Source organism: Ruegeria sp. SAZD011, assembly GCF_059612545.1.
Map to the genome: position 1 here is coordinate 1 of NZ_JBXWQU010000027.1, position 55,611 is coordinate 55,611.

Consider the following 55,611-nt stretch of genomic DNA (forward strand, 5'->3'; position numbering starts at 1 on the left):
CGCCAAACCCTCGTCGCTATAAACACGACCCTTCGGCAATCGACGCCCACGACCACGTCCACTCTTCCATACGCCCGGTTCGCCGCCTGATGATTTGCTGTCCAATGGTGCCATGTCGCCCTCCGATCAGAGCCCGTCTCTCATCAGAATAAGATATCGTCAAATCGCATCTTTCGAACGCACGATAACGACGCCTTATCACCGCAATGAGGCAACCACCTGCCGCAGGGCCGTCACCGTCGGCAGTTCCGGATCGCGGTCCAGCGTGGCCAGCGCAATGGGTTTGGACACTTCGGGTTCGACCAGCGGCAACACTTTTGTGCCGCGCAGATCGCCCAGCGCCCGAACCAGAACGCGCGGCACAACGGCGACCGCCAGCCCCTCGCGCGCCATTACCATCGCTGCAGTAAAGCCGCTGGTCTCGGCCACGATGCGCGGATGCAGACCCTGTTCGGCGAATATCCGGTCCAGGATGCGCCGGTTCTGCATCTGCGGCTCCAGCAGGCAGAGCGGGAAATCGGCCACCCGCGCCCAGGGAACCGGCCCGGTCGCCTCGGTCAGATGCGCGGGCACCAGCAGCACATAGGTTTCCTCGTAGAGTGGCTGCACATGGCGCAGATCGGTGCCGATGCTGTCGCCATAGGTGATGCCCGCGTCAATCGTGCCTTCGTCCAGCCCCTGCTGGATCGCGGTCGAGGACATCGAATCGATCCGCGCCACGATCCGCGGATGCGCCTGATGCAGCCGCCGCACCAGCCGCCCGGTAAAGGCCAGCGCGGTCGGGATCACCCCCAGGATCAGCGCGCCCGAAATCTCGCCCCGGACCGCCGCGACCTCTTGTTCCAGCGCCTTGGCATCGCCCAGGATGCGGCGGGCGCGGCGCACGATCATCTCGCCTTCTTCGGTCAGGCCCTGAAACCGGTTGGCACGGCGCACGATGGTGACACCCAGCCGCTCTTCGAGATTGCGGATGCGCATCGAAAAGGCCGGTTGCGAGATTCCGCAATCCTCGGCCGCCTTGGCAAAGTGTCGATGCCGCGCCAGGGCGCTGAGCAATTGCAGGTCGCGCAGTTCGATCAAATCTCTGTTCCCGGTCCGCTCCGTGCGCCACAATAGACCAGACGGCCCGCAACAACAGCCCGGTTTCCAACAAGCGGTTGACACGAATCGAAACCGGGAAATACCGTTAGCGTACAAATGAAATTCACCGGACGGACGAGACGACGCTCATGGCCTATCACGCCCCTGCCTCACTGAAGGAGGCGCTCGACCGAGTTGCCGAGAGGGACATGCGCGTTGTCGCCGGCGGCACCGATGTCTATCCGGCGCAAGGGGCGGCACCGTTCGGCGGGGATATCCTTGACCTGACGCGGATCGCGGCTCTTCAGGGTATCAGCCGGGCGGCTGAGGGTTGGCGCATTGGCGCCACCACCACATGGACCCAGATCGCCCGGGCCGACCTGCCGCCCGCCTTTGACGGCTTGCGCGCCGCTGCGCGCGAGGTGGGCAGCATCCAGATCCAGAATGCGGGCACGGTTGCGGGCAACCTGTGCAATGCCTCGCCCGCCGCCGATGGGGTGCCGCCGCTGCTGACGCTTGAGGCGCGGGTCGAGCTGACCTCGACCACCGGCCAGCGGGTGCTGCCGCTGGCAGAGTTTCTGACCGGTGTCCGCCGCACCGCCCTGCAACCGGGCGAGTTGGTCAGTGCCCTTCTGCTGCCCGATCCGCCCGCCCATGCGCGCGGCGCCTTCGACAAGCTGGGAGCGCGACGCTATCTGGTGATTTCCATCGCCATGGTGGCGGTGGTGATCGGATGCGACGCGCAGGGGCGGATCGACCATGCCTGCGTCGCGGTGGGCGCCTGTTCGCCGGTGGCGCAGCGGCTGAGCGCGCTGGAATGCGACCTGATCGGCCAGCGACCCGATCAGGTGGCCGTCACCCCCGCGCATCTCACCCCGCTCTCGCCCATCGACGACGTGCGCGGCAGCGCCGGGTACCGGCTGGACGCGGTGGCCGAACAGATCGCCCGCGCGATCCGCGCCGCAGGAGGACAGTGATGGACCGTCCCTTGTCCACAACAACAGATTTCACCCTGAACGGTGCGCCCGCGCGCGCCACCCCGCAACCGGGCGAACGCCTGTCGCGGATGCTGCGCGAGCGTTGCGGCGCGCGCGAGGTCAAGGTGGGCTGCGACGCGGGCGACTGCGGCGCCTGCACCGTGCTGGTCGACGGCGCCCCCGTCTGCGCCTGCCTGACGCCCGCGCATCAGGTGGCGGGCCGCCGGGTGGACACGCTCAAGGGGCTGGCCACCGATCCGGTGGCGCAGAAGCTCAGCGACAGTTTCCTCGCCCATGGCGCAGCGCAATGCGGCATCTGCACGCCCGGCATGATGGTGGCCGCCACCGCGCTCCTGCGCGAGACACCGGCACCGACCGAGGCGCAGGTTCAGGATGCACTTGGCGGCGTGCTCTGCCGCTGCACCGGTTATCGCAAGATCATTCAGGCGGTGATGCAGGCGGGCGCCCCGCTGCCCGCCCCCGTTCCGGGCGACGGGTATTCCGGCGCGGCCATCCCCCGGCTGGATGGCGCGGGCAAGGTGGCGGGGACCGAGGCCTATGGCGACGATGTCGCCCCCATGGGCACGCTGGAGATTCTGTTGGTCGGCGCACCCTATCCCTACGCAAGCTTTACGCTGGGCAATATCGACAGCTGGCGCAGCGCCCACGCGGGCGTGGTGGCGGTGCTGACCGCCGCCGACGTTCCGGGCCGCAACTGCTTCGGCGTGATGCCGGGGTTCGAGGATCAGCCGGTGTTTGCCGAAACGGAGACCCGGTTTCGCGGCGAACCGGTTGCGGCCATCGTTGCCCCGCCCGAGATCGCCGCGACACTCGACCTTTCCCTCTTCCCGGTGACATGGACCCGCCTCGACGCGGTGGAAGACGTCGCGGACGCCACCGCCCCCGGCGCGCCGCTGCTGCACCCGGACCGCGCGGGCAATGTCATGGTCACCGGTTTTGTCGCCTGTGGCGATGCCGAGGCGGCGCTTGTCGCAAGCGACGTGGTGGTCGAGGGGCGCTATGCCACCCCCTTTGTCGAACATGCCTATATCGAGCCCGAGGCGGGCTATGCCTATCTCGACGGCGACAAGGTTGTCGTGCACGCCTGCACTCAGGCCCCGGTGCTGGACCGGGACGGGTTGCAGATGGTGCTCGGCCTCGGCCCTGATCGCATCCGCATCATCCCCACCGGTGTCGGCGGCGGTTTCGGCTCGAAACTCGACATGTCGGTGCAGCCCTATCTGGCGATTGCCGCGCTGAAGACCGGACAGCCGGTGCGGCTGGCCTATAGCCGGGTGCAGTCGATGCAGATGAGCACCAAGCGCCACCCCTCTGACTTGCACCTGCGCATCGGCGCCAGCGCCGACGGGCGGCTCAAGGGGTTCGCCCTGCAAGGCCGGTTCAACACCGGCGCCTATGCCAGCTGGGGGCCGACCGTGGCCAACCGGGTGCCGGTGCACGGCTCCGGCCCCTATTTCATCCGCGATTACCGGGCCGAGGCGCAGGGTATCCACACCCATTGCCCGCCCTCGGGCGCGTTTCGCGGCTTTGGCGTGCCGCAGGCCGCCATCGCGCAAGAAACCCTGTTCGACGAACTGGCCGAGAAACTGGGGCTGGACCCGCTCGACTTCCGCCTGAAAAACGCGCTGAATACCGGCCAGCCCACTGTCTGCGGCCAGGTGTTCACCCAGGGCGTCGGCATCCGCGCCTGCCTGGAAGCGCTGAAACCCGACTGGACGCGCGAGCGCGCGGCGGCCGAGGCCTTCAACGCCGAAAACTCGGTCCTGAAACGCGGCGTCGGTATCGCGGCGGGCTGGTATGGCTGCGGCAATACCTCGCTGCCCAACCCCTCGACCATCAAATGCGGCATCCGCGCCGATAGCACACTCGTGCTGCATCAGGGGGCGATGGATATTGGCCAGGGCGCCAATACCGTCATCACACAGCTTTTTGCCACGGCCCTTGGCATCCCGACCCACCGGATCGAACTGATCGGCGCCGATACCGACCTGACGCCCGACGCGGGCAAGACCTCGGCCTCGCGCCAGACCTTTGTCACCGGCAATGCGGCAAAGCTGGCAGGCGCGGCGCTGCGCGCCGCGATCCTGAGCCGCGTCAATGCCGGGCCCGAGGCCACATTGACGCTCGAACAGGGCCGGATCCATGTCACCGACAATGGCCGCGCCCATGTGATCGACCTCTCCGACCTGCCCACGGACGCCGACGGCTATGTCCTCGGCGTCTCCGAGACCTATGACCCGCCCACCAAACCGCTCGACAAGAACGGCCAGGGGGTGCCTTACGCCCAGTTCGGCTATGCCGCCCATCTGGCAGTGGTCGAGATCGACACAAGGCTGGGCACCCTGCGCCCGCTGAAATTCACCGCCGCCCATGACGTGGGCCACGCGGTCAACCCCGCCCTGGTCGAAGGCCAGGTCGAGGGCGGCATCGCCCAGGGTCTCGGCATGGCGCTGATGGAAGAATACATCCCCGGCCGCACCGACAACCTGCACGACTACCTGATCCCCACCATCGGCGACGTGCCGCCAATCCAGACCCTGATCATCGAGGACCCGGACGAACACGGCCCCTATGGCGCCAAGGGCTTGGGCGAACATGCCCTGATCCCGACCGCGCCTGCACTGCTGAACGCGATCCGCCACGCCACCGGCGTTGCCATCCGCCAGACCCCCGTCACCCCCGCCCGCCTGCGCGCCGCGCTGAAGGAAGCCGGACATGACTGAACGCCTCCGCCCCGAGAAAATCCGCTGCGACGCCTGCCCGGTGCTTTGCTATATCGCCGATGGCAAATCCGGCGCCTGCGACCGCTATGCCAACCATGGCGGCGAATTGGTCCGCCTCGATGCGCTCACCGTGATCGAAAGTGGCAGCACCCGCGTCGTGCCTTTCCTCAAGGACGCGCAGACAGGCGATGACTGGGACGGCAACATCGTCCAGCAGAACCGCGCCTTTGTCACCGCCGTGGGTGCCGGCACCACCTATCCCGATTACAAGCCCGCCCCCTTCATCGTCAGCCAGGAGGTCGAGGGCGTCGACATGGTCACCGTGGTGACCGAGGGCATCTTCTCCTATTGCGGCGTCAAGGTGAAGATCGACACCGACCGCCATATCGGCCATGAACGCGACGTGGTGCGGGTCGATGGCGAGCCCATCGGTCATGTGATGACCAGCGAATATGGCTCCAAGATGCTGTCGCTGGGCGGTGTCGAACACCTGACCGGCGGCTCCAAGAAAGAGGGCCGCGTCACCTGTGACGCGCTCCTGCGCCTGTGCAATTGCGAAGCGGTCGAGATGGTGATCGGCGAGCCGGGCCATGAAACCACGCTGATCGTGCAGGCAGGCCGCGCCCCCATCATCAACGGGGTCGAGGAAAAGCTGATGCGCGTCGGCTGCGGGTCCGCCGCCATCGGCATGTTCGCGAAACAATGGCTGGGCCATGCCGATGACGTGGTGGTGGTCGACGACCATATCACCGGCGTGCTCAGCGAGCATCAGGCGGGCAAGATGCTGGACGTGCCGCCCACCGGCATCCGCATCAAGGGCCGCCGCTCGACGCCGGGCCGCTATTTCCAGGTGGCCGATCCCGGCACCGGATGGGGCGGAACCGATGTCGAAGACCCGCTGGTCATTCTCGACACCTTCAAGCCAGACGTGGCCTGGCCCGGCCTGCGGCTGATGATGGTCTCCACCACCGGGGAACAATACGCCTATTTCGAGCTCGACGCCGATCTGGTGCCGCAGCCGGTTCCGATCCCCGAGAAACTGCGCGCCTCGGCGGAGTTGATCGCGGAAAACTGCGAACCCTCGGTCTGTTCGGTCCTGTTCATGGGCGGCGCGGGTGGCTCCTTGCGCGCGGGCGTCACCGAAAACCCGGTGCGCCTCACCAAATCGGTGAAATCCTCGCTCACCCATGTCTCCTGCGGCGGGGCGGCGGCCTATGTCTGGCCCGGCGGCGGCATCACCGTGATGGTTGACGTGACCGAGATGCCCTCGAATTCCTTCGGTTATGTGCCCACGCCCGCGCTGGTGGCCCCCATCGAGTTTACCATGCGGGTCAGCGATTACGGCACGTTGGGCGGCCATGTCAGCGAAATCAAACCGGTGGCCCAAGTGGTTTCGGAACGCGACCGCAAGCTGGGCAAGCGCGACACCCAGCCGGACCCCAACGCGCGCGAGAATTACCGCTGGTCGCGGGGGGAGGACGAATGACCGGAGCTGTCGCCGCCCTGCTGCCCGATGGCAAACGGCTGCATTTGCAGCACGGCCCCATCGACCTGATCATCGGGGCCGAGGGCGGACCGGGCGCACGCGAGGCCGCGTTTGCCGCCGCGACCGCGCGGTTCCAGACGGTGCTGGAGGAACTGGTCGGTGAACTGCCGCTCCTGAAAACCGAACTCACCCCCGACGTGCCCTTGCCCCTTGGCCCGGTGGCCCGGCGCATGGACGCCGCCTGCCGCCCGCTGATGGCGTTGCGCCTCACCCGCATGGCCGCCGTTGCCGGTGGTGTGGCCGACGAGGTGCTGGCCGCGATGCTGGCCGCCGCGCCGCTGACCCGCGCCTATGTGAACAACGGCGGCGATATCGCCCTGCACCTGAGGGGCGAGGCTCGTTTCACCCTCGCCATGGCCACGCCCTACGGGCACGACCTTGGCCGCATCTCGGTCAGCGCCAGCGACGGGATCGGCGGCATCGCCACCTCGGGTCTGGGTGGCCGCAGCCTCAGCCTCGGCATTGCCGAGAGCGTCACGGTTCTGGCCCGCAGCGCCGCCGCCGCCGACGCGGCGGCCACGCTGATCGCCAACGCGACCGACCTGCCCGGCCACCCCGCGATCCGCCGCGCTCCTGCCTGCGCAGTCAGAGATGACAGCGATCTGGGCCACCGCCCCGTTGTCACCCATTGCGGTGCCCTTGCCCGCAACGAGGTCTTGCATGCCCTTGAAAACGGGCAGAAACTGGCAAGTGAATTGATCGCCGCCGGACACATTCGTGCCGCCCATCTGTCCTTGCGCGGACAGGCCCGCCATGCCGGCGCCATCCCCGTGACCGCCCCTGAAAGGAGCCTTGCCCTTGCCTGACCTGATCCTCAGAAAAACCGTCTCGGCACTGGAAGAGATCTGGCACGAGGGCGGCCCGGTGGCCGCAACCCCGCTGCGCCGGGCCTCGGTCATGAGCATCCTCAAGAACCCCTTTGCCGGACGGTACGAACCCGAGATCCAGGGGTTCATGGAGGATCTCAAACCCCTAGGCCTGAGCATGGCGCAGCAGCTTCTGGACATGCTCGGCGGGCCGGAACAAATCGAGGGCTATGGCAAGGGCGCCCTGATCGGCGAGGCGGGAGAGCTGGAGCATGGCGCGCTCTGGCATGCGCCGGGGGGCTATGCGATGCGGCAGCTCTTGGGCACCGCCAATGCCATCGTGCCCTCGTCGAAAAAGGTGGGTGGTGTCGGCGCCCGGCTGGACGTGCCGATCACCCATATCAACGCCTCTTACGTGCGCAGCCATTTCGACAGTATGGAGGTCGGCAGCAACGACGCCCCCCGCGCCGACGAGATGGCGCTGGTGCTGGTGATGAGCACCGGCCCGCGGGTGCATTCCCGCGCGGGCGGGCTGGAGGCCTGGCAGATCAAGGGAGAGGACGGGCTGAGATGACCAAGATCCGCAAGATCGCTGTATTCATTGAGGAAACCCGGATCGAGGCGGGCCGCGAGATATCCCCGCCCACCCGCAAGGCGGTGGCCGTGGCGGTGATCGAGAACCCGTTTGCGGGCCGCTATGTCGAGGATCTGACCGAGCTGATGGACACCGGCGCCGAGCTTGGCGCGCTGTTGGGCGAGCGCTGTGTGCAGGCGCTGGGGATCGCACCCGAGCAGGCCGAAAGCTATGGCAAGTCCGCGATGGTGGGCGAGAATGGCGAGTTGGAACATGCCGCCGCCATCCTGCATCCGAAACTGGGCGCGCCCCTGCGCAAGGCGGTGGAAAAAGGCGCGGCGCTGGTGCCCTCGTCCAAGAAGATGGGCAGCCCGGGACAGGTGCTGGACGTACCGCTGGGCCACAAGGACGCGGCCTATGTCCGCAGCCATTTCGACGGGATCGAGGTGCGGCTGAACGATGCGCCGCGCGCAAACGAGATCATGGTGGCGGTTGCCGTTACCGACAGCGGCCGCCCGCTGCCGCGTGTCGGCGGGCTGACCCATGACGCGGCCGAAGGCAAGGACGGCCTGAGATGAGCCTCGCGGCCTGCCCCACGGGCGGGCCGCCCAGACAGAGGCCGGGGCAACCGGCCCGTTTGAGACCAACAGATCAACCGGAGGGAAATGACATGACACTGATCAGACGTACCGTTCTGGGCGCTCTGGCCGCATTGCCGCTGGCGGCACTGACGCCACAGATCGCCCGGGCCGCCGATACCATCGTGCTGGGCGAGGTGAACAGCTATACCCGCCTGCCCGCCTTTACCGAGCCTTACAAGAAGGGCTGGGAACTGGCCGTTGAGCAGATCAACGCCGCTGGCGGCGTGCTGGGCAAGGACCTTGTCGTGGTCAGCCGCGACGATACCGGCGACCCGGCCACCGCCATCCGCATCGCCGAAGAGCTGATCGCCAAGGAAGGCGCGGTGATGATCTTTGGCACCTTCTTGTCCAATATCGGGCTGGCGGTCGCGGATTTCGCCAACCAGAAGCAGGTGTTCTTCCTGGCCTCGGAACCACTGTCCGATGCGCTGGTCTGGTCCAAGGGCAACAAATACACTTATCGCCTGCGCCCCTCTACCCATATGCAAGCCGCGATGCTGGCCGAACAGGCGGCCAAGCTGGATGCGGTGAAATGGGCCACGGTGGCGCCCAACTATGCCTATGGTCAGGACGCGGTCGCGGCCTTCAAGGCGGAACTGACACGCCTGCGCCCCGATGTGGAATTTGTCGAGGAACAGTGGCCGCCGGTCTTCAAGATCGACGCAGGCCCCACCGTGCGCGCGCTTGAGGCATCGAAGCCTGACGCGATCTATAACGTGACCTTCGGCGGTGATCTTGCCAAGTTCGTGCGCGAAGGCTCACTGCGGTACCTGTTCGACGACCGCCCGGTGGTGTCGCTGCTGACGGGCGAGCCCGAGTATCTGGAGCCGCTTCAGGGCGAGACGCCGAATGGCTGGATCGTCACCGGCTATCCCTCGACCGACATCGACACGCCCGAGCACAAGGCATTCGCCGAGGCCTATATGGCCAAGTTCGACGAGGCGCCCAAGACCGGCTCGATCGTGGGCTATAACTCGGTTCTGTCGATTGCCGCAGCGATCACCAAGGCCGGATCGACCGACACCGAGGCGATGCTGGCCGCGATGGAAGGTCTGGAAGTGAGCAGCAGCCCGACCGGCCCGTTCATGTTCCGCGCCGCCGACCACCAGTCGACCATGGGCGCCTATGTGGGCAAGACCGCGCTGGTCGATGGCCAGCCCAAGATGGTGGACTGGACCTATGCAGATGGCGCGGCCTATCTGCCCTCCGAGGAAGAGGCAGCCAAGCTGCGTCCGGCGGAGTAAGCCCCTGAAACCCGAGGGGCCACGCGCCCCTCGGGACCCTGACCTGACCAAAGGAAGACCGGCCTGATGGGCTTTTATCTCGCACAATTGCTGACGGGAATGGCGAACGCGTCCTCGCTGTTCCTGATCGCGTCGGGCCTGTCGATCATCTTCGGCGTGACCCGGATCGTGAACTTCGCCCATGGCTCGTTCTACATGCTGGGGGCCTATCTGGCCTATACGCTGGTGACCACGTTACAGGGCGGTATCCCGGGCTACTGGTTCAGCGTGCTGGCGGCGGCGGTGCTGGTGGGCGGCATCGGGCTGGTGGTGGAACTGACCATCCTGCGCCGCATCTACCGGGCGCCGGAACTGTTTCAGCTGGTCGCCACGTTTGGTGTCGTTTTGATCGTGCAGGACCTGACGCTGGCGATCTGGGGCGCCGAGGACCTGTTGGGGCCGCGCGCGCCCGGCCTTGACCGCGCGGTGCGCCTGATGGGCGAACCGATCCCCGAATACGATCTGGCGCTGATCGCCATCGGCCCCGCCGTGCTGGCGGCGATCTGGCTGGTATTCCACCGCACCCGCTGGGGCGTGCTGGTGCGCGCGGCCACGCAAGACCGCGAGATGGTGGGCGCCCTGGGCGTCAATCAGGCCTGGCTGTTCTCGGCCGCCTTCGTGCTGGGCTCGGCCCTGGCCGGGCTGGGTGGCGCATTGCAAATCCCGCGCGAGGCGGTGTCGCTGCAAATGGACCTGTCGATCATCGGCGAGGCCTTTGTGGTGGTGGTGATCGGCGGTATGGGCAGCGTCACCGGCGCTTTTGTTGCCGCCGTGCTGATTTCGGTCCTCAATGCATTTGCGATCCTGATCTTTCCGCAGGTCTCCATCGTGCTGCCCTTTGTCGTGATGGCGGCGGTGCTGATCGTGCGACCCTATGGGCTGTTCGGCCGCCCCGGCAGCGAACATGGTGGCGCGGAAGAGCCGGAACAGCCGCTGCGCCTCTTGGATCAGAGATCGACCATGGTGCTGCTGGCGCTGGTGGCGATGCTGGCCTTCAGCCCGGCGGTGGTGTCGGATTTCACCACCATCTTGCTGGTCGATGTGATGGTGGCGACACTCTTTGCGGTGTCGCTGCATTTCATGATGGGCATCGGCGGCATGGTCAGTTTCGGGCATGCGGCCTATTTCGGCGTCGGCGCCTATGCCGCCGCGATGGCGGTCAAGATGCTGGGCTGGGGCATGTTGCCCGCCATGGCACTTGGGCCGGTAGCGGCGGCGCTGGCGGCGCTCTTCTTTGGCTGGTTCTGCGTGCGCCTGTCCGGCGTCTACCTCGCCATGCTGACCATGGCGGCGGCGCAGATCCTGTGGGGCGTCACCTTTCAGTGGCAGGATGTCACCGGCGGTGACGACGGCATTCTGGGCGTCTGGCCCGCCGAATGGGCGAAATCCGACCGGGTCTATTTCTATCTGGCGTTGGTCCTGTGCCTAGGTGGCATCTGGCTGCTCAGACGGGTGGCGCATTCGCCCTTTGGCTATACCCTGCGCGGGGTGCGCGACAGCCGCATCCGGGCCGAAGCCATTGGCATCGACACAAGGTTCCATCAATGGATGGGCTTTACCCTGGCCGGAACGTTGGCGGGGTTGGCGGGCGTCGTGTTCGTGTTCTCCAAGGGCTCGGTCTTTCCCGACGCGCTCAGCATCGGGCACAGTATCGATGGGCTGATCATGGTCCTGTTGGGCGGCATTCATGCACTGGCGGGGCCTGTCTATGGCGCCATGGCGATGGTGCTGATCGAGGATTGGGTCAGCCGGCTCGACTACTGGCGGTTCATCTTCGGCGGCATCATCCTGACGGTGGTCCTGCTGGCACCTGACGGGATCGCGGGCGGGGTCCGGCGGCTGATCCAGCTGGTGCGGAGGGATGCGGCATGACCCCGGTTCTTGAGGTACGCGGCCTGTCCAAGGCCTTTGGCGGGGTACAGGCGGTCGACGATGTCAGCTTTGAGTTGCGACAGGGAGAGTTCCTCGCCCTGATCGGCCCCAATGGTGCGGGCAAGACCACCTGTTTCAACATGCTCAACGGCTATCTGCCGCCCAGCGCGGGTTCGGTCAAACTGAACGGGCGCGAGCTGATCGGCACGCCGCCGCGCCGGATCTGGCGCTTGGGGGTCGGACGCACCTTTCAGATCACCGCGACCTTTCTGTCGATGACAGTGCGGGAGAATGTGCAGATGGCGCTGATCTCGCATCACCGCCGGGTCTATGACCTGTTCTCGCGGGCGACGCGGATGTATCTGGACGAGGCGATGGCGCTGCTCGATCTGGTGTCGATGCGTGAACAGGCGGACCGGCCCTGTTCGGAACTGGCCTATGGCGACTTGAAGCGGCTGGAACTGGCGATTGCGCTGGCGCATGAGCCGGCGCTCTTGTTGATGGACGAACCCACTGCCGGCATGGCCCCGTCCGAGCGTGTGGCGCTGATGGCGCTGACGGCGGATATCGTGGCGCGCGGGCATGTCTCGGTCGTGTTCACCGAACATGACATGGACGTGGTCTTTGCCCATGCCCACCGGATCCTTGTGCTCAATCGCGGCCGGTTGATCGCCGAGGGCACCGGCGCCGAGATCCGTGCCAACCCGCTGGTACAAGAGGTCTATCTGGGCGGTGGCCGCCTGTTCGAGAAGGAGCGCGGCAATGCTTGAGATCGACAGCCTCACCGCCCGATATGGGCGCGCGCAAATCCTGAACGGCGTGTCCCTGACACTGGGCCGCAACGAGGTGGTGGCGCTGTTGGGCCGCAACGGCGCGGGCAAATCCACCACCATGAAATCGGTGATGGGACTGGTACGCCAGACCGGCGGCAGCATCCGCCTTGACGGTGCGAACATCCTGGGCCGGGCGTCGCATCTGATCTGCCGCGCCGGGATCGGTTATGTCCCCGAAGACCGGCGCATCTTTGGCGAGTTGACGGTCGAAGAAAACCTCGAAGTGGGCCGCCGCCCCGCCCGAGAGGGCGCGCCGCAATGGACCACCGACCACCTGTTCCAACTGTTTCCCAACCTCGCCGAGCGCCGCCAGAACCTGGGCAAGCAACTGTCGGGGGGCGAGCAGCAGATGCTGAGCATCGCCCGCACCCTGATGGGCAACCCTTCGCTGGTGCTGCTGGACGAACCCAGCGAAGGCATCGCCCCGGTGATCGTCGAGCAGATGGCCAATGTCATCTCGGAGCTGAAACGCGAGGGGCTGTCGGTGTTGCTGTCCGAACAGAACCTGCATTTCGCGCGCGAGGTGTCGGACCGCGCCTATATCATCGAAAAGGGCACCATGCGCTACGAGGGGGATTTTGCCGATCTCGACGCCCGCCCCGAGGTTTCGGCCCAGTATCTGGCGGTCTGACGGTTGTGACCTGCCTGCCCTTGCGGTAAGGCGGGTCATTGCAAATTCCGGTGCACAGGGTGATGGACGACACGGCGCGACACGGGGCAGAGCCCTATCGATTGGACGATCAGGTGGGCTATCTGCTGCGGCTGGCCAGCCAGCGTCATGCCGCGATCTTTCAGTCGCAGACCATCGAGGGGCTGACCGCGACCCAGTTCGCCGCGCTGGTGCGGCTATCCGAACATGGCAAATGCTCGCAAAACCAGCTGGGCCGACTGGCCGCGATGGATGTGGCCACGATCAAGGGCGTGGTCGACCGGCTGCGGCAGAAGGGGCTGACGCTGGCCGAGCCCGATCCGGGCGACAAGCGGCGGATGCTGATCTCGCTCTCGCCGCAGGGCGCGGCGCTGGTGGCCCGAATGAAGGACGCGGGCGCGCGCATCACCGCCGACACGCTCGCCCCCCTGTCCCCCACCGAACAGCGCAGCTTTCTCAGGCTGCTGGCCAAGCTGTCATGATCTGACCGGCCGTTTCGGCGAAGCCTTGTCCAGCACCAGTTCCGAGCGCGAAAACCGGATCGGCGTGCGCAGGCCGGGTACACCCTCGGGCTCGATCCGCATGCCGCGATGGGCGATCTGCGGGTCGGCCAGCGCCTCGGCCACCGAGTTGATCGGCCCACCCGGCACGCCGCCCTGCTCCAGCGCGGCCAGCAGATCCGCCTTGGTCCAGTTCAGGCAGGCCGCCGTCAGCAACTCGGTCATCTCGGCCCGGTGCGCGACCCGGTCGGGATTGGTGGCAAAGCGTGGGTCATTGATCAGCTCGGCCACACCAAGAATGGTGCAGAGCGTGCCATATTGCCGGTCATTGCCACATGCGATGATGATATGGCCATCGGCCACCGGAAACACCTGATACGGCACGATATTGGGATGGGCATTGCCCAGCCGTGTCGGGCATTGCCCTGAGGCAAGGAAGTTCATCGCCTGATTGGCCAGAACACCGGCCATGCAATCAAGCAGGCTGAGATCCACATGCTGGCCCATCCCGGACCGCTCCCGTTCCGCCAATGCCGCCTGAATGCCGATGACGCCGTAAAGCCCGGTAAAGATATCGGCAAAGGCCACGCCGATCTTTTGCGGCTCGCCCGCCGGGTCGCCGGTCAGGTCCATGATGCCGCTCATGCCCTGGATCAGAAAGTCATAGCCCGCCCGATGAGCATAGGGGCCGTCCTGTCCAAACCCGGTGACCGAGCAATAGACAAGGCGCGGATTGACCTCCTTGACGCTGTCATAATCGAGGCCGAATTTCTTCAGCCCGCCGACCTTGAAATTCTCGATCAGCACATCCGCCTCGCGGATCAGGTCCAGCAGCTTGTCGCGGTCGCCCGCATCCCCGAAATCCAGCGCGATCGAGGTCTTGCCCCGGTTGGCCCCGTGGAAATAGGCGGCCGAGCGGTCGCCCTCGCGCTCGATGAAGGGGGGGCCCCATTTGCGGGTGTCGTCGCCCTCGGGGCTTTCGACCTTAAGCACTTCGGCGCCCAGATCGGCTAGGGTCTGGCCTATCCATGGCCCCGCCAGAATGCGGGCCAGTTCGACCACTTTCAGCCCTTGCAACGGTGCGCTCATCTGCCTGCCCTTTTCCTGCCAGTGACGTCAGGGCAGGTTCTGCCCTAGCTGACGATCCGGGGCAAGCGGGTTGCGGGTGGGGTGTTGCGGCTGCGCTCGCTGCGCACCACCCCGTCGATCACGGTCATGCCGACGCCGGGCAGATTGCCCAGCTGCACCGATTCCAGAAGGGTTTTGCCCGGCGCATGCTGCGCCTGATCCATCAGCACGAAATCGGCGGCATAGCCCCGCTCCAGCAACCCGGTATCCAGCTCGCGCTGACGGGCGGTGTTGCCGTTGGCAAAGCAGAACGCGATCTCGGCCGGGACATTGCCCAGCGCCGACAGCATCGCCACCATGCGCAGGATGCCCAGCGGCTGCACGCCCGAGCCCGCCGGCCCATCGGTGCCCAGAATGATCCGGTCCATCTGCTTCAACTCGCGCGCGGTGTTCAGCGTCAACAGCGCCGCGCGTTCGTTGCCGTTATGCACGATCTCCAGCCCGGCGGTGCAGCTTTCGCACAGGCACATGATCTGGTCGTCAGGCAACGCCGAATGGCCGCCGTTGATATGGCCGATCACATCCGTCCCGGTTTCCAGCACCATGTCTGCGTCAATTAGGCCCGATCCGGGGATCGAGGGGCCACCGGTATGGATGGTGGACTGGATGCCGTATTTGCGCGCCCAATCGACCATCTGACGCGCGGTCTTGCCGTCCTTGACCGTGCCCAGACCGACCTCGCCCAGCAGCTTGACCCCGGCATCGGCCAGTTCCTTGAAATCCTGCTCGACCATGCCGTGCTCGATCACCGGAGCGCCGGCCATCACCTTGACACCCGAGGGGCGGAAATTCTCGTACCAGCGCTGCGCCGCGATCGCCATCGCCTTGAGGCCGACGATATCCTTGGGGCGGCCCGGCATATGCACCTCGCCCGCCGAAATCAGCGTGGTCACGCCCCCGTGCAGGGTGCTGTCGATCCAGTGCAACTGCTGTTGGCGCGGGGTATAGTCGCCCACCACCGGGTGCACATGGCTGTCGATCAGGCCCGGCGCCAGGGTGACGCCATTGGCGTCGATCAGCGTGTCGGCGCCTTCGGTATCCAGATCACCCTCGTATCCCCAATCCGAGATCCGTCCGTCGATGGCAATGACGCAATCGCCGTCATAGATCGGCTCTTCCATCTTGCCCGACAGCAGCAGGCCGATATTGGTGATGACAAGCTTGCCCGACATGGCGCCCTCCGCGAAACGAGAAACTCGTTAGCACGCTAACATAGGCGGGGATTCGGTCAAGCGCCGGCTGTCCGGCCCATCGGGTCAGGTGTTGAACAGGAAGTGCAGCACGTCGCCGTCCTTGACGACATAGCTTTTGCCCTCGGCCCGCATCTTGCCAGCCTCTTTGGCGCCCTGCTCGCCATTGCAGGCGATATAGTCGTCATAGGCGATGGTTTCGGCGCGGATGAAGCCCTTTTCGAAATCGCCATGGATCACGCCCGCCGCCTGCGGCGCAGCGGTGCCCTGACGGATGGTCCAGGCGCGCGCCTCTTTCGGGCCGACGGTGAAATAGGTTTCCAGATGCAAGAGGGCATATCCGGCCTTGATCAGCCGGTCGAGCCCGGCCTCTTCCAGCCCCATCTCTTCGAGGAACATGGCGGCCTCGTCATCTTCGAGCTGGCTGATCTCTTCTTCGATCTGGGCCGAGATGATAACATGGCTGTTGCCCTGAGCGGCGGCCATTTCAGCGACACGGGCGGAATGGGCATTGCCCTCGGCCGCCTCGGCCTCGCCCACGTTGCAGACATAAAGCACCGGCTTGGTAGTCAACAGTTGCAGCATCTTCCAGGCCTTGGCGTCCTCGTCGCTGACCTCGACCACGCGGGCGGGCTTGCCGTCCTCCAGCGCCGCCTGCGCCGCGGCGAGCAGACGGTCCTGCTGCTGGGCGTCCTTGTCATTGCCCTTGAGCTTGCGCACCAGATTGGCCCGGCGCTTCTCGATGCTTTCCAGATCGGCCAGCATCAGTTCGGTCTCGATGGTCTCGGCATCGGCCACCGGGTCGACGCGGCCCTCGACATGGGTCACGTCGCCGTCCTCGAAACAGCGCAGAACATGGGCGATGGCGTCGACCTCGCGGATATTGGCCAGGAACTGGTTGCCCAGCCCTTCGCCCTTGGAGGCGCCTTTGACCAGCCCTGCGATGTCCACAAATGTCATGCGGGTCGGGATGATCTGTTTCGACTTGGCAATCGCGGCCAGCTTGTCCAGCCGGGCATCGGGCACGCCCACCTCGCCCACATTGGGCTCGATGGTGCAGAAGGGGAAGTTTGCCGCCTGCGCCGCCGCGGTGCGGGTCAATGCGTTGAACAGGGTCGACTTGCCCACGTTCGGCAGACCCACGATACCCATTTTGAAACCCATGACCGTCTCCTGATGCCATCTGACGGGGCCTTCTAGGCGGGTCGGCGCAAATGCGCAAGCCGCGCGCGCGTCGGCATGTTTCATCCCTTCACGACTGTGCAAGCCCCGCGTGAGCCCACTTGTGGGGTTACTGATCGGTACACATTTCTCCTGCCGAACACCGTCACAAGAAATGGCAGCGATATGAAACAGTTCCTTCTCTCCGCGATCCTGGCCTTTGGGCTTGCCGGCACAACGCAGGCGCAATCCCTTATCCTTGGAGCCGGATACGCGGATTTCCAGCACGAGCAGTCCCAAGATCAGGGGGTTCTGTCACTGGAATACCAGCACACGCCGTTCTGGGAGCGGGGTCGCCTCAGCGCCCGGTTGGCCGCGGCGGCGACGCTGCATGCCAATGGCGATTTCCATTTGGGCGCGGGCGTTGCCGGAGAATATGCCCTGGACAGAAACTGGTTCATCGAGGCCAGCGTGCTGCCCGGCGTCTATTTCGAGGGTGAGGACAGCAACACGCTGGGCAGCCGGTTCGAAGTGCGCAGCCTGTTTGGCGTCGGTTACCGCTTTGACAATGGCGATGCGCTGTCGCTGGCGATCACGCATAAATCGAATGCCTCGATTTCCGAGTTCAACCCGGGCGTCAACTCGGTTCTGCTGCGGTTCCACCGCTCTTTCTGAGCTGCGCGTCGGGTGTGGGATTGATTTTCGGCACGGTTTTCTGCACATCAGGCCGATAGCAGAACGCAAGGACGCCCGATGACCCGTATCGACGCCAAATTCGCCGAGTTGAAAGCCCAAGGCAAAAAGGCCTTTGTCTCATATGTGATGGCGGGGGATCCGGATTTCGACACCTCGCTGGAGCTGGTCAAGGGCCTGCCCGGCGCTGGCGTGGATGTTATCGAACTGGGTCTTCCCTTTACCGACCCCATGGCGGACGGTCCCACGATCCAGCTGGCTGGCCAGCGTGCGCTTGATGGCGGCATGACGCTTCAGCGGACACTGGATCTGGCGACCGAGTTCCGCAAGACCGACAACAGCACGCCCATCGTCCTGATGGGCTATTACAACCCGATCTACAATCGCGGCGTCGACCGGTTTCTGGCCGATGCCAAGGCCGCCGGTATCGACGGGCTGATCGTGGTCGACCTGCCGCCCGAGGAAGACGCCGAATTGTGCCTGCCCGCACAGGCGGCCGGTTTGAACTTCATCCGACTCGCCACGCCGACGACCGACGACAAGCGTCTGCCGCGCGTGCTGCAAAACACATCGGGCTTTGTCTACTACGTCTCGATCACCGGGATCACCGGCGCGGCCGAGGCGCAGGCGACCGATGTCGGCCCCGAAGTGGCCCGGATCAAGGCGGCGACCGACCTGCCAATTATCGTGGGCTTCGGGATCAACACGCCCGAGAAATCGCGCGCCATCGCCAGCGTCGCCGATGGCGCCGTTGTCGGTTCGGCCATCGTGAGCCAGATCGGCGCGGGCAAACCGGTGGCCGAGGTTCTGGCCTTTGTCAAATCGCTGGCGGACGGCGCGCACAGCGCCTGAGCGTCAGGGCCGGCGCCGCAGGATGTTGATGCCCGAATACTCGGCAACCTTTTGGCCGTCCTGATTGTAGATCTCGCTCAGCACCGTGATCCGGCCCCGGTCGGGGCGCGAACGCGACGCGGTACTCTCGGTGACCGTTGCCACCACCCGCAGCAAGTCGCCGGGGCGCACGGGCACCATCCACTTTACATCGGTCATACCTGGAGACCCCATCGAGGCCTCGGCCCAGAGGCCCGATGCATACCAACGCTCGAACGCGGTGACGAGCGTGTGCCAGCCGCTGGCGATGATCCCCCCGAACGGGCCGTCCTTTGCCGCCTCGGGGTCGATGTGGAACGGTTGCGGGTCCCATTTGCGCGCGAAATCCATGATCTCGTCACCCGTCATTTCCCACGGGTCGGACTCGTAGCGGAACCCGACCGGAAAATCCTCCCAGTATTTCGTCATGCCCTCTGCCCTTGCTAAAGCGCCCGGTGCACAGTGTCGCGGCCAGACCGAGTTGCCAAGCGGCAAAAATATTGGTAAACAAATTTAACCAATTTTGAGGGACAGGATATGGCCGTCATCACCAATATCGAAGATCTCAAGCGGATCTATGAACGCCGCGTGCCGCGCATGTTCTACGATTATGCCGAAAGCGGCAGCTGGACAGAACAGACCTTTCGCGAGAACAGCTCGGATTTCGACCTGATCCGCTTGCGCCAGCGGGTTGCCGTCGACATGTCCGGCCGTTCGACCGCCAGCCAGATGGTCGGGCAGGACGTGGCGATGCCGGTGGCGCTGGCACCCGTGGGGCTGACCGGCATGCAGAACGCCGATGGCGAGATCAAGGCCGCCCGCGCCGCCAACGAATTCGGCGTGCCCTTTACGCTGTCGACGATGTCGATCAACTCGATCGAGGAGGTGGCCGAGGCCACGGGCCGTCCCTTCTGGTTCCAGCTCTACACCATGCGCGACACCGATTATACCAGCCGCCTGATCCAGCGGGCCAAGGCCGCCAAGTGTTCGGCGCTGGTGATCACGCTCGACCTGCAGATCCTGGGTCAGCGGCACAAGGATCTGAAGAACGGGTTGTCCGCCCCGCCGAAACTGACCCCCAAAACCATCGCCAACCTGATGACCAAATGGGCCTGGGGGATCGAGATGCTGGGCGCCAAGCGGCGCAATTTCGGCAATATCGTGGGCCATGTTCAAGGCGTATCGGATAACGCCAATCTGGGCGCCTGGACCGCCGAGCAGTTCGACCCCACGCTCGATTGGGGCAAGGTCGCCAAACTGATGGAGCAATGGGACGGCAAGGTGATCCTGAAGGGTATCCTGGATGCCGAAGATGCGAAAATGGCCGCCAAACTGGGCGCCGATGCCATCGTGGTCTCGAACCATGGCGGCCGGCAGCTGGACGGCGCGCTAAGTTCGATCCGGGTTCTGCCCGAAATCATCGATGCGGTGGGCGGCGACATCGAGGTGCATCTGGACAGCGGTATCCGTTCGGGTCAGGACGTGCTCAAGGCGCTGGCGCTGGGGGCCAAGGGCACCATGATCGGGCGCGCCTTTGTCTATGGTCTGGGTGCCATGGGGCAAGCTGGGGTGACCAAGGCACTGGAGGTGATCCACCGCGAGCTTGACGTCACCATGGCGCTGTGCGGCGAGAAGAATGTCGCCGATCTGGGCCGCCACAACCTGCTTGTGCCCGAGGATTTCGGCGGCCGCTGGGCCTGAACCGGCAAACGGGGCAAAAACGGGCGAATCCCCCTTTCCTTTGACCCCGATCCACTGTAAGAGCGCGGCTTCACGCGGGGCTACAGCCTTGGAGGAGCCCCGCCCTAACATTGGAGATATTATCATGGCTGGTGAGATTCCTGATCTCGTAGCTCTGGAACGGACGGGGACAGGCAAGGGCGCCGCTCGTCAGGCACGCCGCGACGGCATGGTTCCGGGCATTGTGTTTGGTGGCGACAACGACCCGCTGCCGATCCAGATCCCGTTCAACCGTCTGCTCAAGATGCTGAAGGCGGGCCGGTTCAAGTCGACGCTGTTCAACCTCAAGGTCGAAGGCCACGAGGATGTCCGCGTGATCTGCCGCGACGTGCAGCGTGATGTGGTCAAGGACCTGCCGACCCACCTGGACCTGATGCGCCTGCGCCGCACCAGCCGGATCAAGCTGTTCATCCACGTGGACTTCGTGAACCACGCGGCGGCACCGGGCCTGAAAAAGGGCGGCGTGCTGACCGTGGTGCGCCCCGAGGTGGAACTGGAAGTCACCGCGGGCGACATTCCCGAAAGCATCACCGTCGACCTGTCCGGTCTGAACATCGGTGACGTCGTGACCATTTCCAGCGTCAATCTGCCCGCCGGCGCCAAGCCGACCATCGACCGCGACTTCGTGATCGCCAACATCTCGGCCCCGTCGGGCCTAGCATCCTCGTCGGACGATGAAGAAGCCGAAGGCGAAGAGGCCGAAGGCGACGCCGAAGAATAATCTTCGCGACCGTCAACCCATCAGAAGGCGGGGCCGCGTTTGGCCCCGCCTTTTTTTGTAGTCAGGCCCAGAGGGCCGTCTGGCCTTTTGCAGCCGCAAGCGGCAAGAAGGACCGGCAACTGGCAAAGCAAGAGGCCCGACATGCGATTGTTCGTCGGACTGGGAAACCCCGGCGCGAAATACGCCCGCAACCGGCACAATATCGGCTTTATGGCGCTGGACCGGATCGCCGAGGATCACGGCTTTGGCCCGTGGCGGGCCAAGTTTCAGGGCCAGATCGCCGAGGGGCGGCTGGGCAGCGAAAAGGTACTGCTGCTCAAGCCCGAAACCTTCATGAACCGCTCGGGCCAGTCGGTGGGCGAGGCGATGCGGTTCTACAAGCTCGACAGCACTGACATCACTGTCCTGCATGACGAGCTTGACCTTGCCCCCGGCAAGGTCAAGGTGAAAGCAGGCGGCGGACATGCCGGCCATAACGGCCTGCGCTCGATCCACGACCATATCGGCGCCGCCTATGACCGGGTGCGGCTGGGCATCGGGCATCCCGGCCGCAAAGAGGCGGTGGCAGGCTATGTGCTGCATGATTTCGCCCGCGCGGACGAGGACTGGCTGGACAATGTGCTGCGTGGTGTCTCGGACGGCGCGCCGCATCTGGCCGCCGGAGACGGGGCGCGGTTCATGAACGCGGTCGCCCTGCGCACCGCGCCACCGCGTTCGTCAACCGGAACAGCCCGTCCGCCATCGGCAACGCCCGAAAAGACAGCGCCAGCCCCGGAGCCCGCGCCCCGGCCCGACGACCGCAGCGCGCTGCAAAAGCTGGTCGACCGGTTCAAATAACCCGCTGCCGCCACGTAGCAGTTGCGTGGCGTCCCAAGCCTTGCGACCCTTCCCGCGTGGTCCCATCGGAGGAGTGACATGCGCGTATTCGGAAAATGGCTGGGCCGGGTCCTGCTGGCCCTGATCCTGGCCGCAGGCGTCATCGGCGTCTGGAAATGGGAAGAGATCAACCGGCTGCTCGCCGTGAACTCTCTCTTCAACGCCGAAAAGATCGTCTCCAACTTCTCGCATATGGACGCGGCCTTTCTGACCGCCCCGGTCGCCCGGGGCAATGGCCCCACCTCGGACCTGCCCCATGGCGCCGCCTTTGAGCTGCCCACCGGCGGCGCAGACTGGGTCGAGGAAAGGGCGGTCACTTCTCTTCTTGTCATAAAGGACGGCCAGATCCGGTTCGAGGAGTATTATCTCGGCACCGGACCCGACGATCGCCGCATCTCGTGGTCGGTAGCCAAGAGTTACCTTTCGGCACTGTTCGGTGTCCTGCTGGAGGAGGGCGCGATCGCCTCGATCGACGATCCGGTTGTCAAATACGCGCCCCAGCTCAAGGGCAGCGCCTATGAACCGGCCAGCATTCGCAACGTGCTGAACATGGCCAGCGGCGTCACCTTCGACGAGGACTATTTCGACAAGAATTCCGATATCAACCGCATGGGCCGGGTGGTGGCACTTGGCGGCACGCTGGACGATTTCTCGGCGAGCTTCACCGACAGTTTCGCTGCGCCCGGCGAGACCTGGCAATATGTCTCGATCGACACCCATGTGATCGGCATGGTGATCCGGGGTGCAACGGGGCGCAGCGTCACCGACCTGTTGACCGAAAAGATAATCGCGCCGCTGGGGTTGGAGCGTGACGGCTACTACATCACCGATGGCGCGGGCGTGGCCTTTGTGCTGGGTGGGCTCAATTTCACCACCCGGGACTATGCCCGGTTCGGCCAGATGATCCTTGAGAATGGTAGCTATGGCGGCAAACAGGTTCTGCCGGCGGACTGGATCGCCGCCTCGACCGCCGCCAGCGCCCCGACCGCGCCCGGCAAGATCGGCTATGGCTATCAATGGTGGATCCCGGTTGGTGCTGGTCCGGGCGAATTCCTGGCGCGCGGCGTCTATGGCCAATACATCTATTTCGACCAGCCGCGCGGCGTGGTGATCGTCACCACCGGCGCCGATCGCGGCTTTCGCGGCGATGGCGTGAACGAGGCCAATATCGAAATGTTCCGCAAGATCGCGCAAAGCCTTTAGGATCGGATCATGACACCCGACCCGAGTCTCAATGTTCTGGGTGGAGCGCTGGCGCCCTGTTCGACCGATCCCGTCACCGGCTTCTTTCGCGACGGGCATTGCAACACCTGCGCGCAGGATCAGGGCAGCCACACGGTATGTGCCGTGATGACGGCCGAATTCCTCGCCTATTCCAAATATGTCGGCAATGACCTCAGCACCCCTCGGCCCGAGTTCGGCTTTGCCGGGCTGAAGCCCGGCGACCGCTGGTGCCTGTGTGCGGCGCGTTTCATGCAGGCCGCCGACGAGGGGTGTGGCCCGCAGGTGCACCTGGAGGCGACCCACAGGCGCGCGCTGGAAATCGTCCCGCTGGAGGTGCTGGAGCGTCACGCCATCCGGCGCGACTGATCCTTGCCCGCCTGTTCCGGCATCAGCTCACCGGTCATCAGGTCTTCGATGAAGAGGCCCAGCAATTGGGGACGCCCGGATACGCCCGCCTTGCGATAGATCGCGTTGGTTTGCGCCTTGACCGTCCCTTCGGAGGTGTTGCGCAGCGCCGCGATTTCCTGAAGGCTGCACCCCTTGATCGCAAACAGGGCGACGTCCCGTTCGGCCGCCGTCAAACCCCATTCCTCGAACCGTTCGTCCAGCAACTCCATGAATGCTCCGGATGCGGCACGCAGCCTGGCCTCAGCCCTGTGCGCTCGGCGCCAGGTCCGGCTCAGGGCAAGCCAACCAAGGACCCCGCCTAGCAGCAAACCGATTGCCGCGCCGATCTCCAACAGTTCCCGGGTCTGCCAACTGATCGGCGTGGTACGCAGGCCGATCACGGTCAACAAGATATCGGACACGAAGAAAACGGCGCACACCGTCTGCACAACGGCAATCGCCAACAGGATCGCAACGCCCCTCATGCGGGCGCAGACCCGGCAATACCGATCCGGAGCAGATCAATCGTCACCATCGCCACCCGAACCGCTGCCGCCATCGTCGCCTCCGCCGTGGCCGCTGTTGTCACCACCATCGTCGCCGCCGTCATCCCCATCTGATCCGCTGTCCGAACTCGAATCCTCGCCTCCTCGGCCCCGGCCCCGACCGCGCCCCCGGCCGCCACCGTCGTCGGCCTCGGTCTCGGTCTCGGTGTCGGGCGACCGATCGAGCAAGCCGCCGCCAGTGGAAACCCGGTTGCCTTGCCAATAGTCCCTCAAGATCTCGCCAGTCCGTGGATTGACAATGATTTCGCGCTGTTCGCCGGGGCGTCTCGCAACGATCCGCGCACGACCCAGCAGGGTCCGGCTTACCTCGACTGACGTATACCCCTGCGCCCTGAGCTGTCGGGTGATCGTATCCGTCGTGGTTTGAGCCCAGAGGGCGCCGCCCCAGCACATCAGTGCCAGTCCGGAGGTGATGAAGCTTCTGCGATCCATTTGCCTACCTGATCAACAAGACTCCTGCCCTGATCAGGGCAGGAGTCACGGCAGGTTTGCCGCTTCGCGGGATCAAGGCAACCCCCGGTCGTTCAATCGTCATCTCCCGGGCCATCATCGCCATGGCCGCCATGATCGTCGCCCGCATCGTGGTCGGGGCCATCATCCCCGCCGTGCCCGCGACCGCCATGGTCGTCGCCCGCATCATGGTCCGCGCCATCATCTCCGCCGCGCCCGCGACCGCCATGGTCGTCGCCCGCATCATGGTCCGCGCCATCATCTCCGCCGCGTCCGCGACCGCCGTGGTCGTCACCCGCATCATGGTCCGCGCCATCATCTCCGCCGCGTCCGCGACCGCGGCCACGCCCGTTATCCTCGCGACTTGCAACCACGAAGCTCCCGGCCTCGGTCTGCGCAACCGTATCGGAATTGCTCGCCGAATCCGGTGCACTCAGGTCGGTCTGCACCACGCTGGCCTCGGCAAACCCGACCAGTCCGCCGACAAGAATTGCTCCGGCCGCAACCGCAACCCTGGATGTCACTGTCTTTCGCATTTCATACCTCCATCGCAAATGCGCACCGTCAAAACCAAACGGCGAGTTCAGGCTTTACGACTGGTGCGATGGGGGGAATTGATCTGTGGTTTAGAAGGACGACAAGAATGTGAGCAGTGGCGAATAAACAAAGGTTTAACCTTGTTTTCAGAATGTTGCGGGCAATTCGCTCGAAAGCCACCTCATCCCGGAAAGCAGAACAGCGGCCTCGAGAGCCGCTGTCATCCACCTTTGGTTTATTCCGAATGGGTCTGAACCCTTGAGCCGGCGCAACCCGGAACAGGCGACTCAGTCCTCTGCGTCACGCCCTTCGGTATCGGACATGTCAAAACCCAGGAACTTGGCCACCGTAAAGATGTCTTTGTCACCCCGGCCACACATGTTCATGCAGATGATGTGATCCTTGGGCAGGTCCGGCGCGATCTTCATCACGTGGGCCAGCGCGTGACTGGGTTCGAGCGCCGGGATGATCCCCTCGGTCGCGCAGCAGAGCTGGAACGCCTCCAGCGCCTCCTTGTCGGTGATCGAGACATATTTGGCGCGCCCGACCTCGTGCAACCAGGAGTGTTCCGGGCCGATGCCGGGATAATCGAGCCCCGCCGAGATCGAATAGCCTTCGAGGATCTGGCCGTCGTCGTCCTGAAGCAGATAGGTGCGGTTGCCATGCAGCACGCCGGGGCGGCCACCGGTCAGCGAGGCGCAATGTTCCATCTTCTCGTTGACGCCCTTGCCACCGGCCTCGACCCCGATGATGTTGACCGATTTGTCGTCGAGGAAGGGGTAGAACAGACCCATGGCGTTGGAGCCGCCACCGATGGCGGCGATGATGGTATCGGGCAGACGGCCCTCTGCCTTCATCATCTGTTCCTTGGCTTCCTTGCCGATGATTGACTGGAAATCGCGCACCATCGCCGGATAGGGATGCGGCCCCGCCACCGTACCGATACAGTAGAAGGTGTCGCGCACATTGGTCACCCAGTCGCGCAGCGCGTCGTTCATCGCGTCCTTGAGCGTGCCGCGTCCCGAGGTGACCGGGATAACCTCGGCCCCCAACAGGCGCATGCGGAAAACATTGGGTGCCTGGCGGCGCACATCATGAGCCCCCATGTAGACCACGCATTTCAGGCCGAACTTGGCGCAGACCGTCGCGGTCGCCACCCCGTGCTGCCCGGCGCCGGTCTCGGCGATGATGCGGGTCTTGCCCATGCGGCGCGCAAGAATGATCTGGCCCAGCACATTGTTGATCTTGTGCGCGCCGGTATGGTTCAGCTCGTCGCGCTTCATATAGACCTTGGCGCCGCCCAGATGTTCGGTCAGCCGCTCGGCGAAATAGAGTGGCGAAGGGCGGCCCACATAGTTCGCCCACAGATCGTTCATTTCCGCCCAGAAGCTCGGGTCTATCTTGGCCTTCTCATATTCCTCTTCCAGCGACAGGATCAGCGGCATCAACGTCTCGCTGACAAAGCGCCCCCCGAAGATTCCGAAACGGCCCTGTTCGTCAGGCCCGGACATGAAGGAATTGAAAAGGTCGTTGGCCATGGCGTGCTCCCTAGTATCGCGGTCCAGCACTAGCGGTACAACGGTGAAAGGTAAAGCGGTCAGACTTTCGCGAAAGTCTGACATCAAATCCTGTTCAGGATTTGATCACAAACTTTCAGAGAAAGTTTGTGCCCGTGCCGTGATCAGGCGGACAGGTTCGGCGTTGCAGAACACGATCACCTGCCCGGCATTTTCGACCGCGGCAAAGCCACGGCGCCGGATCTCTGCCAGGAAGACCTCCCGCCCCACCATCCGCTCCATGTCCCGTACCTTGCGGCGCACCACACCGCCGGAACGGGCGGATTTGGCGGTAAACAAATGATCGAACCATTGCTCAGGGCTCTGGGGTGGGAGGGCGACATTCATAGCGCCATATTGCGCAAGACCCGGTAAAGAGTGGGTTACTGCGCCCGCGCAGCCGCAAGAAAACCTCGGATCAGCCCGGCATCCTTGACCCCCGGCGCGGATTCGACGCCCGACGAGACATCGACCTGCCGCGCCCCGGTCAGACGGATCGCCTCGCCTACATTGTCAGGCGTCAACCCGCCTGCCAGCATCCAGGGCTTGCGCCAATACTTCCGCCCCGCCAGCAGCCGCCAGTCAAAGGCCAGCCCGTTGCCACCGGGCAGGTCCGCACCTGACGGCGGCTTGGCGTCTATCAGCAACTGGTCGGCCACATCGGAATAGAGGTCGATCTGCGCCAGATCGGCTGCCTCGGCCACCCCGATCGCCTTCATGACTGGCAGACCATAGCGTGCCTTCACCTCGGTCACGCGCGCGGGACTTTCCTTGCCGTGAAGCTGAAGCATGTCGAGCGGAACGGCGGCAGTGATGGCATCCAGGTCCGCATCGGTTGGATTCACCACCAATGCCACCTTGGCCACCCCAACCGGGACCGACACCGCCAGTTCAACCGCTCGGTCCACCGTCAGGTGCCGGGGTGATTTCGCAAAGAACACGAAGCCGACGTATCGCGCACCCGCCTCAACGGCGACGCGCAGCTGTTCTGGATCGGTCAGCCCGCAAATCTTGACGCGAATGTCGTCGACCATTTCAGCGATCAGGCAGCGGCATCGTCGAGAATCGCCAGGACCTCGTCCTTGCCCTCGTTCTGCTTCTTCTTGAGCGACTTGACTTCGCGCTCGAGCTTACGCACCTCGCGGTGCTTAACATCCGCCGTGCGGCGATGCTTGTGCTCGCGCAGCCACTCCCAGACAAATCCGATCACCACGCCTGACGCGATCCCGCCCAGAACCACCAGGAACAAAGGCAGTGTCAGCGAAAAGTTGACGCCCAGCAGATGGGCCAGGTCTTCGGGCAGCAGGCTCAGCGTCACCATCTGGCGATTGGCCAGCGACACCGAGACAAGTATGATCCCGAGCGTTGCAAGAAAGGCGTAGCGAATATAGCGCATCATGGGTCAGGCTTTTCCGTTCAGGCGATCCCTCAGCAGCTTGCCGGTCTTGAAGAACGGCACGTGCTTTTCCTCTACATGGACCGTATCGCCGGTTCTGGGATTGCGACCAATGCGCGCGTCCCGCTTCTTGACCGAGAAAGCGCCGAAACCGCGCAGTTCCACCCGGTCGCCGCGTGCCATGGCGTCGGTGACTTCCTCAAAAACGGTGTTCACGATCCGCTCGACATCCCGCTGGTAGAGGTGCGGGTTTTCATCGGCAATCTTCTGGATCAGTTCCGAACGGATCATGCGCCTGGCCCTCCCAACGCCAAAGGTCGTCATTCTTATGACAGGGACTATAGGCAGAAAACCCTTCTGCGGAAACAGGTTACCGATTGCGGCCAAGCCATATTTCGCCATTTGCCCGCAAATAACCGTCAACAAACCCGTCATTCAGCAGGGCGATGGGCCCGGATTCCCGGACGAGACCCCTTGCCGGAGCCTCACCAAGATCAATTGCTGCGTATGCAAAGCCTCTTGATTCGGAACGCTCCGCGCCAGCGATAGGCCGGCCCGTTCAACCAGGTCACAGCAGGAAGTTCGGTTTTGCCAGCAGGTAAGGATAGAGGTATGAGCCTTTGCGACCACGCGCGAGGAGACATGGACGATTTGAACTATACCACCCTTCTCGAGGGGATCGCGGCAGGGATGCTCGCCACCGCCGACAAGGGCCGTGTCGCCGATTACATCCCCGAACTTGCCTCGGTTGACCCTGACCAGTTCGGCATCGCGCTGGCCCTGGCCGACGGCCGCTGTTTTGCCGCGGGACATGCGGATACGCCGTTCTCCATCCAGTCGGTTTCCAAGGTCTTCACCCTGGCGCTGGCCCTCGGTCGACTGGGAGACAGGCTTTGGAAGCGGGTCGGTCGGGAACCGTCCGGGCTGCCCTTCAATTCCATTTTGCAACTCGAACACGAGGGTGGCATACCCCGCAACCCCTTCATCAACGCGGGGGCGCTGGTGGTTACCGACGCCATTCTTGCCGGCCATCAACCCCGAGAGGTTCTGGGCGAGATCCTGCGCTTCGTGCGGGCTGCCGCGGATGACGAGAACATCCATATCGACGAGTCCGTGGCGCGCTCTGAAACCGATCATGGCCACCGCAACATGGCCCTGGCGCATTTCCTTGCTGCGCATGGCAACTTCGTCAACAGCCCGGACCTGACCTGCGGCACCTACTTCCACCAATGCGCGATAGAAATGACTGCGCGCCAGCTTGCCCTGGCCGGCCGGTTCCTTGTCGGGGGGCCGGCCGCACCCTCACTGATCTCGCGCCACAGCGTGCGCCGGATCAACGCACTGATGCTGACCTGTGGCCACTATGACGGGTCTGGCGACTTCGCCTATCGCGTCGGCCTGCCCGGCAAGAGCGGTGTTGGCGGCGGCATTCTGGTCATTGCGCCCGGTCGCGCCTCGATCGCGGTCTGGTCACCCGGGCTGAACCCACATGGCAATTCCGCTCTTGGCACGCTGGCGGTCGAACAGTTGGCGCGGGCAACGGGCTGGTCGATTTTCGGATAGAGCACATCAGGCCACTGTCAGAACGGAAAAGCCCCGCAGGATCGCTCCTGCGGGGCTCTTTGTTGTCTGTAGGCCGGCAAGGGACTTAGTTGTCGCCCTTCAGCGCCGCGCCCAGGATATCGCCCAGCGATGCACCCGAGTCGGACGAGCCGTACTGTTCCACGGCCTCTTTCTCTTCGGCAATCTCGCGTGCCTTGATCGACAGGCCCAGACGACGGGTCTTGCTGTCGACGTTGGTGACGCGGACATCGACCTTGTCACCGACCGAGAAGCGCTCGGGGCGCTGTTCGGCACGGTCGCGCGACAGGTCCGAACGGCGGATGAAGGATTTCATGCCTTCGTATTCCACCTCGATGCCGCCATCCTCGATCGCGGTGACGTTCACGGTGATGACCGAGCCACGCTTCACGCCGCCCACGGCCTCGGCGAACTTGTCGCCGCCCACCGATTTGATCGACAGCGAGATGCGTTCCTTGTCGATATCGACTTCGGAGACGACGGCCTTGACCACGTCACCCTTGCGATAGTTCTGGATCGCGTCTTCGCCGCGCTCGTCCCAGGACAGGTCGGACAGGTGAACCATACCGTCGATGTCGCCCGGAAGGCCGATGAACAGACCGAATTCGGTGATGTTCTTGACCTCGCCCTCGACCACGGTGCCTTCGGGATGGGTCTCGGCAAAGACTTCCCACGGGTTGCGCATGGTCTGTTTCAGGCCCAGCGACACGCGACGCTTGGCGCTGTCGATCTCCAGAACCATGACTTCCACTTCCTGGCTGGTCGAAACGATCTTGCCGGGGTGGACGTTCTTCTTGGTCCAGGACATTTCCGAGACGTGCACCAGGCCTTCGACGCCCGGCTCCAGCTCGACGAATGCGCCGTAGTCGGTGATGTTGGTCACGCGGCCGGTATGCACCGATTCCAGCGGATACTTGGCACCGACCAGATCCCACGGATCTTCCTGGAGCTGCTTCATGCCCAGGCTGATACGGTGGGTGTCCTTGTTGATCTTGATCACCTGGACCTTGACGGTCTCGCCGATGTTCAGGATCTCGTTGGGGTGGTTGACGCGACGCCATGCCATGTCGGTGACGTGCAGCAGGCCGTCCACACCGCCCAGGTCAACGAACGCACCGTATTCGGTGATGTTCTTGACCACGCCGTCGACGGTCTGACCTTCGGTCAGGTTGCCGATGACTTCGGCGCGCTGTTCGGCGCGGCTTTCTTCCAGGATGGCGCGACGCGACACGACGATGTTGCCACGGCGACGGTCCATTTTCAGGATCTGGAAGGGCTGTTTCAGACCCATCAGCGGGCCGGCATCGCGCACGGGGCGCACATCGACCTGCGAGCCGGGCAGGAAGGCCACGGCACCGCCCAGATCGACGGTAAAGCCACCCTTGACACGACCAAAGATCGCGCCTTCGACGCGCTGGTCGTCGGCATAGGCTTTTTCCAGACGGTCCCAGGCCTCTTCGCGGCGGGCCATCTCGCGCGAGATGACAGCTTCGCCACGGGCGTTCTCGGCGGCGCGCAGGTAGACTTCGACCTCGTCGCCAACGGCAATCTCAGGGGCCTCGCCGGGATTTGCGAATTCTTTCAGCTCGACGCGGCCTTCCATCTTGTAGCCGACATCGATGATGGCCTGGCCCGCTTCGATCGCGATGACCTTGCCTTTGACAACCGAACCCTCTTCGGGGGTGTCCATTTCGAAGCTTTCGTTAAGGAGGGCTTCGAATTCCTCCATGGATGCGTTAGCCATGCGGCGTTGTTTTCCTTTTCAGTTCGGTTTTCGCTGGCCGAGCGGTTGTCTCCGCCGGTCTTGTTTGATGTCCGCCGGGGCGGCACGGATTGGTCAGACGATCCGGTCTTGTCACCACAAAACAAAGAGGGCCGGATACTCCCGACCCTGCCCGTCTCATTCTTTTATGGCTCAAATCGCCTTATCGACGTGCGCTCTATAGGGGGTTCGGCACCGAAGCGCAAGATCGTTTGCCGGGCACCCCGTGTTATTCCTTTGGAAATAACGGGCCTGCCTCTAGCATGGCCTGACCGGGCAGCGCCCGGCTTTAGGGGGAGAATTTCAGATGACCATTGTCAAGAGCAGATTCGAGGACGTCGCCCTGAGCGACAAGACCGTCACCGAACGGGTGTTCGAGGGGATCGACCCAAAGATGACCATCCTGATCGATGGACCCAGCGGGCGCAGCTATAGCGGCGCTCAGTTCATCCACGCGGTCAAGGCCCTGGCCGGGGGGCTGACCGCGCGCGGGATGGGTGCGGGCACTTGCGTCGGACTGATGCTGCCGAACCTTCCCGAATACTGCATCGCATTTCACGGCGTCGCCTGGGCCGGCGGCACCATCACCACGATCAACCCCACCTATACAGCGCCCGAAGTGCATCATCAGCTGAACGATGCCGGGGCCACGGTTCTGGTGACGATACCCGCGTTTCTGGACACCGCGCGGGCCGCGATCGAGGGGACTGGTGTCGACCGGATCGTTGTGGTCGGAGAGGCGCCAGAGGGCATGCTGTCATTCGGCGAGCTGATGGGCACACCGCTTGAACAACAAGTGCCGGTCGACGTGTCCGAGCATGTGGTGGTCCTGCCCTATTCTTCGGGCACCACCGGGCTACCCAAGGGGGTGATGCTGACGCATCGCAATCTGGTGGTGAATATCGACCAGACGTTGTTGCCCGCCGATTTGCGTCCCGGCGAGATGACCACCGCCTTTTTGCCATTCTTCCACATCTACGGCTTGCAGGTGCTGATGAACATTTACCTGACCGGCGGTGGCGGCCTGGTGACGCTGCCGCGCTTCGATCTGGAGCAATATCTTGACTGCGTGTCGCGCTACCGCACACCTCGGCTGTGGATCGTGCCACCGGTCGCCATTGCGCTGGCCAAGCATCCGGTGGTGGCCAATTACGATCTGTCCTGCGTCGAACAGGTGTTCTGCGCCGCCGCCCCGCTGGGCCGTGACGTGGGCGAGGCGCTGGGGGGGCGCATCAGTGCAAAGGTGAACCAGGGTTATGGCATGACCGAGCTCAGCCCAGTCAGTCATGTCTCGCCACGTGGAGAGGGCAAGCCGGGCGCCTCGGGCGTGGCGATATCGAACACCGAATGCCGCATCGTCGACCCCGAGACCGGCGCCGACCTGCCGCTGGGTGAAGATGGCGAATTGTGGGTACGGGGGCCACAGGTGATGAAGGGATATCTCAACAACGAGGCCGCCACCCGCGCCACCATCGTCGAGGGCGGCTGGTTGCGCACCGGCGACATCGCCCATTTCGACGAGGACGGATTCCTTTATATCACCGACCGGCTCAAGGAACTGATCAAGTACAAGGGATTCCAGGTCGCTCCGGCCGAGGTCGAGGCGGCATTGCTGACCCACCCTGCCATCGCGGATGCGGCGGTGATCGGCGCCCCCGATGACGAGGCGGGCGAGGTGCCGCTGGCCTTCGTCGTTGCGGCGGCCGGTCAGGCCGGGCCAAGCCTGGCCGAGGTGCAGGCGTATCTCGACACCCGGCTGGCGCATTACAAGCAGGTGCGCCAGTTGCAGGTGGTGGACGAGATCCCGAAATCTGCCTCGGGCAAGATCCTGCGTCGGCTGCTGCGGGACGCGCAGGGCAGGCAAACCTGAGGAAAGGGGCGACCAGACATGGCAGAGCCGCTCAATCTTCTGGTGATCGTCTCGGACGAGCATCGTAAGGACGCGATGGGATGCGCAGGGCATCCCATCGTCAAGACACCCAACCTGGATGCGCTGGCCGCGCGCGGCACCATGTTCGATGCCGCCTATACCCCTTCGCCCATGTGCGTGCCGACCCGGGCGGCGCTGGCCACCGGCAACTGGATCCACAGGACCGGCCATTGGGACAGCGCCACCCCCTATGCCGGACAGCCACGCAGCTGGATGCATGACCTGCGCGATGCCGGGCGCGAGGTCGTTTCCATCGGCAAGCTGCATTTCCGCTCGTCCGAGGATGACAACGGGTTTTCGCAGGAGATCCTGCCAATGCACGTGGTGGGTGGTGTGGGTTGGGCCGTGGGTCTGCTGCGCAAAAACCCGCCCCTCTATGACGCCGCCGCCGAACTGGCGGCCGATGTCGGTGTCGGCTCCAGCAGCTATACCGAATATGACCGCGCCATCACCGCCGCGGCCGAGACCTGGCTGGCTGACCCGGCCCGGCAAGAGCGGCCCTGGGCCGCCTTCGTATCGCTGGTCAGCCCGCATTACCCGCTGACCTGTCCCGAGGAATGGTCCACGTTCTACGATCCAGACGACATGGACCTGCCCGTGGGCTATGGGTTGGGCCTGCCGGATCATGCCGAATTGCGCAACATCGGCGGGTTCTTCAATTATGACGCCTATTTCGACGAACAGAAGATGCGCGCCGCCAAGGCCGCCTATTTTGGCCTCACCTCCTTCATGGATGATTGCGTGGGCTGGGTACTGGCCGCGCTCGAGGCCAGCGGACAGGCCGAAAACACCGTGATCCTCTATGTTTCCGACCATGGCGACATGATGGGGGACCAGGGTTTCTGGACCAAACAGGTTATGTACGAGGCCAGCGCCGGTGTGCCGATGATTGCCGCCGGCCCGGGCATCCCCGCCGTGCACCGAGTGTCGACCTGCACCAGCCTCACCGATATCGCCGCGACCGCGCGCGAGGTGTGCGGGTTAGCGGCGCGCGCGGACCTGCCCGGAGTGTCACTGCGCAGTATCGCCGCCGCGCCAGATGATCCCAAGCGGGCCGGGTTCAGCGAGTATCACGACGGCGGCTCCCGCACAGGCACGTTCATGCTGCGCTGGGGGCGCTGGAAATACGTGCACTACGTCGGCGAAGCCCCTCAGCTTTTCGATCTGGATCGCGACCCGCAGGAACTGGCGGACCTTGCCAAACACGCGTTGGATGATCCCGAGATCCGGGCCGCATTGCTCGAGGGAGAGCATCGCCTGCGCCTGATATGCGACCCGGAAGCTGTAAATGACCGCGCCTTTGCCGACCAACGGCGGCGGATCGCGGAACTGGGCGGGGAAGAGGCCTGCCGCAATTCTTATGTTTTCAACCACACCCCCACACCGCAAGAAGGCAGCGCGCTCTGACATCGTATTGATGCGCGCTTGCGGCAGGCGACCGTTTTCCGCGCCGGAAAACGGCCCGGAAAAATTTCATTTTTCCGGCACCCTCTCTGTCATGACCGCGTGAATACCGGCCGTGGCGAAGGCGATCAGCCGATCGGTGTCGGCCTCCCCCGCGCCGGGGCTGAGCGTATCCAGGCGCCAGGCTGAATACACATGGGCCAGCATCGCCGAGACCGCATAGATCTGCCCCATTGCCGCCCGCCCCGGTACGGCCCCGGGGTAGAGCGCCGCGATCTCGTCGATGAACTGCTGCGCGGTAGGGTCGAAACACTCTGCGGCCAGCGTGCTCCAACGTGGATCGGCAGAGACATGCGCCAGCAGCCTTCCATAGGCGACCCAATGCGGCCCGCCCTCCCGGGCCAGCGTCACATAGGGCCGGATAAAACAATCAAGGATGGTCGCCAGATCAAGGGGCCCTTGCGCACGCGCGCCCTCGAGTGCCTCGACACGGATGCGCGACAACGCACCGGCACGGCGCGCGACCACAAGCCGAAACAGCTCTTCCTTGCTGCCGCCGTGATGCGCCACCAGCCCCCCCTGCACCCCTGCCGCCTTGGCGATATCGCGAATCGACGCGCCCTCGAATCCGCGCGCAGCAAAGAGTTGCTCCGCCGCATCCAGAATACGGGCCCGTGTCTGCAAGGACCGCGCCGATGGCGCCCTTTGCCGTTGTTTTTCCAAAACAAACATCTCCCTTGCAAATTATCTTGCCTTATTTTGAACAGTCGTTCAACTTAAGAACGACGGGAGGACGCAGATGACCGAAACGCGCGACAGATTTGCCCTGATCGGGGCAGGTCCGATGGGCTTGGCCATGGCCAAGGTGATGCTGGAGCAGGGCATCGCCTTTGACGGGTTCGAGCTGCATTCGGATGTGGGTGGGCTGTGGGATATCGATGGCCCCCGCTCGACCATGTACGACAGCGCGCATCTGATCTCCTCCAAGCGGATGACCGAATTCACCGACTTCCCGATGGAGGACGCGGTCGCCGAATACCCCTCGCACCGAGAGCTGAAGCGGTACTTCAACGCCTTCGCCGACCATTTCGGGCTGCGCGAGCATTACCGCTTCGGGGCCGAGGTGCTGCGGTGTGAGCCGCTGGGTGGACCGGGTGACGGATGGCGTGTCACATGGCGCGACGCAGAGGGAGAGCATGCGGAAACCTATGCCGGGGTGATGATCGCCAATGGCACATTATCCGAACCCAACATGCCGGAGTTCAAGGGAACATTTGACGGCGACCTGATCCATTCCTCGGCCTACCGCCACCCCTCGCAATTCGATGGCAAGCGGGTGCTGATCGTGGGGGCGGGCAATTCCGGCTGCGATATCGCGGTGGACGCGATCCATCACGGGGTGATGTGCGACCTGTCGATGCGGCGCGGATATTATTTTGTACCGAAATACGTCTTTGGCAAACCGGCCGATACGCTGGGCGGCATGATCAAGCTGCCGATGTGGCTGAAACGGCGGGTCGACGGGATGATCCTGAAATGGTTCGTGGGCGATCCGCAGAAATACGGGTTTCCCAAGCCCGACTACCAGCTTTACGAAAGCCATCCGGTGGTCAATTCGCTGGTCCTCTATCACGCGGGCCATGGCGATTTGCGCATCCGTCCCGATATCGACCGTCTTGACGGAAGCCGGGTGATCTTTACCGATGGTTCGAGCGAGGAGTATGACATGATCCTCGCCGCCACCGGCTACAAGCTGTTTTATCCATTCATCGACCGCAGCCTCCTGAACTGGCAGGGCGATGCGCCGCATCTTTACCTGAACGCCCTGCACCCCGAGCGCGACGACCTCTTTGTGCTGGGGATGATCGAGGCCAGCGGTCTGGGCTGGCAGGGCCGGCATGAGCAGGCCGAGATGGTGGCGCGTTACATCACCGGGCTGCGCGCGGGAAACAAGGCCGCCGAGGAACTAAAGGCCGCGAAATCGGCAGGCTTTGAACGGGCGACCGGCGGCATGAACTACCTCAAGCTGGCGCGCATGGCCTATTACGTGGACAAGGCCACCTATCGCGGCGCGGTGACCGGATGGATCAAGCGGCTGAAGGATGCGCGAGCATGACCGGCATCGACGATATCCTGCTGAATTTCTCGCCCGCTTCGCTGACGCTGCTGAACGCGATCCTGGCGGTCGTGATGTTCTCTATCGCCATCGACCTGACGGTCGAAGATTTCCGCCGCCTGTCGCACGGACCGAAACCCGTGCTGGTGGGGCTCTTCTCGCAATTCGTGCTGCTGCCGGTGCTGACCTTTGCGCTGGTCTGGCTGACCGCGCCGCACCCGTCGATTGCGCTGGGCCTCATTCTGGTGGCGGCCTGTCCGGGCGGCAATATCTCGAACTTCATCACCCATCGGGCGGGCGGCAACGCGGCGCTGTCGGTGTCGATGACTGCCTTTGCCACCGTGGGGGCCATTATCATGACACCCGCGAATATCGCGCTGTGGGGAAGCCTGTATCCCCCCACCCGCGCCATCCTGCAAGAGACCCGTATCGACCCCGTGCAGATCGCCGTCACGGTCGGGTTGATGCTGATCCTGCCACTGATCCTGGGCGTGACGTTGAACATGCGCCGCCCTGCCCTGACAGCGCGGCTGCGGCGGCCGCTGCAACTCTTGTCGATGGGGATTTTCATCGCGTTCATCATACTCGCTCTGGCTGCAAATTGGGGGTACTTCCTGAGTTTTGCCGGAGCTGTCGCCGGGCTTGTGATCCTTCACAATGGCCTGGCTCTGGGGGGCGGCTGGGTTGTGGCCACTCTGACCCGGCTGTCCCCTTACGACCGGCGCGCGGTGACGATCGAAACCGGTATCCAGAACTCGGGCCTCGGGCTTGTGCTGATCTTTGCGTTCTTCAACGGGCTGGGCGGCATGGCGGTCGCGGCAGCGTTCTGGGGGATCTGGCATGCAATCTCGGGCCTCGGTCTGGCGATGCTGATGGCGCGAACCGAGGCGGCCCGATGAACCGCATCCTGATTACCGGTGCGGCGGGCATGGTGGGGCAGGCGTTGTTGGCCGAACTGTCCGGCCAGCAGGTCTTTGCCACCGATCTTGCGCGGCCCGATCCGCTGCCCGAGGGCATGACCTATTTCAAGATGGATGTGACGGGCGATGACCCTGACCGGGTCATTGCCAAGGTGCGGCCGGATGTGGTCATTCACCTCGCCTCTATCGTGTCACCCGGTGTGGCGCGCGAGGTTGCCCATCGCGTCGACGTCGGCGGCACGCGGGCGTTGCTGGACGCCTGTCTGGCGCATGGAGTGCGGCGGTTGGTGGTCACCTCCTCGGGCGCTGCCTATGGCTATCACGCCGACAACCCGGTGCCGCTGCGCGAAAGCGACCCGCTGCGCGGCAATCCCGAGTTCGCCTATGCCGATCACAAACGCCAGGTCGAAGAGATGCTGGCCGAGGCACGCCAGACCGCGCCGCAACTGGAACAGGTGGTGCTGCGGGTGGGAACGGTTTTGGGCGCAGGCACCGAGAACCAGATCACCGCCCTCTTTCACAAACCCCGCCTGCTGGCGGTGCGCGGATCGGAAAGCCCGTTTGTCTTTATCTGGACCCGCGATCTGGCCCGTATTCTGGCGCGGGCAGCGGGCGAAGGGCCTGCGGGTATCTACAACGTGGCGGGCGACGGGGTGATGGGGGTCAGCGACCTTGCACGCGTCCTGGGCAAGCCGGTGCTCCGTCTGCCCGCGCAGGCGCTGAAGGCGGCGCTGGCGGTGGCGCGGCCATTGGGGCTGTCGCGCTATGGACCCGAACAGGTGCGGTTCCTGCAATACCGCCCGGTGCTGGCCAATGACGCGCTGAAGCGGGTGTTCGGCTATAGCCCTGAGCTGACGAGTGCCGAGGTCTTCGACCTCTGGCGGCGCGAGGCGGGTCTTTGAAGCGGGCGGTGATCTCGGGCGGCGCAGGCGGGCTGGGCCGGGCGCTGTCGGATGCGCTGCAAGCGCGCGGCTGGCATGTGACACTGCTCGACCGCGATATCTCGACCATCGAGCCCGGCGAGACCCAGCGCGTCATTCAATGCGACCTGACCGATCCCGGTCAACTGGCCGCCGCCTGTACTGCGGCGGTCGGGGGACGCGGGGTGGACCTGGTCATCTATAATGCCGGCATCACCCAGATCGGCCTGTTTGCCGATAGTGACGAGGCCAGTCACCGCCGGGTGTTCGAGATCAACTATTTCGCCGCCGTAAACATGGCCCGCATTATGATCGACCCGGTGCGGCAGTCACGCGGCACCCATCTGGCAATCTCTTCTGTGGCGGGGTTCGCGCCGCTCTACAGCCGCACCTCTTATGCCGCGTCCAAACACGCGCTGGAGGGGTTTTTCAAATCGTTGCGATCCGAGGAGCGCGCGCATGGGGTGGCGGTGCAAATCGCGGCACCGTCGTTTGTGGCGACCAATCTGGGCAACCCGCAGGCACAGCCCGATGGTATCGCCCGGCCCGGCTCGGCCACGGACGGGATGGATTACATGACGCCCGAGGCGGCGGCGGCGACCATCCTGCGCGGCCTCGACCGGGGTCGCGACATGATCCCGGTGGGCCGGGTGGCGCGACTGGCCTGGTGGATCAATCGGCTGTCGCCGGGCCTCTATCAACGGCTGATGGAAAGTAAAATCGGACGCGGCTGAGAATTTTCCCGCCCCCCTCTTGACCTTCCCGTGACTGGAAGCCCCATCTGAGGGGTGATCAGAGGACAAGGACGAGTCGCATGTCAGCACAAACCACATCGCTGAAGATCACGGGCATGAGCTGCGCGGGATGCGTGGGCCGGGTGGAGCGCGCCTTGCAGGCGGTTCCGGGGGTTGCCGGGGCTTCGGTCAACTTCGCCACCAAGACAGCGCAGGTCCACCATGACGGCCCGGTCGCCGCGCTGACCCAAGCGGCGGCTGATGCGGGTTATCCGGCCGAGGTGTCGGAAACCACGCTGGATGTCGAAGGGCTCAGTTGCGCCTCTTGTGTGGGCCGGGTGGAACGGGCGCTGAGCGCCGCACCGGGCGTCGTCGAGGCACAGGTAAATCTGGCCACCCGCACCGCGCGGGTCAGCTATGTCACCGGCAGCACCGATCCGGTTGCGCTGGCGGCGGTATCGACCGCCGCGGGCTATGCTGCCCGCCTCGCAGGGGGCGCCGAGGACGAGGGCGAGGAGCCCTCGGACGAGGCTGCGGTGCTCAAACGCCAGACCCTGCTGGCCATCCTGCTGGCGCTGCCCGTTTTCCTGATCGAAATGGGCGGGCACATGATCCCCGCCCTACACCACTGGATCCTGGCGACCATCGGCCAGCAGGCCAGTTATCTGGTCCAGTTCGCGCTGACCACGGTATTGCTGCTTGGCCCCGGTCGGGTGTTCTATGCCAAGGGTTTCCCGGCCCTGATGCGCGGCGCCCCCGACATGAATGCTCTGGTCGCATTGGGGACCGGGGCCGCCTATGGGTTTTCTCTGGTCGCGACCTTTGCCCCCGGCCTGCTGCCCAACGGCACCGCCAATGTCTATTACGAGGCCGCCGCCGTCATCGTGGCGCTGATCCTGCTGGGCCGCTGGCTCGAGGCGCGGGCGCGCGGGCGCACTGGTGCCGCCATCGAGGCGCTGGTGGGGCTGCAACCCCGCCATGCGCGTATCGAACGCAAGGGACAAGCGGTAGAGGTGGCCATCGCCGACATCCAACCTGGCGACACGCTGGTCATCCGCCCCGGAGAGCGTATTCCGGCGGATGCGCTGGTACTGGACGGCCAGAGCCATGTTGACGAAAGCATGATCACCGGCGAGCCGGTTCCGGTGACCAAATCCGCCGGCGACACGCTGGTGGGCGGCACCGTAAACGGGGCCGGCGCCCTGCGCGCGCGCGCTGAAAAGGTGGGCGCCGACACGGTGCTGGCCCAGATCATCCGCATGGTGGAACAGGCACAAGGCGCCAAGCTGCCGATCCAGTCGGTGGTCGACCGGATCACCCTGTGGTTCGTGCCCATCGTGATGGGGGTCGCGGCGCTGACGGTGCTGGTCTGGCTGATCTTCGGCCCCTCGCCCGCTCTGGCCCACGCCCTCGTCGCAGGTGTTGCGGTGCTGATCATCGCCTGCCCCTGCGCCATGGGACTGGCCACACCGACCTCGATCATGGTGGGAACGGGCCGGGCCGCCGAACTGGGCGTGCTGTTCCGCAAGGGCGACGCGCTGCAACGGCTGCAAGAGGCGAAGGTGATTGCCTTCGACAAGACCGGCACGCTGACGCTGGGGCGGCCGGAACTGACCGATCTGAGCCCCGCCGAAGGGTTTGACCGTGATGGCGTATTGCGGCTGGCGGCAGCCGTCGAGGCGCAGTCGGAACACCCGATTGCCTCGGCCATTGCCCGCGCGGCCAAGGGCGACGTGCCTGCGGTGGACGGGTTCCAGAGCCTGACCGGGCTGGGTGCCCGCGCCAAGGTCGAGGGCCAGGACGTGCTGGTCGGCGCCGACCGGCTGTTCGCCCGCGAAGGTATCGACCTGGGCTCGCTGGCCGAAATCGGGGCGGGCTGGGCCGCCGATGGCAAGACGCCGCTTTATGCCTCGGTCGGTGGCCGTGCGGTGGCGGTGCTGGCGGTCTCGGACCCGGTGAAACCCGGCACGGTCGAGGCCATCGAGCGGTTCCATCAGATGGGGTTGAGCGTGGCCATGATCACCGGCGATAACACCCGCACGGCACAGGCGCTGGCGGCGAAACTGGGCATCGACGCGGTCACCGCCGAGGTGATGCCCGAGGGCAAGGTTGCGGCGCTGGATACGCTGCGGGCGGATCATGGCGCGCTGGCCTTTGTCGGTGATGGCATCAACGACGCCCCCGCCCTGGCCCATGCAGATATCGGCATCGCGGTCGGCACCGGCACCGATGTGGCCATCGAGGCCGCCGATGTGGTACTGATGTCGGGCGATCTGCGCGGCGTGGCCAACGCGCTGGAGGTGAGCCGCGCCACCATGCGCAACATCCGCCAGAACCTGGGCTGGGCCTTTGGCTATAACGTGCTGCTGATCCCGGTGGCGGCGGGCGTGCTCTATCCGTTTGGCGGGCCGATGCTGTCGCCGGTGCTGGCGGCGGGCGCGATGGCCTTGTCGAGCGTCTTTGTCGTCTCCAACGCCCTGCGCCTGCGGCGGGTGCGGGCGGCGTTGCCTGCCGCGCGGCAGGCGGCGACCCAGACCCCGGCTGCGGCCCCTGCCCCGGCCGAATGAGGAGACCGGCATGAATATCGGAGATGTCGCCAACCGCACCGGCCTGCCCGCCAAGACCATCCGCTATTACGAGGATATCGGCCTGATCACGCCCCAGCGCGATCTGAACGGCTATCGCCGGTTTCGCGAACAGGACCTGCACAAGCTGACCTTTCTGGGCCGCGCCCGGGCGCTGGGGTTCACCATCGAGGATTGCCGCACCCTGCTGGCGCTCTACGAGGATCAGAGCCGCGCCAGCGCCGATGTCAAACAGGTGGCCCGCGATCATCTGGCCCGGATCGAGACCAAGATCACCGACCTGATCGCCATGCGCGACACGCTCACTGAACTGGTCGATGCCTGCGCGGGCGACAACCGGCCCGATTGCCCGATCCTGCGCGATCTGGGCGGGACCGACTGACGCGCGGGCTTGCCCTTTGCCACAAGCTTTGCTTTGTCTCTGTCGGGAACAAGCCGGGGGAGACGCGCCGCCGGACAACGAGAGAGGATCCGGACATGGCAAAAGTAGCATTCCTTGGCCTCGGCGTGATGGGCTATCCGATGGCGGGGCACCTGAAATCCGCGGGCCACGATGTCACCGTCTATAACCGCAGCGCCGCCAAGGCCGAGAAATGGGTGGCCCAGCACGGCGGCGCGATGGCCACAACGCCGCGCGCGGCCGCCGAAGGTGCCGAATTCGTCATGGCGTGCGTCGGCAATGATGACGACCTGCGCAGTGTCTGCACCGGGCCGGATGGCGCGTTGGCGGGCATGGCGGCGGGCAGCGTCTTTGTCGATCACACGACGGTGTCGGCCAAGGTCACCCGAGAGCTCTACGCCGCGGCCAAGGATGGCGGCGTGGGCTTTGTCGACGCACCGGTCTCGGGCGGACAGGCGGGGGCCGAAAACGGGGTGCTGTCGGTCATGTGCGGCGGCGATCGGGCCGAGTATGACCGCGCCGAACCGGTGATCGCCGCCTATGCCCGGATCTGCCGCCGCATCGGCGAGAGCGGTGCCGGGCAGGTTACCAAGATGTGCAACCAGATCGCCATCGCGGGCCTGGTACAGGGCCTCGCCGAATCTCTGCATTTTGCCGAGAAGGCAGGGCTGGACGGGCGCGCGGTGGTCGAGGTGATCAGCCAGGGTGCCGCCGGCAGCTGGCAGATGGCCAACCGTTACGAGACCATGCTGGACGACCATTGGACCCACGGGTTCGCGGTCGACTGGATGCGCAAGGATCTGGGCATCTGCCTGGACACCGCCGACGAGACCGGCGCCAGCCTGCCGGTCACCGCGCTGGTCGACCAGTTCTACAAGGATGTACAGAAGATGGGCGGCGGGCGCTGGGACACATCGAGCCTGCTGGCGCGCCTGCGCAAGCTGGACTGAGGGAAAGGGGGCGCTGCCCCCGTCCCCTGCGGGGACTCCCCCGGAGTATTTTTGGCGAAATGAAGAACCGGGGGGCAACGGCCGCCTCGGCAGGAATGTGATGGGAGAGCGGCGGTGCTGACGGAGTTCTGGGCAGAGGCCCTGCGGGTGCATTGGGGGATCGAGGCGGAGCTGGAACCGCTCGATGGCGAATATGACCTGAACTTTCTGGCCCGGGCCCGGAACGGACGGGACTATGTTCTGAAGGTGATGCGGCCCGAATGCGAGGCGGAGCTGGTCGAGATGCAGGTGGCGGCGCTGGATCACATCGCCGAGGTGGCGCCGGGCCTGCCCTTTCCCAAGGTGTTTGCCGCGCTCGATGGCGCGATGCTGCCCGAGATCCCGGATGAGGCGGGCGCGCCGCGCCGGGTCTGGCTCCTTGAGCGCCTGCCGGGGCGTTGTTACGCGCGAGCCTCGCCGCATTCCGAAGAGCTGATCCTGAAGCTGGGCCGGGTGCTGGGCGCCACCGACCGGGCGCTGGAGGGGTTCGCGCATGACGGGCTGGCGCGCGATTTCAAATGGAACCTGGTGCAGGCGGGCTGGATCGGCCGGCATCTGGACGCCATTACCGATCCGGTGCGGCGGGTGATGCTGTCGGAGATTGCAGCCGAGTTTTCCGGGGTGCACGACCGACTCGCAGCCCTGCCGGTTCAGGCGATCCACAATGATGTCAACGATTACAACATCCTGGTCGAGGGCAGGCTGGGTGAGACCCGCAAGGTCTCGGGCCTGATCGACCTGGGCGACATGTGCGCCGCGCCGCGTGTCTGCGACCTGGCGATTGCCGGGGCCTATGTGGTGCTGGACCATCCAAAGCCCGAGCGCGCCTTGGCGGCGCTGGTGCGCGGCTATCACGCCGCCAACCGGCTGAGCGCGGAGGAAGTCGACCTGATCTGGCCCTTGCTCCGGATGCGGCTGGCGGTTTCGGTGGTGAACTCGACCCTGATGGCGGCGGAAAACCCGGACGACCCCTATGTGACGATCAGCCAGGCCCCGGCCTGGCGGTTCCTGGAAAACGCCTCGGTCAATGGCGGGCTGATGGCGGCGCGGCTGCGGGTGGCCTGCGGCTTGCCGGTGACCGATGGGGCCGAGCGGGTACAGGCCTATCTGGACGCGCACCGGGGCCGTTTCGCGCAGATGTTCGGAACCGATCTGAGCGAGGCGCCGATGGGTTCGCTGTCGGTCGAAAACTCGACCTGGCCGCAGAACCCGTTCCACATGCCGCTGGAAGAGGCCGCGCGCGTGGGCGAGGAATTCGGCACCGGCCTGTGGCTGGGCTATTACAACGAACCACGCCTGATCTATGCCGAGCCGGGATTCCGCAAGGGGCCGTGGAAGGCCAGCGACCGGCGCACCGTGCATCTGGCGGTGGATGTGTTTGCCCCTGCCGGTACGATCCTGCACGCACCGCTCAGCGGGTGGGTCGAGGTGGTCGAGAACCGGACCGGGCATCTGGATTATGGCGGCGTGGTGATCCTGCATCACGAAACGCCGCAGGGCGATGCCTTCTATACACTCTACGGGCATCTCGACCCCGAGGTCTGCGACCGGCTGAAACCGGGTGATCCGGTGGCGCAGGGCGCTGGATTTGCACGGCTGGGCGATGCAAGTCAGAACGGCGGCTGGGCGCCGCATGTGCATTTCCAGCTGGCGCTGACGACGCAAGGCATGGAGGCCGACTGGCCCGGTGTCGGCGACCCGGACGAGATGGATCTGTGGCACGCAGTCTGCCCGAACCCGGCGGCGCTGCTGAACCTGCCCGATGACAAGGTGTTCTATCACCCCACCGACAAGGCCGCCGTGCGGGCCGGGCGGCGGGCGCATTTCGGCGGCAACCTGAGCCTTACCTATGACGATCCGGTGATGCTGGTGCGCGGCTGGAAACATCACCTGTTCGACGAATGGGGCCGCCCCTATCTGGACGCCTATAACAACGTCCCGCATGTGGGGCACGCGCATCCGCGTATTCAGGCGGTGGCGGCGGATCAGCTGAAGCGGATGAATTCGAACACCCGCTACCTGCATCCGGCGCAACTGGCGTTCGCCGAAAAGGTGTTGTCGAAACTGCCCGAGCGGTTCGAGGTCTGTTTCTTTGTCAACTCCGGCACCGAGGCGAACGAGCTGGCGCTGCGCCTGGCACGGGCGCATACGGGCAACATCGGCATGGTGACGCCCGATCACGGGTATCACGGCAATACCACCGGCGCGATCGCCATCTCGGCCTACAAGTTCAACAAGCCGGGCGGCGTGGGTCAGGCCGATTGGGTCGAACTGGTCGAGGTCGCCGACGACTATCGCGGCCGTTTCAAGCGCGACGATGCGGAGCGCGCCCGGAAATTCGCCGATCTTGTCGATCCCGCCATCGCGCGGTTGCAAGACAAGGGCCATGGCGTGGCCGGTTTCATCGCCGAGACCTTTCCCAGCGTCGGCGGCCAGATCATTCCACCCAAGGGCTATCTGGCAGCGGTCTATGACAAGATCCGCGCGGCGGGCGGGGTGTGTATCGCCGACGAGGTGCAGACCGGGCTGGGGCGGCTGGGCGACTACTATTTCGGCTTTGAGCACCAGGGCGCCGAGCCCGATATCGTGGTGATGGGCAAGCCCATCGGCAATGGCCATCCGCTGGGGGTTCTGGTGACCACGCGCGAGATTGCCGACAGTTTCAACAACGGGATCGAGTTCTTTTCGACCTTTGGCGGCTCCACCCTGTCCTGCCGGATCGGCAAGGAGGTGCTGGATATCGTCGATGACGAGGGCTTGCAGGAGAACGCGCGCCTGATGGGCGCGCGGCTGATGAACGGGTTGCGCGCGCTTGAGGGCGAATTCGGCTGTGTCGGCGATGTGCGGGGCATGGGGCTGTTCCTGGGGGTCGAGCTGATCAACCCCGACGGGTCCGAGGGGACCGAGATCTGCCGATACGTCAAGAACCGGATGCGCGACCACCGCATCCTGATCGGCAGCGAAGGGCCCAAGGACAATATCCTGAAGATCCGCCCGCCCCTGACCATCGAGGCCGAGGATGTGGACATGATTCTGTGGGCGCTGCGCACGGTGCTGACCGAGGTCGGCGATTGGGCGCCTGCCCCGGTCTGCGATCACGATCACCATCACGCGGGCTGCGGATGCTGCTAGCAGGCTAGTGCAAACGCCCTGCCCGGCTCTCTAACGTGCGACTCTGCGCCGTCGTGACCATCGGGCGACGGTGCAGCGCCAGTCCCAGCTGTTCGCTCAGCGCCACCAGCGCAGGAGCCAGATCGGGCCGGACGATGAGCGCGGCCAGCATCAGCGCATCCTCGCGCGCGCCGGTGGCGGCGGCGGCCACCATATGCGCAAAACAGGCCTCGTCCGCCCCCAGACAGGCGCACCCCAGACCATGCCGCATCAACGGACGCCGCCCATAAGACGCGCATAGCCCGCAGATCTGCCGCAACAGCTCGGCAGAGCGCCCCTCGGGCAACGCCGCGCGGCCCTCCACCGCATCGCTCCACAAACGCAGGCAATGCACCGCCGAGGCCTCGAGTGCGGAAAGATCGGCCAGATGCCCGACAGCAGCACCGCCGCGATGTGCCGCCGCGCTCATTTGGTCAGGATCAGCTTGCCCGCGCGGGTGATGCGCAGGGTATAGAGCTGGTCGCCCAGCCGGATATGGGCAAGATTGCCTCCCTTGGTCAGGTCCTCGGCCTTGTGCGAGGGCAGGATCTGGAACGCAGGATCGGCGGTGGGGGTGGCGCTGTGGATCGTCATGTCATTGTCTCCGTATCGGCAAATGGGGTCGCTGTTGATCGCTGGCTGACGGAGACTCCGATGGCTGCGCATGCTCTAAACCTGACTATTTTTGTCGCCTTTGTCAAGCCGCCCTTCGCCCCCAAATCTCATCAATTGTAATTCACGTCCATGAATGTCAGAATGTATCCAGAGGAGAGTTTCATGACCCTGACCAGACGCACCCTGCTCGGCAGCCTCGGCGCCGGCCTTGCCCTGACCGCCACCACCCCGCTAAGGCTATGGTCGGCGACCGAGACAAACATCGGCGCCGCGCGCATCACCAGCCTGTCGGATGGCCATCTGGTGCTTCCGGCCGGTTTCATGTTCGACCCGATGCCGCAGGCGGAGCTGCCGCCGCTGCTGGCGCGCTATGGGCTGGAAGGCGATACGCTGCGGCCCGACTGCAACGTCACATTGATGCAGAGTGAGGGACGCAATATCCTGTTCGACGCAGGGTCCGGTGCGAGCTTTCAGGACAGTGCGGGCGAGCTTGTCGATGCGCTGGATGCCATTGGCCTTTCCCCCGACGACATCACCGAGGTGGTATTCACCCATGGTCACCCGGACCATCTCTGGGGTGTGCTCGACGATTTCGACGACCCGCTTTTCGCAAATGCCCGCCACCTGATCGGCCGGGTCGAGCGCGATTACTGGCTGGATCCGGCGACCGTCGATCAGATCGGCGCCGACCGCGCCTCGTTCGCCGTGGGCGCCGAGCGGCGGCTGGAAGCGCTGGAAACCCTCGAGACCTTCGAGGATGGGGACGAGATCCTGCCTGGTGTTGCGGCGGTCGCGACCTTCGGACACACGCCCGGGCACATGTCCTTCGAGATCCGCGCAGGCGACGCGGCGCTGATGGTAGTGGGCGACGCGATCGGCAACCATCACCTTGCCTTTGCCCGCCCGCACTGGCCTTCGGGCGCGGATCAGGATCGCGCGATGGGGGCCGAGACGCGGGTCCGCCTGATGCAGCGCCTTGCCTCCGAACACATGACCATGATCGGCTATCACCTGCCCGAGGGTGGGTTGGGGCATGTGGAGACCACGGACGACGGATACCGGTTCGTCCCGTTGGAGGGCTGAGCGCGACAAAGCCCGCTGCGCGGGCTGCCTCCGGCGGAGGTATTTGGAAACAGAAGAAGACGGGTGGATCAAAAGGTCAGCCCCCTGCGCATGTGGCAGGGGGCCTTCTCCTGTTACGGCCATCGGCGCCTCCGCCTGTACCGCCCGGTAAGAATGGCGCATTAACGTTAACAGTTCCTTTCTTCTGTTCAAAAATACCTCCGCCGGAGGCATGGGCGGTTCGTCAGAACCGCTCATACGGGCTTGCCGTTGCCGCCACGCTCTGACAGGGATCGAGGCACAGTCGGAGTTTGCCCATGACCTTTGCCCTTGTCTTCGATCTTGATGGCACGCTGGTGGACAGCGCGCCCGACATCACCGCCGCCGTGAACCGAATGCTGGCGGCCGAAGGGCTGGCCGCGCTCGATCTGGCCACGGTCACTTCCTTTGTCGGCAAGGGGCTGCCGCATCTGGTGGCTCAGGTGATCGACCATCTCGGCCTCGACAAGACGCGTCATGGTGCGCTGACCGCCGCCACGCTGGCTGAATACAATCGGGCCGGATCAGAGCTGACACGCCCCTATCCGGGCGTGATTGTCGCGCTCGAAGCTCTGAAAGCACGAGGCGTCGCAATGGGGATCTGCACCAACAAACCAATCGAACCCGCACGCCATGTCCTTGCCGATCTCGGGCTTGCCCGGTTCTTTGACGTGGTGATCGGCGGCGACAGCCTGCCCACGCGCAAGCCCAACCCCGAGATGCTGCACGCGGCCTTTGCCGCCCTTCCGGAACTGCCCCGCATCTATGTGGGTGACAGCGAGGTCGATGCGGAAACCGCACAGAATGCCGAAGTCCCCTTTCTGCTGTTCACCCAAGGCTATCGCAAGCGGCCGGTCGCAGAGGTGCCCCATCGGGCGGCCTTTGCCGATTTCAGCGACTTGCCGGGGCTGGCCAGTCAGGCACTGGCGATCTGAGCCGCCACCCGGTCGCGGATGGCCTGGGGCCAGGGCAGCGACCGGCCCAACCGGGCCACATGCACCAATGTCGTCGAGGCCCGCAGGCGCAACTCGTCGCCGCAATGCGCCGTCAGTTCGTAGTCAAGGCTCGAATTGCCGATCCGGGTGGGCGTTAGCCGAAAGGTGAGCACATCGCCATGCAGCGAGGGCGCGGTGAAGGTGGCCTGGATCTGCGCCGTAGGGGCGCCGTTTTCCTTGACCAACTCGTGAAACGGCAGACCCAGATCGGTGGCGAACCAGTCTTCGACCACGTCATTGATCATCTCGAAGTAGCGCGGGAAAAACACGATGCCCGCCGGATCGCAATGTTTGAACCGGACTTCGATTTCGGTGGTAAAGCTCATCTGGCCCCCTTGTATCGGTCGGTCGACTTTTGCCAGTGGTCGGCGCACAGCTCAAGCGGTGATCGCCTCCCATGCGGCGATCAGCCCCTGCCGGGTCATCCGCGCCGCATCGGCCTGGGTCGCGGGTGCCCCCTGTGCGGCCAGAGCAACGACATAGAGGCGGGGCATCTGACCCTCTCCCATTACCGCAAGTTGCTGTCCCAACCAGAACGGTCGGGTCGCTGCCAGTTCCGCCCCGATCAGCCCGCCGAGAAGCCGCGCACGCGCGACCTCTTCCGGCAGCCCCTGCAGCGTGGCAGCGGCATGGACGCTCCAGGGGCGGGCCAGCATCTGCTCAGGTCGCGACAGGCCATCGGCAACCGCATCGGAAAACGCACCGGCATCCACCCCCGCCGCGCCCAGCCAGCGCCCCAGAACCGTCCCGGCGGCCAGCGACGAGAGTATCGCCCCCGAGAGGAAGCTGCGGAAACTTACAACTTCACCGGCGCTGACATGCACCCAGCGGCTGGTTTCGCCGGTCAGGCAGATCACACCGTCCCAACCGGGGTTGAGGGCGAGAAACCCGGCAACGCGAGTTTCATCGCCCTGCATCATGTCGGCGGGTTCAGCCTGCGCAAGGCCCGGCACCGCGTGTAGCGCCACGCAGGGATCGCCGAGGTCGATCTGCCAGAGCCCGCCCGAGAGCGGCGCACAGGGGACCACATCGCGCACCGGGCCAAGCGGACCGCAGGCAATGACCGGAACCCTCTGCCCCGCGTGCCGTCCGGCCACCAGTGCGAGGATCGAGGCGGCATCGGCGGGGCGCGGGCCGTCATCGACGGCCTCTTCCAGCACGTCACGACCGCGCATCACCCAGAGGCGGCGGCGCGTCGTGGTCCAGTCAAGGGCGATCCAGTCGCGGGTCATGCGGGTCTCCGGCTGCGTGTGCCGTTCTTACGGCAGCCGGGCGGCGCGGCCAAGCGCTGTCAGAACCGGTAGGTGGCGCCAAAGACCGGGCCGGACTGGGTGAACGAGTAGTCGTTGCCGTTCGACAGCGTGTGATCGACCGACAGGTGGCGATAACCGAACCGTAGCCGCCAGTTGTCGTTCAACTGGTAGTCGGCGGTAAGCAGCGCCTGCCAGCTTTCGCTGTCGCTCTGAAATCCGCCATAGTCGAAGAAGGCGGTGCCGTTCCACCTGTCGGACAGGCGCACCCGAGCGCGCAGCGCGATCACCGGGTCGATCCAGTTGTCATTGGCCACCACGGTACGCCCCGGCAGGATTCCCGGCAGCGCGGTCAGCGTGGTGCGGGTATCGAACCAGCGCAGACCGGCGCCAAGATCGAGGGCGAGATCGGGGGTTTCATGCACGCGGTAGGCGGCATAGGCGTTAAACACCTGCGTCTTGGCCGCCGTGTTGATGCCCGAAAAGGCACCGCCCGGCGTCGGATTGCCAAAGGAGATGTCGGTCAGCATGTAATCGGCCAGAAAGCTCCATTGGCCGTTGGTGGCGCCGAACGCGCCCATGAAGGCGAAGTCGAGATTGTCGAGCGCATCCTTGAAGCTGAGCGTGCCCTCGATGGTGCCGGTGGGTGTGGTGACGCCTGTCTCAGTCTCGGCGGTGAAGAGATAGACCGTCGCCTCGTATCGCCAGTTGGATTGCTGGGCCGCGAGCGGCGTCGCCGCCGCGAGAGCCAGCGCAAAGACTGTGGAAGTCAGGTGTTTCATGATCGTCTCCGGAGAAGCGATGGCGTTCCATTCCGAGCGTCGCATACGAGGCACCCCGAGACAAGCGCGGCGGGGTGCGTCGGATCAGCCCGCGGGCTGAAAATCGGGGAATCTCCAGGTTCCGTCCAGGATCTCGGGGTGGGGTTGGTAGAGGCGGATGGCATAGTTCCAGCCCTGCATGATCGGGATGCAGTTGATGCGCCCGTCCGCGCAGCCGCCGAAGTTGATGGTATAACCGCCGTCGGCGTTCGGCTTGGCGGTGACGTTGTTGTAGGAATAGACGCCCAGATCGTTGGCCTCCATAAAGCCTTGGGCATTGTAGACGGTGACCGACCAGAACCCGTCTACCGGCACGTCCTTGGCCGTGACGGTATAGGGGGTGCCGTCATTGTTGGGGACCAGCCCAAGCGTGTACATCGCGGCCTCGGGCGGGTTCCCGCCCCAGCCGACCGCGGTGCCGATCAGGTGATAGAGCGGGTTGAGAAGCGCCTTTTGCCCGAAATAGGGGGTGGTGTCGCTGCGGGTATTGCCCAGCACCTTGATCGCGTCGCGGACGCGCGCCAGGCTTTCGGGATCCCAGTCGGGGATCTCGAATGCGCCCTTGTCAGGCTGGATGATCTGCAACTGATCCTGAAGCGCGTTGGCGGCCTTGACATCCTCGGGGTCGTTTGGGTCGGCAAAGGTGCGGATCACAACCGCCAGATAGCGGGTGCCGACCAGCGAGGGCGGGATAGTGAAGGTGCCGTCCTCGTGTATGGCGGGCAGCATCGAATGCTCTTCGTTGATCAGCAGCATCGACTGAAAGCGGTCGCTTTCCGGTTTGACGATGGTGACCGGGGTGCTCATGTCGACCACCGCAAAGGAATAGAGCGTGTCGCGGTTCATCCGAACGACGTTCTGCTGATCAATCGGAGTGGGCGCCCGGTTGTGAACCCACTCACCGATGCCCGCCACGCCCACATAGGATTTCATGATCTCATTGGTTTCGGCGCGGTCGAAATTGTCGACCGTGACGGTGACAGGTTCGGCAAGCGCGGCGCCAGTGGCGGCGAGACCGGTCAGAATGGCGGCAAGGGACAGTCTGGATATCGGCATGGTCAAGCTCCTGAGGTTTTGGCGGCAAGTCTAGCCGCCCGGCCACCCGGCCCGGTAACCATTTCCGGCCATGTCGCACCGGATCAGCGGCCCGTCTGGGCCGCGCGCCCCGTGGAGGGTGTCATGCCGGTGACCTGGCGAAAGGCGCGGCCCAGATGCGAGACATGCGAATAACCCACCCGCTGCGATATCTCGGTCAGATCCAGACCGGAGAACAGGATGAGTTCCTGCGCCATGTCCACCCGCACAGCGCGGGCAAGATCGCGAAAGCTGGTGCCCTGATCCTCGAGCCGCCGGCGCAGGGTGCGAGCGGACATGTCGAGCTGATGCGCGACCCGCTCAATACCCGGATCGTCCGCCAGACTTGCGCGTACCAGCGCCCGGACTGTCTCGACCAGGGTCTGCGGCGCCGACCCAAAGGCGTCGCGGGCGACATCGGCCAGGGTCAGATCACCAGTGGCCGGAACGATGCGGTGGGCAAACTCGACCTCGGGATCGAAGACCAGCCGCAACTCGGGCTGGTCGAACACGACGTCGCAACCAAAAAACGCCTCATAACCGGCGGTTTCGCGGGGTTTGGGGAAGTTGAGCGCGACCATGCGGCGGTGGCGGGTGCCGATATAGGGGGTCGCGATGCTGAGCACCACGGCAAGCGCCAGTGTCGCGTAATGCGAATAGCCCGGCGCATTGCGGACGGCCGCGTGATAGGTAAAGCGGAACCCCTGGCCGGTCTGGCCAAAGGATATCCGGTCGAGCGAGGCGTGATAGGCCATCAGATCGCGGGTCAGGCGCAGGGCCGCGCCAAAGGTGGGGGCGGAGGTCACATAGTCACCAAACGGGCCGTAATTGCCGACACTCGCATAGGGCCCGAGGGCGAAAAGCAGATTGTCGGTTCCGGCCATTCCGGCGATCCGGTTCAGAAAGAGCAACTCGTCCAGCTGCGAGATGTAGAGGCGCGGATTGTCGAGCGCCTCGGCAGGCAGATCGCACTCCGCCAGCGCGCGCCGGGCGGCAGCGCGGCCTGCGCTCTGCGCCAGCCCTGCGTCAAGACCATGCAGCGTGCGCGACGAGATGAAGGGTCTGAGCATGTCTCTCCCGGATGGACACGCCGCACGGGGCGTTTATTCGAGTGTGCCGCAATAGCGGGCGCAGGTCACGCGTTTGTGAGAGCGGCCCTGCGTCAGCGGATCAGGCGTATTTCTCCAGAAACGCCTCTGCCCGCAGGCTGCGGAAATCGGGCAGCGCGGCGCGCAGGCGGGCATGGTCCCAGTCCCACCAGGCCAGCGCCATCATCCGTTCGGCCACATCCTCGGGGTAACGGCGGCGGATGAGGCGCGCGGTGTTGCCGCCGACGATGGTATAAGGCGCCACATCCCTGGTCACGATGCTGCCCGAGGCGATCACCGCGCCATGGCCGATGGTGACCTCGGGCTTTACCATGGCGGCATGACCGATCCAGGTATCGTGGCCGATGGTGGCGCTGCGACTGGCGCGATGGGCGAACCAGTCTCCATCGTGTTCGGCATCGTCCCAGTAATCGGCAGAGCGATAGTGAAAATGATGCAGCGAGGCCTTTTCCATCGGGTGATCGGTGGCGCCGATGCGGGTGAAGCTGGCGATATTGGCAAACTTTCCAATGCGGGCATTGGCGATATCGCAGGTGCGGTCGCAATAGCTGTAATCGCCCCAAGTGGTGTTGGTCAGGCGGGTACCGGCACCGATCTCGACATAGGCGCCGAAGCGGCTGTTGGTGATCTGGCAACCGGGATGCAGATAGGGGGTATCGGCGCTGAGACGGGCCATGGTGCGGGTTCCGGTGTAGTTCAGGGCAGGAAGAATGGTTCGGGTTCAGGATCGCCGCGCGGCTTGCGCGACTTTGTCGTCTCGCCCCGGATAAGGCGGGCGCGCAGCCAGCCCGAGAACCAGTCCATCAGCATCACCATCAGCACGATGAGCAGGATGTAATAGGCGACCTCTTCCCAGTCCTTCTGGGTGATGATCGCCTGGGTCAGCAAGAGGCCGATACCGCCGCCGGTGATGGCGCCGATGATGGTGGCGCTGCGGGTGTTGGATTCGAGGAAGTAGAGCACCTGGCTGAGCAGCACCGGGGTGATCTGCGGGATCACACCAAAGCGATAGCGCTGCGCGGCATTGGCGCCGGTGGATTGCACGCCCTCGATCTGCTTGGCATCGACGTTTTCAAGCGCCTCGGAGAAGATCTTGCCGAAGGTGCCGCTGTCGGTGACCAGGATCGCCAGCGCGCCGGTCAGCGGGCCGGGGCCGAAGGCGCGGGCCAGCACCATGGTCCAGATCAGCGCATCGACCCCGCGCACAAAGTCAAAGACGCGGCGCACCGCAAAGCGGACCGGCGCTAGCGGGTTGAAGTTGCGCGCGGCGAGAAAGGCCAGCGGCAGGGCGATGATGGCGGCGCCAAAGGTACCGAGAAAGGCCATCAGAATGGTCTCGCCAATGGCCCAAGCCACGTCGCCGTGCCGCCACATGGTGTTGTTCCAGAAACCGTGCCAGATCGCCCCCGCCTCGCCATTGGCCACGCGGCGGGCCAGCTCGGCCGGAGACAGGCCGTGATAGGGGCTGTCGAGGGTGAACCAGAACAGTTCCCACCCGGCGAAGTAGCGGAAGACTTCCGATCGGTTGCGGGTCACCGTCAGGCGCCCGGCCTCGGTGGTGACGGTGATGCGGTTCTTGGACTTGTTGATCCAGTCGGGCAGATCGCCCGGCGGCAGTTCGGTGACCACGCCTTGTGACCGGCTCGGTGTGGCGCGCAGGGTGCCGTAGCCGGGGATGTCGTATTCCACCGTTTCGGGGCCGAAGCGGACGATATGGCCGCCCGTGAGGTCGATCACCGTGGTTTCACCCAAGTCGACCCAGTCAGGTGCCTGACCTTCGGGATAGCTCCCCTTGCGCTCGCCCTCGACCGCGACCGACACCGCGCCCGAACGATTGTCGCGGGTGACATGGGTCTTGTAGCTGTAGCTGTCGGCAACCAGCGTGCGGCCATTGTCCCAGTTGGCCCGTGCGGCCAGACCCGGCACGTCGAAGGCGAAGACGATGTAAGCCAGATAGGCCAGCACCAGCGCAGGCAGGCCAAAACCCAGCAGCCGCTTGCGGGCGAACAGGCCATCTGCCCGCTCTTTGAGATGATTCAATTCCAGATCGGTGGTGGCGGTGCTCATGTCGTGGCTCCTGCCCGGGCGCCATGGGTCAGCCGGGCGCGCAGGCGGTCCGAGATCTGATCCACCGCAACGATGGTGACAAAGAGAA

56 protein-coding genes (1 of these 56 only partly in view) are annotated in these 55,611 nt (G+C 64.8%); 31 read left to right on the forward strand and 25 right to left on the reverse strand.

Annotated elements, in window-relative coordinates; all coding sequences use genetic code 11:
* Positions 1-198 precede the first annotated feature (198 nt).
* The gene (locus AC2FLM_RS14545; RefSeq protein WP_496858868.1) at positions 199-1,080 is read right to left on the reverse strand and encodes a LysR family transcriptional regulator; all 882 of its coding nucleotides are present in this window, start codon (positions 1,078-1,080) and stop codon (positions 199-201) included.
* Between the two features lie 149 nt (positions 1,081-1,229).
* Here AC2FLM_RS14545 and AC2FLM_RS14550 point away from each other — a divergent pair, with 149 nt between their 5' ends.
* From AC2FLM_RS14550 to AC2FLM_RS14600, 11 genes are all read left to right on the forward strand, one after another.
* The gene (locus AC2FLM_RS14550) at positions 1,230-2,057 is read left to right on the forward strand and encodes an FAD binding domain-containing protein (protein WP_496858870.1); all 828 of its coding nucleotides are present in this window, start codon (positions 1,230-1,232) and stop codon (positions 2,055-2,057) included.
* Entirely contained in the window at positions 2,057-4,801 is a 2,745-nt protein-coding gene (locus AC2FLM_RS14555) for a molybdopterin-dependent oxidoreductase (protein ID WP_496858872.1), read from the forward strand. The genes AC2FLM_RS14550 and AC2FLM_RS14555 overlap by 1 nt, the downstream gene beginning before the upstream one ends.
* Entirely contained in the window at positions 4,794-6,287 is a 1,494-nt protein-coding gene (locus AC2FLM_RS14560; protein WP_496858874.1) for a 6-hydroxynicotinate reductase, read from the forward strand. The genes AC2FLM_RS14555 and AC2FLM_RS14560 overlap by 8 nt, the downstream gene beginning before the upstream one ends.
* Positions 6,284-7,153, forward strand: a complete 870-nt coding sequence (locus tag AC2FLM_RS14565) for a UPF0280 family protein (RefSeq protein ID WP_496858876.1) — start codon at positions 6,284-6,286, stop codon at positions 7,151-7,153. Before AC2FLM_RS14560 ends, AC2FLM_RS14565 begins: the two co-directional genes overlap by 4 nt.
* The gene (locus tag AC2FLM_RS14570; protein ID WP_496858878.1) at positions 7,146-7,727 is read left to right on the forward strand and encodes an amino acid synthesis family protein; all 582 of its coding nucleotides are present in this window, start codon (positions 7,146-7,148) and stop codon (positions 7,725-7,727) included. The genes AC2FLM_RS14565 and AC2FLM_RS14570 overlap by 8 nt, the downstream gene beginning before the upstream one ends.
* On the forward strand, positions 7,724-8,305 hold the full coding sequence (locus AC2FLM_RS14575) for an amino acid synthesis family protein (RefSeq protein ID WP_234140021.1): 582 nt from the start codon (positions 7,724-7,726) through the stop codon (positions 8,303-8,305). Before AC2FLM_RS14570 ends, AC2FLM_RS14575 begins: the two co-directional genes overlap by 4 nt.
* 92 nt (positions 8,306-8,397) lie before the next feature.
* On the forward strand, positions 8,398-9,612 hold the full coding sequence (locus AC2FLM_RS14580; protein WP_496858880.1) for an ABC transporter substrate-binding protein: 1,215 nt from the start codon (positions 8,398-8,400) through the stop codon (positions 9,610-9,612).
* Positions 9,613-9,678: 66 nt separating this feature from the next.
* The gene (locus tag AC2FLM_RS14585; protein ID WP_496858882.1) at positions 9,679-11,523 is read left to right on the forward strand and encodes an ABC transporter permease; all 1,845 of its coding nucleotides are present in this window, start codon (positions 9,679-9,681) and stop codon (positions 11,521-11,523) included.
* Complete coding sequence (locus AC2FLM_RS14590) at positions 11,520-12,293, forward strand: ABC transporter ATP-binding protein (RefSeq protein WP_234140024.1); 774 nt, start codon at positions 11,520-11,522, stop codon at positions 12,291-12,293. The genes AC2FLM_RS14585 and AC2FLM_RS14590 overlap by 4 nt, the downstream gene beginning before the upstream one ends.
* Positions 12,286-12,987 (forward strand): ABC transporter ATP-binding protein, encoded by a 702-nt coding sequence (locus tag AC2FLM_RS14595; RefSeq protein ID WP_234143099.1) that lies wholly within the window; start codon positions 12,286-12,288, stop codon positions 12,985-12,987. The genes AC2FLM_RS14590 and AC2FLM_RS14595 overlap by 8 nt, the downstream gene beginning before the upstream one ends.
* A gap of 62 nt (positions 12,988-13,049) precedes the next feature.
* On the forward strand, positions 13,050-13,487 hold the full coding sequence (locus tag AC2FLM_RS14600) for a MarR family winged helix-turn-helix transcriptional regulator (protein ID WP_496858885.1): 438 nt from the start codon (positions 13,050-13,052) through the stop codon (positions 13,485-13,487).
* Here AC2FLM_RS14600 and AC2FLM_RS14605 read toward each other — a convergent pair.
* The 3 genes from AC2FLM_RS14605 to ychF all read right to left on the reverse strand — a co-directional run bounded on the left by AC2FLM_RS14605 (position 13,482) and on the right by ychF (position 16,987).
* Positions 13,482-14,594 (reverse strand): CaiB/BaiF CoA transferase family protein, encoded by a 1,113-nt coding sequence (locus tag AC2FLM_RS14605; protein WP_496858887.1) that lies wholly within the window; start codon positions 14,592-14,594, stop codon positions 13,482-13,484. The genes AC2FLM_RS14600 and AC2FLM_RS14605 overlap by 6 nt on opposite strands.
* A gap of 44 nt (positions 14,595-14,638) precedes the next feature.
* Entirely contained in the window at positions 14,639-15,805 is a 1,167-nt protein-coding gene (locus AC2FLM_RS14610) for an amidohydrolase family protein (protein WP_234167244.1), read from the reverse strand.
* An 84-nt stretch (positions 15,806-15,889) separates the two neighbouring features.
* Complete coding sequence (gene ychF, locus AC2FLM_RS14615) at positions 15,890-16,987, reverse strand: redox-regulated ATPase YchF (RefSeq protein WP_234140027.1); 1,098 nt, start codon at positions 16,985-16,987, stop codon at positions 15,890-15,892.
* 183 nt (positions 16,988-17,170) lie between these two features.
* Here ychF and AC2FLM_RS14620 point away from each other — a divergent pair, with 183 nt between their 5' ends.
* Together AC2FLM_RS14620 and trpA are read left to right on the forward strand one after the other, a co-directional pair.
* Entirely contained in the window at positions 17,171-17,659 is a 489-nt protein-coding gene (locus AC2FLM_RS14620; RefSeq protein WP_234140028.1) for an acyloxyacyl hydrolase, read from the forward strand.
* A gap of 78 nt (positions 17,660-17,737) precedes the next feature.
* On the forward strand, positions 17,738-18,529 hold the full coding sequence (gene trpA, locus AC2FLM_RS14625) for a tryptophan synthase subunit alpha (RefSeq protein WP_234140029.1): 792 nt from the start codon (positions 17,738-17,740) through the stop codon (positions 18,527-18,529).
* A gap of 3 nt (positions 18,530-18,532) precedes the next feature.
* On the opposite strand, the gene AC2FLM_RS14630 is transcribed toward trpA, so the two are convergent.
* Positions 18,533-18,976, reverse strand: coding sequence for a MaoC family dehydratase (locus AC2FLM_RS14630; protein ID WP_234140030.1), 444 nt, complete (start codon positions 18,974-18,976; stop codon positions 18,533-18,535).
* Between the two features lie 108 nt (positions 18,977-19,084).
* Here AC2FLM_RS14630 and AC2FLM_RS14635 point away from each other — a divergent pair, with 108 nt between their 5' ends.
* The 5 genes from AC2FLM_RS14635 (at position 19,085) to AC2FLM_RS14655 (ending at position 23,474) form a co-directional block, all read left to right on the forward strand.
* Positions 19,085-20,248 (forward strand): alpha-hydroxy acid oxidase, encoded by a 1,164-nt coding sequence (locus AC2FLM_RS14635; protein WP_496858891.1) that lies wholly within the window; start codon positions 19,085-19,087, stop codon positions 20,246-20,248.
* A gap of 124 nt (positions 20,249-20,372) precedes the next feature.
* Positions 20,373-21,008, forward strand: coding sequence for a 50S ribosomal protein L25/general stress protein Ctc (locus AC2FLM_RS14640; RefSeq protein ID WP_234177955.1), 636 nt, complete (start codon positions 20,373-20,375; stop codon positions 21,006-21,008).
* 141 nt (positions 21,009-21,149) lie between these two features.
* A complete protein-coding gene (pth, locus tag AC2FLM_RS14645; RefSeq protein ID WP_496858893.1) occupies positions 21,150-21,845 on the forward strand; it encodes an aminoacyl-tRNA hydrolase in 696 nt (231 codons plus the stop codon).
* A 78-nt stretch (positions 21,846-21,923) separates the two neighbouring features.
* Complete coding sequence (locus tag AC2FLM_RS14650) at positions 21,924-23,087, forward strand: serine hydrolase domain-containing protein (RefSeq protein WP_496858895.1); 1,164 nt, start codon at positions 21,924-21,926, stop codon at positions 23,085-23,087.
* A gap of 9 nt (positions 23,088-23,096) precedes the next feature.
* Positions 23,097-23,474: a DUF2237 family protein gene (locus AC2FLM_RS14655; RefSeq protein WP_234140035.1), complete on the forward strand. Its 378-nt coding sequence runs from the start codon at positions 23,097-23,099 to the stop codon at positions 23,472-23,474.
* Here AC2FLM_RS14655 and AC2FLM_RS14660 read toward each other — a convergent pair.
* The 8 genes from AC2FLM_RS14660 to ihfB form a co-directional block, all read right to left on the reverse strand.
* A complete protein-coding gene (locus AC2FLM_RS14660) occupies positions 23,453-23,980 on the reverse strand; it encodes a helix-turn-helix transcriptional regulator (RefSeq protein WP_496858897.1) in 528 nt (175 codons plus the stop codon). The genes AC2FLM_RS14655 and AC2FLM_RS14660 overlap by 22 nt on opposite strands.
* Before the next feature lie 36 nt (positions 23,981-24,016).
* Positions 24,017-24,493 (reverse strand): hypothetical protein, encoded by a 477-nt coding sequence (locus AC2FLM_RS14665; RefSeq protein WP_234221567.1) that lies wholly within the window; start codon positions 24,491-24,493, stop codon positions 24,017-24,019.
* Positions 24,494-24,585: 92 nt separating this feature from the next.
* The gene (locus AC2FLM_RS14670; RefSeq protein WP_496858900.1) at positions 24,586-25,047 is read right to left on the reverse strand and encodes a hypothetical protein; all 462 of its coding nucleotides are present in this window, start codon (positions 25,045-25,047) and stop codon (positions 24,586-24,588) included.
* Between the two features lie 288 nt (positions 25,048-25,335).
* Entirely contained in the window at positions 25,336-26,586 is a 1,251-nt protein-coding gene (gene trpB, locus AC2FLM_RS14675) for a tryptophan synthase subunit beta (RefSeq protein WP_234221569.1), read from the reverse strand.
* Between the two features lie 105 nt (positions 26,587-26,691).
* Positions 26,692-26,952, reverse strand: a complete 261-nt coding sequence (locus tag AC2FLM_RS14680) for an N-(5'-phosphoribosyl)anthranilate isomerase (RefSeq protein ID WP_234221570.1) — start codon at positions 26,950-26,952, stop codon at positions 26,692-26,694.
* Between the two features lie 35 nt (positions 26,953-26,987).
* Complete coding sequence (locus AC2FLM_RS14685) at positions 26,988-27,638, reverse strand: phosphoribosylanthranilate isomerase (protein ID WP_234140041.1); 651 nt, start codon at positions 27,636-27,638, stop codon at positions 26,988-26,990.
* Positions 27,639-27,646: 8 nt separating this feature from the next.
* Complete coding sequence (locus AC2FLM_RS14690) at positions 27,647-28,000, reverse strand: lipopolysaccharide assembly protein LapA domain-containing protein (protein ID WP_234143598.1); 354 nt, start codon at positions 27,998-28,000, stop codon at positions 27,647-27,649.
* Between the two features lie 6 nt (positions 28,001-28,006).
* Positions 28,007-28,291: an integration host factor subunit beta gene (ihfB, locus tag AC2FLM_RS14695; protein ID WP_011046553.1), complete on the reverse strand. Its 285-nt coding sequence runs from the start codon at positions 28,289-28,291 to the stop codon at positions 28,007-28,009.
* 351 nt (positions 28,292-28,642) lie between these two features.
* On the opposite strand from ihfB, the gene AC2FLM_RS14700 reads away from it, so the two are divergent.
* Complete coding sequence (locus AC2FLM_RS14700) at positions 28,643-29,563, forward strand: glutaminase (RefSeq protein ID WP_496858903.1); 921 nt, start codon at positions 28,643-28,645, stop codon at positions 29,561-29,563.
* 85 nt (positions 29,564-29,648) lie between these two features.
* On the opposite strand, the gene rpsA is transcribed toward AC2FLM_RS14700, so the two are convergent.
* Positions 29,649-31,325 carry a 30S ribosomal protein S1 gene (rpsA, locus tag AC2FLM_RS14705; protein WP_234143086.1) on the reverse strand — a complete coding sequence of 559 codons (1,677 nt, stop codon included), beginning with the start codon at positions 31,323-31,325 and terminating at the stop codon, positions 29,649-29,651.
* Between the two features lie 325 nt (positions 31,326-31,650).
* Between rpsA and AC2FLM_RS14710 the strand changes: the two genes are divergently transcribed.
* Entirely contained in the window at positions 31,651-33,213 is a 1,563-nt protein-coding gene (locus tag AC2FLM_RS14710) for an AMP-binding protein (RefSeq protein WP_496858905.1), read from the forward strand.
* Between the two features lie 18 nt (positions 33,214-33,231).
* A complete protein-coding gene (locus AC2FLM_RS14715) occupies positions 33,232-34,680 on the forward strand; it encodes a sulfatase family protein (protein WP_496858907.1) in 1,449 nt (482 codons plus the stop codon).
* A 66-nt stretch (positions 34,681-34,746) separates the two neighbouring features.
* Here AC2FLM_RS14715 and AC2FLM_RS14720 read toward each other — a convergent pair whose 3' ends face one another.
* Positions 34,747-35,361: a TetR/AcrR family transcriptional regulator gene (locus AC2FLM_RS14720; RefSeq protein ID WP_496803380.1), complete on the reverse strand. Its 615-nt coding sequence runs from the start codon at positions 35,359-35,361 to the stop codon at positions 34,747-34,749.
* Between the two features lie 115 nt (positions 35,362-35,476).
* Here AC2FLM_RS14720 and AC2FLM_RS14725 point away from each other — a divergent pair, with 115 nt between their 5' ends.
* From AC2FLM_RS14725 to AC2FLM_RS14760, 8 genes are all read left to right on the forward strand, one after another.
* On the forward strand, positions 35,477-36,793 hold the full coding sequence (locus AC2FLM_RS14725; RefSeq protein ID WP_496858910.1) for a flavin-containing monooxygenase: 1,317 nt from the start codon (positions 35,477-35,479) through the stop codon (positions 36,791-36,793).
* The gene (locus tag AC2FLM_RS14730) at positions 36,790-37,692 is read left to right on the forward strand and encodes a bile acid:sodium symporter family protein (RefSeq protein ID WP_496858912.1); all 903 of its coding nucleotides are present in this window, start codon (positions 36,790-36,792) and stop codon (positions 37,690-37,692) included. Before AC2FLM_RS14725 ends, AC2FLM_RS14730 begins: the two co-directional genes overlap by 4 nt.
* The gene (locus tag AC2FLM_RS14735) at positions 37,689-38,615 is read left to right on the forward strand and encodes an SDR family oxidoreductase (RefSeq protein ID WP_496858914.1); all 927 of its coding nucleotides are present in this window, start codon (positions 37,689-37,691) and stop codon (positions 38,613-38,615) included. Before AC2FLM_RS14730 ends, AC2FLM_RS14735 begins: the two co-directional genes overlap by 4 nt.
* On the forward strand, positions 38,612-39,367 hold the full coding sequence (locus tag AC2FLM_RS14740) for an SDR family NAD(P)-dependent oxidoreductase (protein WP_496858916.1): 756 nt from the start codon (positions 38,612-38,614) through the stop codon (positions 39,365-39,367). The genes AC2FLM_RS14735 and AC2FLM_RS14740 overlap by 4 nt, the downstream gene beginning before the upstream one ends.
* 80 nt (positions 39,368-39,447) lie before the next feature.
* Positions 39,448-41,934 carry a heavy metal translocating P-type ATPase gene (locus AC2FLM_RS14745; protein WP_496858918.1) on the forward strand — a complete coding sequence of 829 codons (2,487 nt, stop codon included), beginning with the start codon at positions 39,448-39,450 and terminating at the stop codon, positions 41,932-41,934.
* A gap of 10 nt (positions 41,935-41,944) precedes the next feature.
* Positions 41,945-42,334 (forward strand): Cu(I)-responsive transcriptional regulator, encoded by a 390-nt coding sequence (cueR, locus tag AC2FLM_RS14750; RefSeq protein WP_234143077.1) that lies wholly within the window; start codon positions 41,945-41,947, stop codon positions 42,332-42,334.
* Between the two features lie 95 nt (positions 42,335-42,429).
* The gene (locus AC2FLM_RS14755; protein ID WP_496858920.1) at positions 42,430-43,302 is read left to right on the forward strand and encodes an NAD(P)-dependent oxidoreductase; all 873 of its coding nucleotides are present in this window, start codon (positions 42,430-42,432) and stop codon (positions 43,300-43,302) included.
* A gap of 114 nt (positions 43,303-43,416) precedes the next feature.
* Positions 43,417-46,473, forward strand: a complete 3,057-nt coding sequence (locus AC2FLM_RS14760; protein ID WP_496858922.1) for an aminotransferase class III-fold pyridoxal phosphate-dependent enzyme — start codon at positions 43,417-43,419, stop codon at positions 46,471-46,473.
* A gap of 4 nt (positions 46,474-46,477) precedes the next feature.
* Here AC2FLM_RS14760 and AC2FLM_RS14765 read toward each other — a convergent pair whose 3' ends face one another.
* Positions 46,478-46,921 carry a hypothetical protein gene (locus AC2FLM_RS14765; RefSeq protein WP_496858924.1) on the reverse strand — a complete coding sequence of 148 codons (444 nt, stop codon included), beginning with the start codon at positions 46,919-46,921 and terminating at the stop codon, positions 46,478-46,480.
* Complete coding sequence (gene hemP, locus AC2FLM_RS14770; protein WP_234140056.1) at positions 46,918-47,085, reverse strand: hemin uptake protein HemP; 168 nt, start codon at positions 47,083-47,085, stop codon at positions 46,918-46,920. Before hemP ends, AC2FLM_RS14765 begins: the two co-directional genes overlap by 4 nt.
* A gap of 183 nt (positions 47,086-47,268) precedes the next feature.
* On the opposite strand from hemP, the gene AC2FLM_RS14775 reads away from it, so the two are divergent.
* Positions 47,269-48,189 (forward strand): MBL fold metallo-hydrolase, encoded by a 921-nt coding sequence (locus AC2FLM_RS14775; RefSeq protein WP_496858926.1) that lies wholly within the window; start codon positions 47,269-47,271, stop codon positions 48,187-48,189.
* Positions 48,190-48,485: 296 nt separating this feature from the next.
* Entirely contained in the window at positions 48,486-49,142 is a 657-nt protein-coding gene (gene gph / locus AC2FLM_RS14780; RefSeq protein ID WP_496858928.1) for a phosphoglycolate phosphatase, read from the forward strand.
* Here the strand turns inward: gph and AC2FLM_RS14785 are convergent.
* The 8 genes from AC2FLM_RS14785 to phnE (AC2FLM_RS14820) all read right to left on the reverse strand — a co-directional run.
* Positions 49,124-49,528, reverse strand: a complete 405-nt coding sequence (locus AC2FLM_RS14785; protein WP_234140059.1) for an acyl-CoA thioesterase — start codon at positions 49,526-49,528, stop codon at positions 49,124-49,126. The two genes, gph and AC2FLM_RS14785, sit on opposite strands and share 19 nt — an antisense overlap.
* 51 nt (positions 49,529-49,579) lie before the next feature.
* On the reverse strand, positions 49,580-50,434 hold the full coding sequence (locus tag AC2FLM_RS14790) for a 2-dehydro-3-deoxygalactonokinase (protein WP_496858931.1): 855 nt from the start codon (positions 50,432-50,434) through the stop codon (positions 49,580-49,582).
* Between the two features lie 59 nt (positions 50,435-50,493).
* Positions 50,494-51,234, reverse strand: coding sequence for a porin family protein (locus AC2FLM_RS14795; RefSeq protein ID WP_234140061.1), 741 nt, complete (start codon positions 51,232-51,234; stop codon positions 50,494-50,496).
* Between the two features lie 84 nt (positions 51,235-51,318).
* On the reverse strand, positions 51,319-52,329 hold the full coding sequence (locus AC2FLM_RS14800) for a DUF1214 domain-containing protein (RefSeq protein WP_496858933.1): 1,011 nt from the start codon (positions 52,327-52,329) through the stop codon (positions 51,319-51,321).
* A gap of 83 nt (positions 52,330-52,412) precedes the next feature.
* The gene (locus AC2FLM_RS14805; protein WP_496858935.1) at positions 52,413-53,417 is read right to left on the reverse strand and encodes a helix-turn-helix transcriptional regulator; all 1,005 of its coding nucleotides are present in this window, start codon (positions 53,415-53,417) and stop codon (positions 52,413-52,415) included.
* A 100-nt stretch (positions 53,418-53,517) separates the two neighbouring features.
* A complete protein-coding gene (locus AC2FLM_RS14810; RefSeq protein ID WP_496858937.1) occupies positions 53,518-54,132 on the reverse strand; it encodes an LbetaH domain-containing protein in 615 nt (204 codons plus the stop codon).
* Positions 54,133-54,152: 20 nt separating this feature from the next.
* Positions 54,153-55,523: a phosphonate ABC transporter, permease protein PhnE gene (gene phnE / locus AC2FLM_RS14815; RefSeq protein ID WP_496858939.1), complete on the reverse strand. Its 1,371-nt coding sequence runs from the start codon at positions 55,521-55,523 to the stop codon at positions 54,153-54,155.
* Positions 55,520-55,611: the end of a phosphonate ABC transporter, permease protein PhnE gene (gene phnE, locus AC2FLM_RS14820; protein ID WP_496858941.1), read on the reverse strand. 790 nt of this gene lie beyond the right edge of the window; only the last 92 of its 882 coding nucleotides appear in the window; its start codon lies off the right edge, out of view; its stop codon occupies positions 55,520-55,522. The genes phnE (AC2FLM_RS14815) and phnE (AC2FLM_RS14820) overlap by 4 nt, the downstream gene beginning before the upstream one ends.

What these genes read in the sequence shown, in the direction of transcription:
- AC2FLM_RS14550 (WP_496858870.1), top strand. Translation starts at nt 1,230, where the DNA reads ATGGCCTATCACGCCCCTGCCTCACTGAAGGAGGCGCTCGACCGAGTT.
- AC2FLM_RS14555 (WP_496858872.1), top strand. Translation starts at nt 2,057, where the DNA reads ATGGACCGTCCCTTGTCCACAACAACAGATTTCACCCTGAACGGTGCG.
- AC2FLM_RS14560 (WP_496858874.1), top strand. Translation starts at nt 4,794, where the DNA reads ATGACTGAACGCCTCCGCCCCGAGAAAATCCGCTGCGACGCCTGCCCG.
- AC2FLM_RS14565 (WP_496858876.1), top strand. Translation starts at nt 6,284, where the DNA reads ATGACCGGAGCTGTCGCCGCCCTGCTGCCCGATGGCAAACGGCTGCAT.
- AC2FLM_RS14575 (WP_234140021.1), top strand. Translation starts at nt 7,724, where the DNA reads ATGACCAAGATCCGCAAGATCGCTGTATTCATTGAGGAAACCCGGATC.
- AC2FLM_RS14580 (WP_496858880.1), top strand. Translation starts at nt 8,398, where the DNA reads ATGACACTGATCAGACGTACCGTTCTGGGCGCTCTGGCCGCATTGCCG.
- AC2FLM_RS14585 (WP_496858882.1), top strand. Translation starts at nt 9,679, where the DNA reads ATGGGCTTTTATCTCGCACAATTGCTGACGGGAATGGCGAACGCGTCC.
- AC2FLM_RS14590 (WP_234140024.1), top strand. Translation starts at nt 11,520, where the DNA reads ATGACCCCGGTTCTTGAGGTACGCGGCCTGTCCAAGGCCTTTGGCGGG.
- AC2FLM_RS14595 (WP_234143099.1), top strand. Translation starts at nt 12,286, where the DNA reads ATGCTTGAGATCGACAGCCTCACCGCCCGATATGGGCGCGCGCAAATC.
- AC2FLM_RS14600 (WP_496858885.1), top strand. Translation starts at nt 13,050, where the DNA reads ATGGACGACACGGCGCGACACGGGGCAGAGCCCTATCGATTGGACGAT.
- AC2FLM_RS14605 (WP_496858887.1), bottom strand. Translation starts at nt 14,594, where the DNA reads ATGAGCGCACCGTTGCAAGGGCTGAAAGTGGTCGAACTGGCCCGCATT.
- AC2FLM_RS14610 (WP_234167244.1), bottom strand. Translation starts at nt 15,805, where the DNA reads ATGTCGGGCAAGCTTGTCATCACCAATATCGGCCTGCTGCTGTCGGGC.
- ychF (WP_234140027.1), bottom strand. Translation starts at nt 16,987, where the DNA reads ATGGGTTTCAAAATGGGTATCGTGGGTCTGCCGAACGTGGGCAAGTCG.
- AC2FLM_RS14620 (WP_234140028.1), top strand. Translation starts at nt 17,171, where the DNA reads ATGAAACAGTTCCTTCTCTCCGCGATCCTGGCCTTTGGGCTTGCCGGC.
- trpA (WP_234140029.1), top strand. Translation starts at nt 17,738, where the DNA reads ATGACCCGTATCGACGCCAAATTCGCCGAGTTGAAAGCCCAAGGCAAA.
- AC2FLM_RS14630 (WP_234140030.1), bottom strand. Translation starts at nt 18,976, where the DNA reads ATGACGAAATACTGGGAGGATTTTCCGGTCGGGTTCCGCTACGAGTCC.
- AC2FLM_RS14635 (WP_496858891.1), top strand. Translation starts at nt 19,085, where the DNA reads ATGGCCGTCATCACCAATATCGAAGATCTCAAGCGGATCTATGAACGC.
- AC2FLM_RS14640 (WP_234177955.1), top strand. Translation starts at nt 20,373, where the DNA reads ATGGCTGGTGAGATTCCTGATCTCGTAGCTCTGGAACGGACGGGGACA.
- pth (WP_496858893.1), top strand. Translation starts at nt 21,150, where the DNA reads ATGCGATTGTTCGTCGGACTGGGAAACCCCGGCGCGAAATACGCCCGC.
- AC2FLM_RS14650 (WP_496858895.1), top strand. Translation starts at nt 21,924, where the DNA reads ATGCGCGTATTCGGAAAATGGCTGGGCCGGGTCCTGCTGGCCCTGATC.
- AC2FLM_RS14655 (WP_234140035.1), top strand. Translation starts at nt 23,097, where the DNA reads ATGACACCCGACCCGAGTCTCAATGTTCTGGGTGGAGCGCTGGCGCCC.
- AC2FLM_RS14660 (WP_496858897.1), bottom strand. Translation starts at nt 23,980, where the DNA reads ATGAGGGGCGTTGCGATCCTGTTGGCGATTGCCGTTGTGCAGACGGTG.
- AC2FLM_RS14665 (WP_234221567.1), bottom strand. Translation starts at nt 24,493, where the DNA reads ATGGATCGCAGAAGCTTCATCACCTCCGGACTGGCACTGATGTGCTGG.
- AC2FLM_RS14670 (WP_496858900.1), bottom strand. Translation starts at nt 25,047, where the DNA reads ATGCGAAAGACAGTGACATCCAGGGTTGCGGTTGCGGCCGGAGCAATT.
- trpB (WP_234221569.1), bottom strand. Translation starts at nt 26,586, where the DNA reads ATGGCCAACGACCTTTTCAATTCCTTCATGTCCGGGCCTGACGAACAG.
- AC2FLM_RS14680 (WP_234221570.1), bottom strand. Translation starts at nt 26,952, where the DNA reads ATGAATGTCGCCCTCCCACCCCAGAGCCCTGAGCAATGGTTCGATCAT.
- AC2FLM_RS14685 (WP_234140041.1), bottom strand. Translation starts at nt 27,638, where the DNA reads ATGGTCGACGACATTCGCGTCAAGATTTGCGGGCTGACCGATCCAGAA.
- AC2FLM_RS14690 (WP_234143598.1), bottom strand. Translation starts at nt 28,000, where the DNA reads ATGCGCTATATTCGCTACGCCTTTCTTGCAACGCTCGGGATCATACTT.
- ihfB (WP_011046553.1), bottom strand. Translation starts at nt 28,291, where the DNA reads ATGATCCGTTCGGAACTGATCCAGAAGATTGCCGATGAAAACCCGCAC.
- AC2FLM_RS14700 (WP_496858903.1), top strand. Translation starts at nt 28,643, where the DNA reads ATGGACGATTTGAACTATACCACCCTTCTCGAGGGGATCGCGGCAGGG.
- rpsA (WP_234143086.1), bottom strand. Translation starts at nt 31,325, where the DNA reads ATGGCTAACGCATCCATGGAGGAATTCGAAGCCCTCCTTAACGAAAGC.
- AC2FLM_RS14710 (WP_496858905.1), top strand. Translation starts at nt 31,651, where the DNA reads ATGACCATTGTCAAGAGCAGATTCGAGGACGTCGCCCTGAGCGACAAG.
- AC2FLM_RS14715 (WP_496858907.1), top strand. Translation starts at nt 33,232, where the DNA reads ATGGCAGAGCCGCTCAATCTTCTGGTGATCGTCTCGGACGAGCATCGT.
- AC2FLM_RS14725 (WP_496858910.1), top strand. Translation starts at nt 35,477, where the DNA reads ATGACCGAAACGCGCGACAGATTTGCCCTGATCGGGGCAGGTCCGATG.
- AC2FLM_RS14730 (WP_496858912.1), top strand. Translation starts at nt 36,790, where the DNA reads ATGACCGGCATCGACGATATCCTGCTGAATTTCTCGCCCGCTTCGCTG.
- AC2FLM_RS14735 (WP_496858914.1), top strand. Translation starts at nt 37,689, where the DNA reads ATGAACCGCATCCTGATTACCGGTGCGGCGGGCATGGTGGGGCAGGCG.
- AC2FLM_RS14745 (WP_496858918.1), top strand. Translation starts at nt 39,448, where the DNA reads ATGTCAGCACAAACCACATCGCTGAAGATCACGGGCATGAGCTGCGCG.
- cueR (WP_234143077.1), top strand. Translation starts at nt 41,945, where the DNA reads ATGAATATCGGAGATGTCGCCAACCGCACCGGCCTGCCCGCCAAGACC.
- AC2FLM_RS14755 (WP_496858920.1), top strand. Translation starts at nt 42,430, where the DNA reads ATGGCAAAAGTAGCATTCCTTGGCCTCGGCGTGATGGGCTATCCGATG.
- AC2FLM_RS14765 (WP_496858924.1), bottom strand. Translation starts at nt 46,921, where the DNA reads ATGAGCGCGGCGGCACATCGCGGCGGTGCTGCTGTCGGGCATCTGGCC.
- hemP (WP_234140056.1), bottom strand. Translation starts at nt 47,085, where the DNA reads ATGACGATCCACAGCGCCACCCCCACCGCCGATCCTGCGTTCCAGATC.
- AC2FLM_RS14775 (WP_496858926.1), top strand. Translation starts at nt 47,269, where the DNA reads ATGACCCTGACCAGACGCACCCTGCTCGGCAGCCTCGGCGCCGGCCTT.
- gph (WP_496858928.1), top strand. Translation starts at nt 48,486, where the DNA reads ATGACCTTTGCCCTTGTCTTCGATCTTGATGGCACGCTGGTGGACAGC.
- AC2FLM_RS14785 (WP_234140059.1), bottom strand. Translation starts at nt 49,528, where the DNA reads ATGAGCTTTACCACCGAAATCGAAGTCCGGTTCAAACATTGCGATCCG.
- AC2FLM_RS14790 (WP_496858931.1), bottom strand. Translation starts at nt 50,434, where the DNA reads ATGACCCGCGACTGGATCGCCCTTGACTGGACCACGACGCGCCGCCGC.
- AC2FLM_RS14795 (WP_234140061.1), bottom strand. Translation starts at nt 51,234, where the DNA reads ATGAAACACCTGACTTCCACAGTCTTTGCGCTGGCTCTCGCGGCGGCG.
- AC2FLM_RS14800 (WP_496858933.1), bottom strand. Translation starts at nt 52,329, where the DNA reads ATGCCGATATCCAGACTGTCCCTTGCCGCCATTCTGACCGGTCTCGCC.
- AC2FLM_RS14805 (WP_496858935.1), bottom strand. Translation starts at nt 53,417, where the DNA reads ATGCTCAGACCCTTCATCTCGTCGCGCACGCTGCATGGTCTTGACGCA.
- AC2FLM_RS14810 (WP_496858937.1), bottom strand. Translation starts at nt 54,132, where the DNA reads ATGGCCCGTCTCAGCGCCGATACCCCCTATCTGCATCCCGGTTGCCAG.
- phnE (WP_496858939.1), bottom strand. Translation starts at nt 55,523, where the DNA reads ATGAGCACCGCCACCACCGATCTGGAATTGAATCATCTCAAAGAGCGG.